The following is a 48,310-nucleotide window of genomic DNA, read 5'->3' on the forward strand; positions in this document are numbered from 1 at the left end:
AATCGCCGTCTCTACAAAAGACTGATTATTGTAGAGACGGCGATTCATCGCGTCTCTTGCCTTAACGAACAGTAAGTATTGGGTGTGGAGGAATAATTCGGTTCAAAAATTAATAATTATATTGAACAATAACCTCTAAAGAGTACGATTTTACCAATTAAAGGTGCGATCGCTTCCAGAGGTTATTTTTATGGTTGTTGAAAAATCTTTTTAGTTTAATTGAGCGTAATATTCTTCGCAACACCGTTGCTATGTTCAAACTTGTTTTGACTTAGCGGTAAAGACTCTTGAGAAAGGGATTCTAAAAATTTAACTGCTTTTAGTAAAGATTCTCCCGATAATTCTTCCAGCAGTGTTATTGCTCTTGAGCGAATTTCTTCAGGTGGAGTCATGGGAAAGTTGACCTCATTTACATCTAGGTTCAACTGTAATCCAAGTTTTTTATCCTCCTGTCTTCCTAAAGTCTTATCCTTGCAGGTTTCTTCCTGTTGTAACTCTGAGCTAGTTATGAGCAGGGGAATCGTGGCGATATCATAATCATCCGGCTCTAATAATATTTTGAATGCCTGAAAACATCGAGTGAGAGAGTATCGATCAACTTTATTGTTAGAGTTAAAAATCTTACACAGGGTATGAGAGTCTAAACCTGTCTGAACACTCAGATTGATGAGTGTAAATCGCTTGTTGCCGTTGTCATTAAATTCTGTTTGTTGTTTTGCAAACTCAAGTTTATGTAATCCTTTAGGCGTAAGGATAACACCACGTATGCGTTGTTTTGGAAGCATAAAGAAACAGTTGGATTTGATTTACGCAACACTTTAGGCAAAAAAGAGAGTCAGCCGAGAGGGAAAATCACAACTTCCAATGAGCATCCGGTTTTGGCAGATAGTTTTTTTATACAACCCATATAGGGGTGCTTATTATATTTCTTCCAAAAGTGGATGCGCCGAAATTACACTCCTAGAAGTTCGATTTAAGGAATGTTATTCAACAGTAAATTTTTGATAGTCAGAGTATATAGATATCAGATGGAGATTGAACAGAGTATAAAGGACTAAAAGTGTATTCTTAGATACTACAATCTCATAAAACACACAGTTTGAATAATATGTAACTAAATTGGCTTTGCTGAGTTTTAGATGATTTTTCATTCTTTTGAGCGAAAAATCAATATCTTACTTTGCTTAAAACTCTCAATTTATCCTGCATTTATGCAACACCCAATTTTGCAATCTGGCTCAATTTTTCAGTTGTTGAAGAGATTACTACTGATGCCTTAGAGCGAAAATTGTAATAATTCTTAATTTTCCTGTGCTTAAGTTGGCAAACTTCCATTGCTTTAGAGGACTTATATAGAGTTTAGTAGTTAATTACAGCTTAATCAATCTATCCGTGTAACATTCACTCTATAAATGCCCCTGTATGCCATGTCAAAGCCATCAGAAAATCTCATACAATGCCTATTCAATCTATTAAAAGGTTTTGAAGAATTCTACAAACCTTGGATAGAAGAACTTTGGTATCTACGAATCCCTACTTTTGGAGCAGTATTATCATTTTTATCCTTTTGGGTTATTGATCAGACCGTGGAAGTTTATCGCGTCTTCGCTCTAAATGCATTCATAGAAGTACGACCTCCAAATATTCAGGATTTTCAAACTTTTTTATCTTTTGTGTTTATCTTTGCACTTTCATTTTCTATCTGGTACTCCGCTAGCCTACTCTCAAATGAAATAAAAAGAATAAAAGATCAAGAACAAAAAGGTCAAGAACAAAAAGATCAAGACAAAGATAAAAAAAAAGAAGAGCGACCACAAATATGGCTACCTCCTATTTTGGGTGCGTTACCGCTATTAGCTTTTGGTCTTGGATTACTTAAAGCTACATCTCAAGCTACAGATTCTCCGAAAGAGTTAATTTATCTATGGGTTGGAATTGCCATTGTAGTGGTAATGTTTTTAATATATTCTTCTGTCACCATTAAGATTGATATCACCACAAATAAGATTGGTATCACCACAAATAAGATTGATATTACCACACATGGCATAAAAGAAATTAATTTTTTGTCTTTAAAAATTATAATTTTATTGTTTAGCTTATTTACTTTATTTACTCTTCCTCTAATTTATGAAAATTCAATATTGATATGGTTTATTAGGGTTTCATTTTTGGTTTTATTTGGGAATACATATTGGAAATTTACAAAACCTAAGCCTTTACTGAGTAAGCTTTTTTCTCTCCCCCCTAATGAAAAATTTGCTCAAAAAATTATTAATAAAATAAAAATAATTATTCTGCTTTTTGTATTACCGATTTGTTTTGTATCATCAGAATATTTCACATTTAAACCGGAAGAATTACTACCTATATTAGGTCCTGTAAGCATCGTTGCTATATTTTTGAGCGTATTTGTGATTGGTAGTAGCTCCCTCTTGTATTGGGGATACAAATTGAAATTTCCAATCATCACATTTTTAATATTTATACTCATTGCTTCTAGCTGGTTAGACTGGAATGACAATCATCGCATAAGGCAAGTTGAAAATTTTAAACCTCATAAACTGGAAACTCTAGAGACGAGTTTTATGAAGTGGAAGGAAGCCCGAAAAAAGGAGATATCAAGATTTCAAAATGCGGGAAATAAATACCCCATATATATAGTTTCAGCACAAGGAGGTGGAATTTTTGCGGCTTATCATGCAGCATCAACACTGTCGCGGTTACAAGATTTATGCCCTGCCTTTGCCAATCACGTTTTTACTATTAGCGGTGTCTCTGGTGGGAGCCTTGGCGCTGCGGTATTTTCTAGCTTAATTAACACTGAGTTAAATTCATATTCCAATTCCTTGCCAGAAAAACCCTGCTCTCTAGAGTCTCTAAAAACAGAGTCTAATGGTGAACTAAAACGAGGACCGCTAGAAGAAAAAGCGCATAATTTGTTAAACCAAGACCTTCTATCTCCACTACTTGCAGCAGGATTATTTCCTGATTTTATTCAACGTTTTCTTCCTTTCTCAATTAATAGTTTGGACAGAGCCAGAGGTCTAGAGTATGCGTTTGAAAAAGGTTGGGATAGCAATAGCACCTATAAGAACGATAAGGACGGGAAAAAATTTAACCTCCTAAAAGGTTCATACTACGACCACTGGAAAGCAGATGGATCGGGGCACCTGCTCTTGTCCTAAATACAACTGTAGTAGAGACTGGCGATCGTTTAGTGTTAAGTCCATTCAAAATCAATTTACCCAATCTGAAAGACATTAGCATGGTTGCTTGCAAACAAGAAGATATGGACTTTCCTCTTAGCACTGCTGCTGTCCTTAGTGCGAGATTCACATTAGTTACTCCTGTTGGTTGGTTTAACAGATGTGACAAAGATGAGAAAGGTAATTCAATGGAATCATCATCTCAGAAATCTCGCTTGGCAGATGGGGGTTATTTTGAAAATTCTGGTGTTTCAACTGCTGTTGATATAGGTTCAAGATTGGAAGAATTTTTAAGAAAAGATCCAGATGAACAATCAAAAACAACCTCCGGAAAACCAACAATCAAGGTTGTGTATTTGGCCATTACTGATCGCCGTTCCCAAGAAATCCAAAAAGCTGGAGGAATGAACGAAATACTATCTCCAATTAAAGCTTTGTGGTATTCAAGAGATGCCAGAGGTCTTAGCATTATTGATCAGGCTGAATACTTAACGGATGCTGCTAGTGCTGATCCTGGTCGTACCCGTAAAAATCTGAAATTGTTTGAAAAACATTATTCATTCCAGCGATTTAGACAATTTTATTTGCACAATCCAAAGTTTAAATCTAATCCTAAGGAAATACTAAAAGAAGGAAAGCCACTAAGCTCTATATTTCAATCTGATCTGCTGCAATTTCCATTAGGATGGTTGTTGTCAAAACCTTCTCAGGAGGCAATAAAGGAGCGAATTGGCGGTAAAGCTTGTGAAGATGATCTGAGTAGTACATCTAATAACGATTGTGTTTTTAAATCTATCAAGGACGAGCTAAATAATTCTTTTGCTGCTTAAATTAAGCAAAGATCGCTTGTTTCACGCAGAGTGTTTACAAAGAATCAGTCAGACAGAAATCACTCTTTTGATTTTTAGTAAATGCGATCGTATAAAATTGTGCCGCAGTATAACTTTGGGATTTTTTTTGGGATGGTAGTATGATTAAATTGTATGTACAACTTTATTTTTCGCAAGTGTTGAGTAGCTAACGATAGAATCGTGCATTGTCGGTGATAAAATTACACAGCTTTTTTATTTGCCTACACGTTTAAACGCTACTACAAGCTAATGTGCAATTACTCATGATTTTTTGAGTACTACCTCAAAAAAACCTTTATTTAAAAGTTGCGCGATGACACAGACAAGTACAGAGCGTCTATACTCTTTTGAAGAATATCTCGCTTATAACGATGGTACTGATAGCCGTTATGAACTGGTGGATGGCAAACTAGAACGCATAAATCCACCAACTTTTAGACATTTACTAATTTCTGACTTTATTCAGGATAACTTTAAGGCAGAAATCAATCGCTTGAGTTTACCTTGGCTATGCTTTAGAGAGGCAGGGGTAAGAACGGGATGGCGAAAGTCAAGATTGCCTGATGTTTATGTTGTCACAGATGAACAGGTGATGGAATTCCTTGATGAGTCTGCTGTTTGTCAGTCTGCGCCGATATTAGTAGTAGAAGTTGTCAGCCCTGATTCAGTAAAACGCGATTATCGATATAAACGTTCTGAATATGCAGCGTTAGAGATTCCTGAATATTGGATTGTAGATCCAATAGAGTCAAAAATTACGATTTTATTGTTGTCAGAAGGATTGTACGAGGAAAAAGATTTTAGCGGGAGTCAGCAAATTGTGTCTGTAACTTTCCCGGAAATTGCACTTACAGTTGAACAAGTGTTGTCTGCGGGTAATGTTGGTTAAAAAAATAGACCATCCCTTCTGTTAGTTATGACAAAACCGTAAAACTCTGGGTTTACTTAAATAACCTAGAGGATTTAATTGGATACAGTTGTGCTAATTTACGTGGTTATTTACAGTCACCCAATGTAAGCGATCGCACTTTCGGGAAACTTTCGAGGCGATCGCTTTAGGAGGTTATTTTTATATAGCGATCCGATTTAATTAATAAAATTATTTGCGTAGTCAGGCAATAGGCAACAGTCAAGAAGCCTCTTTAAGGTATATTGAATTTTTTCACCAATCAAATATGAGTCCTATAGATTAAAATTTATGTAGGAAGTAAGCTATATGTTAAAAACATAAACTTACAACGTGCTGTTAAAATCTAATCAATTATTGAAATATTATTAGGTTCAATATTATGAAAACCATATCTATCGAATTTCCAGATAGCGTTTTTTCTGCTCTCAGAAAAGACCCTGATGAATTTGCTCAAGAAATGAGGGTAGTTGCTGCTGTAAAATGGTACGAAATGGGAGAGATATCTCAAGGAAAAGCAGCAGAAATCGCTGGCTTAAACAGGGCAGAATTTATTAATATTCTCGCTCGCTATCAAGTTTCTCCTTTTCAATACACTACTCAAGAATTAGCGGCAGAACTTGCTACTTTAGATGAATAAAATTGTAATTAATACTTCTCCGTTAATTGTCTTATTTAAAAGTCAGTTTGCCTACTTACTACCAGAACTATTCACTGAAATTATTGTTCCCTCAGGTGTTTGGGATGAAATTGTAGAGGCAGGAAAAACTGATACAGCATCAAGACAATTATCTATATCTTCTTGGGCAAAAAGAGTTACTCTCACCAGTGTCTCATCTTTAATTCTAGCTTGGGGACTAGATCGTGGCGAATCTGAAGTTTTGAGCTTTGCTCTAGAAAATACTGGTTATCGAGCAATGATTGATGATGCTGCTGCTAGACGGGTAGCTAAAACCTTAAACATTCCATTTATGGGAACTTTAGGAATGCTCGTCTTGGCCAAGAAACAAGGTTTAATTTCTGAAATTTCACAACCAATTCAAGCGATAAAAGATGCTGGTTTATGGCTATCTGACGATTTAATTAAGTTCCTCATACAACAAGCAGAAGAATAGATGTCATAGCCTAGCTTGCTTCCTGTAGGCTAGAACAACGGTGATGCGATCGCAAAGGTTTTTATAATACACCGTGACAATATGGCGATGGGCTACGCCCCGCCGGAGACGATCGCAAACATCCACAAAACTAGAGAATTTGAGGTATTGTTGCTACATTCCATAACAATCTTTAGGGTAAGGGAAGATTTTTTGCTATGATATCTAAGCTCATCAAAGAATGTGAATGTAGATATTTAAGACAAGCAATGAAAAAGGTTACACTAACGGAATTAAGTAATAATATTGAGCGTCTACTAGATGAGGTGCTAGAAACAGGTATTCCACTAGAAATTAACAAAAATGGTAAGTTATTAAAAATTGTTCCTATAGAAAAAAAAGATAAAATTAAAAACTTAACATTTAAATCTGATGCTATTCAAGGAAATCCAGATGATTTAGTTAATATCAGTTGGGAACAGGAGATTAAGATTGATTTATCTTGACACTCATGTTGTAGCGTAGCTCTATGCTGGCTTGACAGATAAATTAACTGATATTGCTAAAACATTAATTAATGATAATGACGTTTATATTTCGCCAATTGTGAGATTAGAGTTACAATATTTATATGAAATAAAACGTCTTAAAGATAAACCTGATGTGATTATTCCTAACCTGTCCGAGGAAATTGGTTTAAAAATATGTAATCAAAACTTTAATGATATTATCAGTACTAGCTTAACTATTACTTGGACTCGCGATCCTTTTGATCGGATTATTACGGCGAATGCTTTATTAAATAATAATATATTACTGAGCAAAGATGAAAATATTCTGAATAATTACCTGTATGCAAAATGGCGTGATTAATGGAATATATGCTGAGATTTCCGAGACGATGAGAGTTAGGATCAAAACGTAATCTGTGGCACACAAGTAACTATATGACATCCACATCGCGTGTTGTTCATAGTGACCCCGATATATTGGGGGGAACTCCTGTTTTTGTTGGTACTCGTGTGCCGATAAAAACCTTGCTTGATTATCTAGAAGCGGGTGACTCACTGGATAAGTTTTCAGATCACTTTTCTAGCGTCAGCCGTGACCAAGCCATCTCCGCTCTAGAATTAGCAAAGGAAATGCTGCAACAACTCTATTCTTTTTGATGATGAAACCGAATTCCTAAAAAGATGTCGTAAACAAACTCAAAAAAGTCCTTTTTCTGCAACAATCCTGAAGTTTGATAACAGCCTTTTTCATCTAACAGAGGCTTCATGACATAGTAGGCAGGTTGATAATTATACCAAGGAATAGAAGGCCACAAATGATGAATTAAGTGGTAATTCTGTCCCATAATCAGAATATTAAGAACTTGGTTCGGGTAGACACGAGCATTTTTCCAGCGATCGCGCTCTGCAAAAGGACGATGGGGCAAATAGTCAAAAAATAATCCCAGTGCTATGCCCACCACAAAAGCTGGTATAAACCAAAAATTCAGAATGTAACCTAAAAAGTGGTATTGCACTGATATATAAACAATTACACCGACAATTAAGCGGCTGATGAACCATTCTAATAGCTCATATTTACGCCACAGTCGCCTTTGAAAGAAAAATACCTCATGGTACAAAAACCGCACCGCAATCAGCCATAGCGGGCCACCAGTAGAGACATAATGATCTGGGTCGTCTTCGGGATGATTGACATGTCCATGATGCTGTAAATGCACCCGCGTAAACACTGGAAAAGCAAAAGCTAGCATCAACGCACTGCCATGCCCTAACATCGCATTCATCACCCGGTTGCGATGGGCAGATTGGTGACAAGCATCGTGAATTACAGTCCCAGCACAATGCAAAGCAATAGTGTTAATGCTAAAGCACAGCCAGTGCGGCCATTCCCAAAGCCAGTAACCAAAGTTAGATAATACCAGCATTGCTACAGCTACAAAAAACAGCAGTAGCGTGGGATTGAAATCACCAGGAGGCGCTAAAAATTCCTTTGGCGGGATTGTCAGTGGCTTTCGTGCCTCCGATGCGATCATTTCTAACATTGACTCCTTCTTAATCAAACATTACAAATATACGATAAATATTAGAAAAGAATAAAATTTTGTAAAGTTTTGTATAGCAATATTTATCCACAGCTTTGCATATCAGTAGATGAATAACGCTATGATTCCAAACGAAGACTAGTCTTTACTGATAAGTGGGGTATGACAATCGGCAAGAAGTTGATGGGATAAATTCCTTCGTTGGGAGGATGGATATAAGATTGATGTACTATATCTAGTCTATCCCACAGCCTCCACTCTCCCATAAACCCTCTTTAACTGCTTATATCTATTGGTATAGCAGTGACTGAAAAGGAGATGCAACTTAAGTTACGATGACTTCCCAGATAGCTCCCTAACTTCAGCCCCTATGCAATTAAGAGATTCTCTGCGCCGGACAAAAATTGTCGCTACTATTGGCCCCGCTACTAGCAGTCCTGAAATGCTCAAGGCGATTATTGAAGCGGGAGCCACGACGCTGCGGCTAAACTTCTCCCACGGAACTCATGCCGACCATCAGCGTAGTATTCGCTTAATTCGGCAAACCGCTTTTGAATTAAATCAGCCAGTGGCTATTCTCCAAGACTTGCAGGGCCCAAAAATTCGCTTGGGGAAGTTTGAGAATGGGTCTATAGTTTTAGCAAAAGGCGATCGCTTCACCTTGACAAATCGTCCAGTGATCGGTACTCAAGAAATTAGCTGCGTCACCTACGATTATTTAGCCGAAGAAGTCCCAGTTGGCGCAAAAATCCTCCTTGATGATGGACGAGTAGAAATGCTTGTGGAGGAAATTAACCGGGACAAAGGTGATTTGCATTGTCGGATCACCGTGCCTGGTAAACTTTCTAACAATAAAGGCGTAAACTTTCCCGGCGTTTACCTGTCAATTAAAGCAATGACCGACAAAGATCGAGAGGATCTGATGTTTGGTCTAGATCAAGGTGTAGATTGGGTAGCACTTTCCTTTGTCCGAAATCCGCAGGACATGATCGAAATTAAAGAACTAATTTCCAGTACAGGCAAGCAAGTGCCGGTGGTTGCCAAAATTGAAAAGCACGAGGCCATCGAACAAATGGAGGCGGTTCTGGCTTTGTGTGATGGCGTCATGGTTGCCAGAGGCGACTTAGGGGTAGAATTGCCAGCAGAAGATGTTCCCGTTCTCCAAAAGCGGCTAATTGCTACAGCAAATCGCTTGGGAATTCCTATCATCACCGCCACCCAGATGTTAGACAGCATGGTGAGCAATCCCCGCCCCACTCGCGCTGAAGTATCTGATGTGGCAAATGCGATTTTAGACGGCACAGACGCGGTAATGCTCTCTAATGAAACCGCTGTGGGTAGCTTTCCTGTAGAAGCAGTGGCGACGATGGCGCGGATTGCCGAACGTATGGAGCAGGAGGAAGCCCAACACTTAAACTTACGTTCTTTGAGAGATTCCCGGCGCTCCATTCCCAATGCTATTAGTCAAGCTGTAGGTCAAATTGCCGAACAACTAGGTGCAGCGGCAATCATGACCCTAACGCAAACTGGGGCAACAGCTCGCAATGTTTCTAAGTTCCGTCCCCAGACACCGATTTTGGCAGTGACACCCCATGTAAATGTGGCACGGCAACTACAGATGGTGTGGGGAGTAAAACCGCTATTGGTGCTAGGATTACCTTCCACTGGTCAGACATTTCAAGCTGCGATCAACGTGGCTCAGGAGTTGAAGTTACTATCTGAAGGTGATTTAGTAGTAATGACGGCTGGCACACTCCAGGGAATTTCCGGCTCCACAGATTTGATTAAGGTAGAAGTGGTAACGGCAATACTAGGTCACGGAATTGGACTGGGACAAGGTTCAGTGAGTGGTCGCGCCCGGGTGGCTAATACTGGTATGGATGTTAGTAACTTTAATCCTGGAGACATATTAGTTGCACCCCGCACTAGTGCCGATTTCGTCGAGGCAATTCGTAAATCTGCTGGAATTATTACTGAAGAGGAAAGTCTTACAAGTCACGCAGCAGTTATTGGCTTACGTCTAGGTGTACCAGTGATTGTCGGCGTGAAGCAGGCAACCCAGGCGATTCGAGATGGGGCAATTATAACCCTGGATTTGCAACGGGGTTTGATTTACTCTGGGGCGGTGAGAACGCATTAGGATTGGGGAAGAAGCAGGGGGCAGGGAGCAGGGAGCAGGGGGCAGGGAGCAGGGGGCAGGGGGCAGGGAGCAGGGGACAAGTAGGACAAGGTAACTTGTGAGAACTTGCAAGAAGTCTTTCCCTTTGTCCCCAATGCCCAATGCCCAATGCCCAATGCCCAATGCCCAATGCCCAATCCCTTTATCAAACAGTTGCGATCGCTACCCCAAGCCATCCAGCAAAATTTTGCTGCTGTGTGGAGTCAGGATGCTCAACAGGCTTTACCTGATATCGAGTGGGACATGGTGACGCTAGGGTAATGGAATAGGTACGCAGTTCGTCTTGGTGGAAAACTGTGACTGCAATTGTATCGTTTGGTTGGTAATCTTTGAGGCGATCGCTTAAGCCACCCGCTGTTACCTTAATCCCATCAATTGCTAACAACTCATCACCTGCATCAATTCCCCCTGCTTGTGCAGGTGAACCAGTCTCCACAAATTTAATTATCTCCCGCCCGTTCTCTGTATTTATTCTTATACCTAAGTAAGGTTCTTCTTGCTGTTCAGCTACCAACTGCAAGCCAAAGGGTTCTAAGTACTGATTCAAAGGTAAATCGTCAGTGCCATCAATGTAACGTTTAAAGAAATTAGTCAAATCGATTCCGGCGACAGATTCTATAACTTCCTGCAACTGTTCTGGGGTGTAGCAAATTTCATCTTGCCCAAATTGCTGCCACATTTTCAGCATCACGTCATCGAGGGAGCGCTGATTGTCATGAGTAGAGCGAATCAGTAAATCCAGCAACAACGATACCATTTCGCCCTTTAAATAGTAGGAGATTTGGGAATTACCGCTATTGGCATCCGGGCGATAGAGTTTTATCCATGCATCAAAACTCGACTCGGAAACGGGTTGTACTTTACGTCCCGGTGTCATTTCATATCTAGTGATTTCTTTACCCAAATTATTCAAATACATTTGAACATCATAAATTCCCGCCCGCAAAGGAATTAACAAGTCGTAGTAACTAGTAGTACCCTCACAAAACCACAATGATGGTGTGTAGTTCTCTTGATCGTAATCAAAAACCTCTAATGCTTTTGGGCGAATTCGCTTGACATTCCACAAGTGAAAGAACTCGTGTGCTACCAATTGCATAAAGCGATTGTACTTATCTTGAGCGCGAAATCCAAAACGCTGGTAAATTAAGGAGCAAGAGTCCTTATGCTCCAAACCGCCAAAAGCTTGGCTAAATAAATGTAGTAGAAACACGTATCGTTTATATGGCAAACCGCCGAACATCTGTGCTTCTACGTGAATAATTTTTTGAATATCAGCAATCATCTGCTGGGCTTGGAAATTTCCTTGCCCCCAAATTGCCAGTTCATGGGGTTTTCCTAATACCTCAAATTTATACAATTGGTGGCGACCAATCTCAAACGGAGTATCAACGAGAGTATCAAAATCGCCAGCTAAGAAAGTATTTTTTTCCTCACCAATCGGTGACAAGGCAGTAGTTACCTGCCATTCCGGGCGTGGTGGTACGATAGTGACGCGAATGGGTTGCTTGTCCCACCCCGGTATTCTAAAAAATAGTGCCGCACCGTTAAAATAACCGTGGGTAGCATCTAAGTGATTTGTCCGTACCGATAGTTCATTCGCAAAAACGCGGTAGCGTACAGTTAATTCTGAAACACCCTTTTTATCTATCTGCCAGTGATTTTTGCTGATCTTCCGCCAAGCTAAAGGTTTATCCTCTGTAAAAGCCACAAAATCCTGTAAATTCTTAGCATATTCTCGGACTAAGTAGGAACCGGGTGTCCACACCGGCAATTTTAAATCGAGAATCGGTGAGGGGTAATTGACAAGGTGTAAAGTCACCTCAAACAGATGGGTTTCTGGTTGGGACATTGCCACCACGTAATGAATGGTTGGCCCGGTTTCCTGGACGTAGGCGTTGGGACGAGTTGCTGTTGCTTCAGTCATCTTGTGTGCTGATTTAATACTCAATGGTTAATGGAATTAGTTATTTCTCCTATCATGACAAATTCGCCTTTTAACTTTTGGCTTCAACGAAGAGACAGTTGTTGAAGGGGGCAAGGAGAAATGACCCCTTCAATAACTGCTGTGGAATCAAGGGAAAAAAATGGGTCTGAGTCCCCCACTTCTACTAACTGGCTCTCGTAAAGAGCCGGAAGCTAGCCCAACAGACGGGATCGAATCCCCACTTGAACCATCCCCCTTGCTCCCTGCTCCCTTGCCTCTTTTTCAAATCGAGACGGCGGCTGTTTGCTGCGGCTGATAGTCAGAACCAAGTTTGTTGGCACAAAACCCAATATCCCGTACTTGATTTGGTTCAATTGTTTTTCCCCAGTCCAAGGGAGTCACTACATACTGTATAGCTCCTTGCTGCTTAAAATCTGCGTTCCAAAAGTTATTAATCTTAGCTTGATTCATATTAAATGCCAGTTGCCAGTTATTAACCTTGGTATTACCCTGATTTGTAACTTTGAAGCTGACACAAAATCCAGTTTCCCAGTTAGAACTGATTTCAGTAGTGACTTTTAGTTGGGCAGTACTAGTAGTAGATGGGGAGATAGAAGGAGTAGGAGTTGGGGAAACAGGAGGATTAATAGGTTGATCTGGCGGTTGAACTTGTACAGTTGGGAGCAATTGGGACAGTAATTGCTGCTTGGGTAGATCAACACTTTGCCAATCATCTAATAAAATTCCGCCTGTATCACCACTATTAGGATTCCAACTCCAGTAAGTAAAGCTCAAGTTATTTTTTTGAATGTATTTCACCAATTCATTTTGCCAAATTCCTTCTTTGGAATTTAAGTCTACTTGCCGTCCTCCAAACTCCCCAATCAAGATGGGGGCGATATTCTGACTAGCGATATAGTTAAATCCTATTTGCCAGCGATCAATCAGATTGTTAGGAAAGTTAGAGTCATAAAAGTAGGGCTGATTGTACACCCCAGCGCCGTACTCATGAGGAGAATAGACTAGCTTATTAGAAAGAGACAAGCGTACTGGGTAATTTTTTACACCTTCTAAATTACCACCATACCAATGCTGTGGCAATTTTTGACCGGGGACATTCTTTTCCACTCCTTCAACGACAATTAGCCAATTAGGATTAACGCCCAGAATCGCATTGCCTGCACGTTCTGCTGCTAATCGCCAGTCAGTAGTTATATTGTTATCACCCCAGCTAGCTTTTCCGTGGGGTTCATTTTTTAAGTCTGCGCCAATAACGTTAGTTTGATTCTTGTATCGAATTGCTAACATTGTCCAAGTATCGATCCAGTCTGCCTCCGTAAAGCCGTCTCCATACCACAATTCTGGAATTTGCTGGTCGTTGAGGCGGTGGCTGTCGAGCAGGATTAGCAATCCTTGACGTTCTGCTTCCTGAATAACTAAGTCCATTACCTCCAAGGGTGTTCTACCTTGAAGTTCTTGGTTACTGCCAATTCCAAAGTCAATCCCACTTACATTAAGCGATCGCAATCCTGCCACAGAATAAGGTAATCGGATAACGTTATATCCTAAGCTTTTAATCTGTGCGAGCATTTCTTTATAATCTCGTTTCCATAAACCGTGAGGGGCGTGCGTATCAGTTTCCATTCCAAACCAATTAACACCTCTAAGTGATACAACCTTGCCTTTCGCATCCACAATTGTTCTACCAATTGTTGAAAGTGGTAAATCTATTGGCATCGCAGCCCTAGAAGCATCTAGCTGAATACTAGCAGGTCCTTTAGTCAAAATAATTACTAAAAATACTATTAGACTTAGGGAAAATATCAGTAATCGCTTATGTAATCTCAATGTTTTTGGTTTATTTTTATTGATAACTTGCATACTATGATTACTTTTCTTGTAGGGCAATATCTAAGTCGAATCAGCAAAAAAATATATGATGCTTTTTACGAGTAAGGAGATTTTACAGTATCTTTAGGTAAAAAGTATTTTTGTAAAATATGATTTTTATGCCGACGTTAAACATATGTACTCTGATTACAATGCGTTTATTTGATAGCTATTTATACTACTTAACTAACCTTCCATGCGTTTGACCATCTTAGTAAATTAAGAGCAATACTTAGCTAATATTGTTTCTGCATCTGTAAAAATTGGATAGTGGAACTCAAGAATGCTGGAAAGTTTGATTAGTAATACGTATAAACTCTTATCTAGGTTTTAAATTTCCCTTTATATAGTTTGTGGTAGTTACTTAATTTACAAAAAATTTACGTATTTCACTTAGTTCTTCATGAGTTTTCTATTGAAAGTATCTCGTATAGAGAATAACTTAGACAGTAAGGCAGTACATATATTGAGTGACCGTGAAAACTCTATAAAGCTAGATGTTATAAGCGGTATTTAGATCTGCTGCAATCTATCGATAGCCTTTTATTTTACAAAAGCTTTCTGAATATGACACTTTCTGCACTGCAAAAATTTTTACTACCACCTGCGATCGCTACTCTAAGTGTATTTTCTTTAATGTCATTTCCTGTTGCAACACTAGGCGATAAACAAATAGCTATCAAATTCCAGGAAGAACCTATTTTTGATGGCAAACTTAGAGATATTGCTATTCCTTACGTAGTTTTTGCAACTGCACTTAGTATAGGGTCTGGAATTTCAGCACTCGCTTTCTGTGGTTGGCGAAATTCTTCTTCTAAATCAGCGAAAATTCAGCAGGAATTATCTAATCTAGAGCAACACCTACAGCAAAAAGAGGCATTACTAAAAGAATGGCAAGTTTCTGAGCCTCGGTTGCAAACTTCTGGATTGAACGCTTTTTTAGATGACGAAGTACCTTTTGATCAAGCTTTCAGTTCAAAAAGCTCTGCAATAACAATAACTGCATCTCAACCTATTGGAGCGCAAACCCCAATGCTGATGCACACACACTCAGAAAATCCTGTGCCAAAGGTTGCAACTCAAGAAAATACCACTACTATGAGAAATATTGCTGCTAATTCTGCATTTGCAGCTGCCCAACCTTTCCTTGCCTATGCTCAAGAAAATCCTAACAGCATTAAAGAAATTACTGCTGCTGAAGTGAATCAAACAGCAATCATGCCATCAGAATTTGAAGATTTGCAAAAACAAATTAAAGATATGATGTTACAAATGCAAGCAATGCAGGAGAATTTGCAACTAACATCTCAAGTAACAAATGCTGAGGTAGAATCCAAAGCTACATTCCAGATTTACTATAATACTGTCCTTTAAAATTTACTCAAATCTGTTTATCAAAGAGCAATTAATATCTGCATACCAGCGCTCATATTGAGGCTGGTATTCCAGTTTTTATCTATCAAAAATAGAGATGGAAGGCTATAGTACCCCGTCCTTAATAAAGTAGGAAGTAAGTAGGGGTACATAGACAGGATTATTTTATGGGTTTGATGGTCATCTTAATTATCACCTAAGAAACTCTGAAGGAGTCACATAGGCATTCGTTTGCCTATTTTTTATTGGTGGAAGTAAGGTACTTTTAGAAGCTATGGATTGCGGTGGGATTTGATATCGGTTTCCCCAACCACCATTCAAGTCTTCCGGTTGCGGACGAGGTGGTATTGTTTTCCCCGTAGGTAGGGGTATTGTTAATGTTTGGCTAACTTCTAAATATCTTTCACCTTCGTTAGTAAAGCGAATCAACTTTCCTTCAAGCTTTTCAAGCTGTTGATTTTCTGACTTCAACTTTTGAGAGTTTTGATTATCTAGCTGTTCCGACTGAGTAGCAGGATCGAAAATAGCTACAAATGTAACGCCACCTTCTGGAAAGAGTGGTATTTGTGCTGGATTGGCTTGCCAAACTTCTTGGAAACTACCATTGGGTGAAACTTGCCACAGATTCAGCGCAGCCTCCCATTTTCCCTGCTTCACTTCCACAATTTGACGAGCCAGAATTGAACGGCTAGTATTCGTGTCTGAATTCAGTAAAGCTTCTGCTTGTCCTGATGCTGGACGTAAATAACGCACAGCGGACACTGTAATCTTACTAGACTCGGGGAGATTGGTACTACCGACGACATTGTATACACCTTTACTTGATATAAGTTGTACATCTGCAATTTTCATTTCCAGCTTTTCTTGTGCTTTTTGAACACAGCCATAATTGGTAGTTAAAAGCATTAGAAAGATGCTTACCTGGAAATTAGCAGTAAATAAAGCTTTAAATCTGTGCAAAATAGTCTTTAAATCAAGATAATCCATAATAAAAAATACTTTTTTGGCTTTTTACTAAGCAATCTGATGTTTTTACCTATTATGCCCAATTTATTGTTAAAACTAACAAATTTTATCGACTCTTAATCAATTAATTTAAAATTACGAATTTTTTTCGATCTAGTGGTTAATACTCATTTACTTTGCTAAAGTAGCGACATTCAATAACCTAAATATGTAGTTGTTACCCAACTAGGCTGATGAGGCAAATAGTATTAGATCGTTATAAATTTACTTTTTCAAGCCAGTACCACAAGGTTTATCCACTGCTTTGTACTGTCGCCGTCTCGATTTGCTGGGTACTGGCAGTGAGCGAAAAGTCTTCAGCTCAAGTCAACCCATCTCAGCTAGAGGCTCTCGACTACCAATTAGGTTTAGCAGAACCGCTACCAGTGGCTAAATTACCTGTCCCAGGGTCGCAGACATTACATCCTCCACGTGTAACGACTGGTGTAGCAGTTGCACCGATCGCTAATCCAGCGTTGAAAGTTGTAGAACCCAAACCAGTCAACGATCTCCAACAGATGGAGAGTGCCTTCATTGAGCAGCAAGTAACTGGAAAAGCCCCGGCAGCGGCACGTAGTTCTATTGCACCACGAGTGGCAGCAGGTTCTGGCCTTAATTTAGGATTGCAGGGACAGATGAACGGCTCAGAGCCACCAAGTAATTCAGCTCCACCGCCACCACTTGCCAACTTGCCTGTAACGCAAGAATTCACCGCACCAGCAGCACCAACTTTTAATCAACTACTCAGTTCTCAAATAGCTCCCCTGCCACCACTTCCGAATTTGCCTGCAACGCCAGAATTCACTGCACCAGGAGTAGCGCCAACTTTTAATCAACAACTCAATCCACAGACAACACCATCAGTCCTTAGTACGACTCCTACTCCAAGCGCAGCAGTGCCAGTTAACCCATCGACAACTACTCAACAACGCCGCCAGCTTCCTAGCAGTAGTTTAAGGGAACCCTCTTTACAATTCCAAGGAGTTTATATTACCCAAGGCGGCGACACTTCAGCGCGGGCGAGAGTCACTGGAATCTACCCATTGTCTCCTCAAGCTTTGATTGGGGCAACCCTAGACTTAACAAGCCAAGGCACCAACTTGGATGACTCCCGAAACGAGGGTTTGAACATCAACGAGCTTTATTTGGCGACTTCACTAGCAGGAGTACCTAATCTGCGGTTTGTGATCGGTCAAATAGATTTAACGTCTTATTTCGATCGCAACAGCTTTGCTAAAGATGGAGCCAGTCAATTCTTTAATCCGGTGTTTCAAACCAACCCAGCACTGGCGGCGACAGGGATTAGTTCCCGCACTGGTTTGTTAGCCGATTGGAGTGTCACCGACAATATTGAAGCGAAAGCGGCAGTCTTTTCATCAGCAGACAAAATCGGTGACTTTTCTTTAGATGGATTTGCTGGCGAAATCGGCGTCCGTTACGGCAATGCAATTATTCGTGGTACTTATGCCAGCGATCGCGACGCTGGTGTTGGTGATAGCTTCCTCGAAAGCTATAGCCTTGCCAGAGGAAACAATCAATTTGGCCCTGATAAAAATGATCGCGAAGAAGCATACGGTGTCAATGCCGAAGTCTTTATTCCTAATCTGAAATTAGGTTTGTTTGGGCGCTATGGTCGCTACGAAAACCGCACTTTAGGAGAGGGTGCAAATACTTACGTTTTGGGAGCTAGCTTTTTGGATCTGTTTACCCCAGATGACCGATTAGGAATCGCTTATGGACGCGCTCTCTCTAATGATCGCCTACGTCGTGAAAATCGTCCGGATGTATTGGAAATGTTCTATGATTTTAAATTTATTGACAATCTACGGATAGGCTTTTCGGTTCAAGCACGTGATGATTTCTCAGAAACAGTCTTCGGTGTCAGGGTTAAATCAGAATTTGATGTCACTCCCAGAGGGAGAATTACTCAATGAGTCAAAACAATATAGATAAAAGGCCAAAGGAAAAACCTAAAAAAATTAAATATCGTTCTATTTTTACTTGTTCATTTTTACTTTTTACTTACTTGCTAACTGTGCCATCTTTGGTCAGCATTGCCCCTGCTCAAGCACAGAGCTTATCAGCATCGGCACAAAAGGGTTTTGCATTGTTAAAAAAAGGCTTCATTAATGATGCGATCGCAGCCTTCCAGCAAGCCCTCAAAAGTCAACCGCAATCTTCACAAGTTCAGTTAGGATTAGCGATCGCTTATCGCAAAGCCGGACGTATACCTGAAGCTTGGAGTGCTTATCAACAAGTACTGGCAGTAGACACCAACAACCAGCTAGCTTTAAAGGCAGTTGGTATATTGGCTACTTATCGTCCTGAGTGGAACTTAAAAGGAATTGAAGCTCTGACAACTTTATTAGAGTTAAATCCTAACGATTCAGAAGGTCGTAGTTACCGCGCTCTCCTCTACTCTTATCAAGGACGATTAACCGAGTCCCTGGCAGACTACCAAATAGCGCTGAACAACAACCCCACACCAGAGGCAGTCGTTGGTGCAGCTCAAACTTATAGTTACAGTGGGGATTTTCCTAAAGCACTAGAGTTGTTTAACCGCTATCGCTCCACTGGTAAAGCCATTACAGGGTATGCAGCAGTAGCCTACGGTCGCTCCTTACGAGAAACAGGCAATCCTGGGGGAGCAGTACAGGTGTTAGAAGCACAGTTGCAGCGCTCCAATAAACTTGACCAGATAGGGTTTGAAACCCGTAAAGAACTGGCTGTAGCATATCTTGTCAATCAACAACAAGCTCAAGCATTGGCGGTTTTAGATGTATTACAGGGAAGGCCAGATGCGATTTTGCCCTTAGCGCGATCGCTCAATGAAATTCGTAAGTACACCAATAATCCTACTCTCACCCAGCAAGTTTTCAATCTCTACCGTCAAGCACTCCAAACCGATCCCAACCCTGACCCCAAACTACTGCGTGAAGTCGCTGATGTCTTTACTGGGTTCCCCGAAGGACGACAAACAGCACTGCAACTGTATCGACGGGTGGCTTTAGAATTTCCCAACGATCAAAGTCTGGTGGTGCAGCAATTGGCTTTGGAAAATCAGCTAGGTTTGCTCAGTAAAAATGACTTGAAACAGCGTTTGACTACTGCAATACAATCAGCACCGAGCGATCGCGTCCAGTTGCAACAACTAGCTAATGCCTTAGTAAACATTGATGCTCCCGACCCAGAATTTTTACCTGTGTACCAAAATCTTTTACAAATGGGGGTTAACGTCCCGTTTTTGAATTTCCGGGTAGCGCAGATGTATGTGCAGCGTCAAGATTTGAATGGGGCAAGGCAAGCCTTGGCAGCTTACACAGCTACCCCCGCAGGTGCTAAAGACCTTGCACCCCAGTTATTAGCAGCAGAAATTGAGCGTCGTGAGGGTAGTCTCGAAGCGAGTGCCCAACGTTACCAAGCTGTGCTTGCTAGTAAGCCAAATAGTAGCGATATTATTGATGCTACTTTGGCCGGACTGGCTGGAGTGCGACTGCAACAAAAGCGTTTTGATGAGGCTGTGACAGTTTATGACCAATTGATAGCCCGCAATCCTCAAAATTTGTCTATTCAACTAGGGCGTGCAAGTATCGCCTATCAAGCCAAGCGGATCACGCAACCAGAAGCAGAGGCAGTTCTCAACAATTGGTTAGCTACACAACCTGCAACTAATACTCCTCCAGAACTATACAGTTTGCTAGGAGCGCTGCCTACTGATCCACAAAAAGAAGCTTTATATAGTTATCTGCTAGAAGTTGACCCTAGTTCCATACCACTACAACTGCGCTTATTACAGGTGATAGCAAAACGCAATCCTGCTCAAGCACGAGCGCGGATGAAGCAGTTAATTGTTCGCATTCCCAAAACTTCTGACTCATACCAGTTGCAGGCAGAGTTGGCTCGATCTGTAGGTGATTTGAATTTGGCTAGCAATACCTATGAGAATATTTTGGCGCAGCAGCCAGATAACATCGATGCCCTAGCAGCTTTGGGCGGAATTCGCTTTGAACAACGCCGCTTTGAATCGGCACAAGAGATTTATGCTCAAGTGCTGGCACAAAAACCGGAAGACAAAGGTACACGCCGCGCCCTTGCTGGCTTGAATGCGATTTTAGATCAGCCTTTGACAGCGTTGGCACAGTTAGAACAACTACAACTCGAAGCAGCCGCAGAAGGAGGAAATGATAGCGATGCATCTCGGCAAATACAACAAATTCAAACAGACTTTCTGCTACGACGAGGATTTCAACCCCCTTGGGAAGACTATCAACGCCGAAACAGAAATTAGCGATCGCTTAACTTGCTTCATAAAAGTTAATTTTCAACAACTACAAGGGAACAATAAGGGTACGGAGATGACATTTTTGTGCTATCCCCATCAGCTAATTTTTTACAAATCAAATTATTCTTAGGATGTGGCACTTCCCAAGAGTGGCAGCTATTTCCTGCCTGATTGGTTTATCTGCCTGTGTCTCTAGTTACTCGGCAGCAAACCCCAAAACCCCGGATGAGCAAACTCCGGTGGCAAACGTCCCCACTGAAGGTAGTAGTCAAAATCTCACTGGATTATTAGCTGATCTCCCTAAATCCACCCCCAACCGGGAATTACTAGCCCAAAGTTGGGATAGCTACCGCCAAAGATTTATTCAGTCAGATGGACGGGTGATTGATTACGAAGCAAGCGATCGCTCAACTAGTGAAGGTCAAGCTTATGCTTTGCTAAGAGCAGTACTGATCAATGATCCGGCAACTTTTGCCCTGACTTTAAAGTGGTCAGAAAATAACCTCCAGCGCCAAGTAGATGGTAAACGCACAGATAGTTTGTGGGCTTGGAAGTGGGGACGAAAAGAAGATGGTAACTGGGGTGTCATCGACAGTAACTTTGCCAGTGATGGAGATATAGATGCGATTACTGCCCTGATTTTAGCATCACGGCGTTGGAATCGTCCCGAATACCTGGAACTGGCAAAAGTTAAACTGCAAGATTTGTGGAACTTGTCCACCATCTCAAAAACCCAAGGTAAGCGCTACCTGTTACCAGGACCTGTAGCTGCATTTGTCCCGAATGCATCTACTCTTTACCTGAATCCCTCTTATTTTGCACCTTATGCTTTTCGCATCTTTGCACAAGTTGACCCCCAACATGATTGGTTGAGTTTGGTAGACAGCAGCTATCAAGTGCTAGAAGATTCCGCAAAGCTTTCTAGCGTAGGTTTACCCAGTGATTGGATAGCTCTAAATACCAAAACCGGAAAATACCAAACCCTACCAGCATCTAGTAATCTGAAGAGTTTGTATAGCTTTGATTCCTATCGAGTCTGGTGGCGTTTGTCGTTGGATGCTGCCTGGTTCAACTCACCCCAAGCGCAGCGCTATCTAGTGAAATCCACTCAGCACCTGCAAAAACTGTGGAGTAAACAATCGAGTTTACCAGCAACTATCGATCTCCAAGGGAAAGCATTAGTGGATTACGAAGCTACATCCCAATACGCTATGTTTTATACCGCCATGCAGTTGGTAGAACCAGCGATCGCTCAAGAACTGCTTGTGAAAAAAATACTGCCTCAATACAAGCAGGGAATTTGGGGGGATCAATCTGCTTATTACACCCAGAATTTGGCTTGGTTAGGATTGCTACCTCCAAAGACAATTCCCCAGCGATTGCTTAAATGAAATTCCCTAACGCTGAGTTAGGGCATAAGCTTCCCAACTAACTTTTACTAGTGGCAGACTGACTCCGTTGATTTTAAAAAAAAATCCGATGGGATGATTTTGAAGTTCTAAAAGCAACAAAATACTTGTGCTTTTTACATAAAAAATTTGAGTAAATTCACACTAAAATCACACTTTACCATGAAGCAATTGTTTCATCTTTCCCAAATTAGTAAAAAAGCAATTATTGTTACTTCTTGCTTTTTTTTATTTCCTAGTTCATTATTGAGCGCTCAAGCTCAAACCAAAGGTGATCTGCAACAAGAAGTAACTTTATTAGCTCAAGCAACGACATCAGAAAATAATAGTAAAGCAGACTTAAAAGCTGCTAGTGCCAAGAATCTGACAAGTTACACCCTAGAATTTAATCGTAGTCCGATTGTGGGCAACCGGATGCGCTTACGCGGGGTTTACTCAGAAGGTCGTCTTGCCTTTACCCGTCCTCGTGGCTGGAAATTAGATCGGGGTAAGGTACAAGCTTTAATCCGTTTTCAACATTCACCATCCCTGTATGCCAATCGCTCTAACCTGACCGTGTTAGTCAATGGCACCAGTGTTGGTAGCGTACCACTCAATCGCAAAGAGTCCCAAGTAGGTCAAGTACTTTTTAATATCCCAACAAAGCTGCTGCAAGACTATAACGAACTCATATTGGTGGCACAGCAGAATAACAGCATTGAATGTAGCGACCCTAGTAGCCCCGACTTGTGGACGGAGATTCTGCCAGATTCCAAATTAATCTTGAACTATGAACGACAGCCGATTCCCCTGAATTTCAGCCGCTATCCTTATCCTTTCTTTGACGAACTCGGCTTAGAAACTAACCAAATTGCTTATTTGCAACCGAGTCAAGTTGATCAATCCTGGTTGACAACAGCAGCTCGCTTACAAGCAGCATTGGGGAGAATCGCAGATTTTCGCCCGATTCAGACGAGCTTGGTGTCTGATGTCGCAAATGTGAAGGCAAGCGATCGCTTGGTGATCATTGGTACTCCCAACGAGCAACCAACCCTAAATACTTGGAAGAATTTGCCCCTGAAAATCGTCAGCAATCAAATTCTTGATCGTGATAATAACCTCGTACCAGATGAAACAGGGGTGTTGATTATAACTAAAGCTGAAAAGAGTGGGGTTCCGGTTTTAATTGCTACTGGCAACAGTGCAAAAGCGGTGGAAAAGGCAACCCAATTTTTATCACAGCCAGATTTGCGGAAAATGGGGACTGGTCAGGTAGTATTCGTCAGTACCATCAAGGAAGGTTCTACACCAGGACTCCGCCAGTGGCCTCGTTATTTGCCAGAACAAAATTCTTTTAAACTGGGCGACATCAAAACCCAGGTAAATGGTGAGCCGTTTAGTGATGTAACTGTACGTGGGATCGGAGCGCCGCCAATTGAAATTGATTTTCGCGCTTTACCAGATGATCGGTTTGTCCGGGGTAGTTCCATGAATCTGGTGTATAGCTACGGGCCGCAGGTTAATCCGCGAACTTCGGCGATCGAAGTTTTACTGGATGGAGTTTTCATTGGTGGGGCACGTCTTGATTCTGAGGCGGGAGAAACTCGCAAAAACCTGAAAGTCAATTTGCCGGAAAATTTGATCAAACCCAGCTCGAAAATACAAGTTTTCTTGCGGATGAATCCCAGAGAACCGTTTGATAAACAGAATTGTCTTCAGCCACCAGATCAACAACTTACAGGTACGGTGCATTCTGATACTAGCTTCGACCTGAAGCGGGAAATTTCTACACAACTACCAGACTTGAACCTGCTGAAATTCGGTTTCCCCTTTGCTGCACCGCAGGATTTGTCCCAGACAGCGATTGTCGTGCCACAAATCCCCTCGAAGACAGATGTGTTGACTTTGTTAGCTTTTAGCGAACGCTTAGGAAGGCTCAGTCAAGCAGATGCTGTCAAACTAAATGTTTATACACCGGATGCTTTGCCAACAAAAGCCCGCAAAAATGACCATTTGGTAGGAATTGGAACGCGAGAAGACTTTCCTTTTCCCGAAGTATTTAATTCCACTGGCTTCAACTTGAGTCAGGCCTATTCCCGTTCCTCTGCCAATGCTGTGGTTCAGACCCCGCAAGATACACAAGGGATGATTAAGCAAATTATCTCTCCTTGGAATAGCGATCGCGTCGTTCTAGCTTTAACATCTCAAACCGAAACTGGTTTAGAGCGAGTGCGGCAAGTCCTCAATCAAGATCCGTGGTTCTTCCAACTCAAAAAGGATACGGTGCTAATTAGTAGCGATCAAAAAGACCCAGTTTCCTACGATGCTGATGCCTATCAACTACAGTTTTTCCAAAGTGCCCCAAACACTCGTCGCTTAGAAAATACCACTCTCCTCAGTAAAGCATCACGCTTTTTACAAGAAAATTGGCTATTGCTACCTGTAGGCATTTTCAGTGTGTCTTTAATTCTTTACGGAATTCTTCAGTTGTATATCAAGCGCTTGACTGCTGACAAAAAGTAGACACTTTCGATTAGGTATCGCCCATCTTAAATTTAAATTTCAAAATTTAGATCCAAAATGTCTTCTTCTCCACATACATCGCCTCGGAAATCACGCGATCGCCAGCGCTCAAAATTGAGCAATTGGTTGATTGATATTACCCCCCGATTTTTTGACCGCACTCTTCAAAAGGTCGGTCTGAAACAGTTTAAGTGGTTTATCCTGCTGCTATTGTTGCTCTCAGTGCCACTGATTATTACTCCAATAGAAGTATGGCAGCAGGGATTGGTAGCAGTGTTTCTCGTACTACTCGGTCAACTGCTTATCCACGCAGAGTTTCAAGAGTCCTCTTCAGAAATCAGCCACTATTATCACCTGTTTATGCTGTGGCTGAGTATGGTAACAACCCTGCGTTATTTATACTACCGCACCAGCTACACCCTCAACTTTGATGGTTGGCTCAACAGCATCGCTTGCGTATTCTTGTACGCTGCTGAACTTTATGCCATCCTCACCTTGGTATTGGCATACTTTCAAACCCTGAAAATTCAAGAACGCCAACCAGTTAATCTCACAAATATTCCTGTTGAAGAATGGTTCAAAGTTGATATTTACATCCCCACATACAACGAGGATGTGGAGATTGTTCGTAAAACGGCTGTGGCAGCCTTAGCCTGTGATTATGCCCCTGATCAGAAAAAGGTTTATGTTCTTGATGATGGTCGTCCAGAAAAGTACAAAGAGAACGACCCACGCCGAGAACAGTTTAGCGCCAGACGGGAACAGCTACGGCAAATGTGCCAAGAACTCGGCTGTATACACATGACGCGGGACAATAACGACCACGCTAAAGCAGGTAATATCAATACCGCCTTTTACAAAACCGACGGCGATTTAGTGTTGATTCTGGACTGCGACCACATTCCATCGCGGCAAATTCTCTTGCATACAATGGGTTTTTTCTTCGACCCCAAAGTATCGTTTGTCCAAACTCCTCACTGGTTCTATAACCCCGACCCCTTCGAGCGTAATTTGGTCACCAAAGGTAGAATACCCGCAGGCAATGAACTGTTCTATAAGGTACTGCAAAAAGGTAACGATTTTTGGAATGCTGCCTTTTTCTGCGGTTCCGCAGCATTAATTCGTAAATCCCACGCTTTAGAAGTTGGGGGAATTGCGGTGGAAACCGTGACAGAAGATTGCCACACTGCTTTGCGATTGCATTCGTTGGGTTACAAGTCTGTCTACTACGACAAAATTATGGTGGCTGGTTTAGCGCCAGAAACGTTTTCTTCTTACGTGGGACAACAAGTGCGTTGGGCCAGGGGGATGGCGCAGATTTTGCGATTAGAAAACCCCATTTTTAATCCGAAGCTAAACCTGACATTTGCACAACGGATTTGTTACTTTAGCGCGACTTCACACTTTTTGTATGGCTATCCTCGACTAGTATATGCGATCGCTCCCACACTCTTTTTATTATTTGGCATTAACTCTGTCCAAGGTTTGGGTTTAGAAACTCTAGCCTACGCCCTACCCCATATTCTCCTCTCCCTTTTTACTAACTACATCATTTACAAAAACGTCCGTTTCTCCTTCTGGAATGAAATTTTTGAATTTGCAATGGCTTTCCAGGCTGGGTGGGTGACGATGTTAGCGCTGTTTAATCCCAAGCTGGGTTCATTTAACGTTACCGATAAAGGAACGTCTATAACCAAACGTACCTTTGATTGGGAATCGATGCGTGGTCTTTTGGTAGTGGCAGCACTTGTGGTCTGTTCCTTACTAGCTGTTCCCTATTGGCTGCTGCTACATCCTGAAGATTGGCAAGCGGTCTTAGTCAACACCATGTGGTCTGTTTTTAATCTGATTTTGCTGATAGCTGCTTTGCTGGTTGGCTTTGAACAACCACAAGTACGTACTGCCCACCGTTTACAGCGTCGTCTTCCCATCTTGATTACCAGTAACGGTCAAACAATCATGGGCAAAACGGTGAATATTTCAGAAACCGGGGCATTAATTTCTTTGGAAACCTGGCCCAATTTACTGGAGGAAGTGGAAGTTGAGGTGATGGGAGACTATACTGCTAGCGCCTCTTTAACAGCACAGATTGTCCGAGTCTCTCCTATTAATGACACAGAAACACTTTTGGCTGTTGATTTTGTGAAGCTCAACAATGCCCAACGCGATGCTTTAACTCTAGTTTTGTATTCTGATGTACAGGAGTGGTATTCTCAAAAGGGCCAGTATGTAGACCGACCCTTCGCTTCTCTTGGATTCCTAGCCACAAGTCTGACTCGGGCCTTGCGTGATGTGAAACAAACTAACCGTAAAAAGGTACGCAAGCAGGTAAATAGCCATAGCCGACTCTACTGGGATGGTAACTTCTTCTTTGGAGTAGCCACAGAATTAGGAACAACGGGTTTGCGCTTGGAAATAGAGGATACAAAAGCTGTGTCTTCTCACAAAATGCTAGGACAACAGGATTTGCACACGATGCGAACTGTTAAACCATTGGTTGGTTTACTGTTGAATGAGGATGGGGATAACCTCTCATCTAACCGATTTGTTGCCGAAATTTATGCAGTAGAAGAGACAAATGGCAAGATTGCGCTCGAGTTAATTTTTCCAGAAAAATTCAAAGAACGCCAAGACAACAAAATTAAACAACTGTTGCAGGTTTTGTAGCAGAAGTACTTAACTACATTTTAACCAGCGCAAGCTCCATTTCAGTTCTGATGTTGCTTGCGCTTGGGAGTGTTGTAAATTGCAAAAGTCAATTCCATACAACTTCGGAGCGACGCGCCTGTTCTAGCACGCGACGCTCCGAAGTTGTGAGTGAAGGAAGCCGAAGCCTACGGCATCTTGCTACATACAAACTTCTCTCTATCCCACAAAAAAAGTAGTGCATTCAATTAAGAACCGTTAACAATCAAACTTTGCCAGCCAAGTTCATCAACTGTTTGAAGTTTACGAGATAAATGATGTTGTTGGCGTTGTCAATTTTAATCCACCCTTTCTCATGCAGCTTTTCCATAATTTTGGTGGTTTCTTCAACACCAATTTCTGTTACCTCTGCTAAATCCTTGAAGGGAATGTTAAAAATTTCTTTTCCAAAATTCGATTCTTGACCATAGCTTTCGCCTAAAGTCACTAGAGTATGGGCGAGTTTGACTGCTGGTGGTGAAGACCGCATTTGTAAACGCAAGTTAATTTGCCGCAATCGCCTCACCATAAGTTGTAACATCCGGTGATGTAACTGCGGGTCTTTGAACAAGATTTGAATAAAGCGCTCTCTGGATACACTCAGCAAATTCACGCCCGAAAGGGCTATGACATCGGTTGAGCGTGGAGATTCATCCAAAATTGCCATTTCTCCAAAAAAATCGCCCCGACCGAAAATTGCCAGAGCTACTGAATCTTCCCCGACGGTACGCCGGACTTTGACCCAACCAGAAACAACAAAGTAAACGGCGTTACCCCAGGCATCTTCCATCACAACGGCTCGCCCAGATGGGTATTCATGTTCGATTGCAACGTTGAGCAGCCATTCCAAAGTCTGTGGAGTGGCTGTACTCATTAAGGGGAAAAGTTCACTAAAAACCTCAGTCTGCATGAAATATTTGCAAAAAATGGATTCAAGAGCAGGAAACTAACTTTGTCACTATAAATTTATTTAAACCGTAATCTTAAGTAGAATACGGCAGCAAAATCTGTACCTATTTGAGTTGAACTCTAAAATCGATTGGTCTAGAGTTCCATTACAACATAACAATTATGTATAGAATTGGAAACAGCGATTTCACTTACAGAATTATGATTTGAGGTTTGTTGGGTAAGCGCTTTCCTGTGCCAGTATTTGGATTTGTTGGTCTAAATTTTCTACTAGTTGATTCAGGGTAACTAAAGCCTCTAATTGCTGAGAGCCGAGGTCAGGATTCAGGAAAAATCGTTCTTGTAGCTCATGCAATTTGAAGCTTAGTTGTTGAGAAATTACTAAGGCATCGCGGCCCAGACGCGTCAATTGTTGTTGTTGATAGAACTTTAATGCTGCTCCTCGCAAGACTTGGAGTGTTGCCTCTTCACCGTAGATTCCTGGTATAACTCGCAAGCGTAATAACAAGCGGTTTTTTTGATATACGTATTCCTTCTCTACCTGTTTTGGTTCTGTAACTTTGGTAACAGGCAAGGAAACAAACCGCTTTAATTCATTAAGTACCCCTTGAAAAACAGAGAGCGGCAGTTTGTCTAATACGGACTGCAATACTCCATTGTCACTCCACAGTATTTTGCCTTCATAAGCTTGTCTTTCTAAGTACAGCCGACCAATTCCCCCAGCCAGAATTCGCCCTAGTAATTCTTCTAGTAATTTCTTGGGTGGTAGTGTTGGCAGCACCTCAATAGGACTAAATAGTTCGAGAACTTGCGTGGGCAAAATAGGTAAATTTTTTGGTGGTGCTACTTCTGAAGTTTCTCGCTCTTGACTACTCGTAGTTTGAAATGATTTATCTAACTCTGGGATAGGAGGCAAGTCTACACGCTGCCCAGAATGTTGATGCTTTTGTGTCTGAAACGCCATCAATATTGGTTGCTGATTTGACTCAGAGTTGGCATCTAGGGAGGTAATAGGTTTGTCAGCAATGCTAGCTGCGTTATTTGTGGGGGGAAAATCTGCTGTTGGCTGATGCACTTGTTGGGCATCTAGCTGGGATATATTCTTATGGTTGAGGTAGGCTGAAAGTATTCTGCGGTGAGCATCGGCTGCGATCGCCTCAATCACCATTGTGCGATTAATATAAGATAAAATGCGACTAACATAATCTAGTGCCTCGGTATCTTGTGGATGAACCATACCTAGCAAGAGATTTTTGTCTTCTAATCCAAAAGGCAAAATTTGGTGGTAGAGACAAGCTTCAAAGGACAAAAGACTATCAATCAGGTAGAATATTTGCTCGCGATTGCCTCCTTCCTCCCACTTGGTTTGAGTGGCAGTTAGCATTTGCTGCCCATTTGCCGCAGTATCATTTAGTTCACCTTTTGAAGACAACATAAATTTCATTGCTTGGTATTTACTTATATAATATTTTGCCTTTAATTTAGTATGTAGTTAATAAAGATACTTTGTTAGATTGTTAAAATTTAAATTATATATACCTAAGTAGACGTAAGTAGAAGATTAATTTCAGATGTAGACTGGGGATAATACTGACTTGTGAAGTTCTACTGTAAGTAATTGAGGCATAAGGAGATCAAAAAGCAAAGGGGAGAAACTTGTTATGAATTCTCCCCTGCTCTCATCTTCTACTTTGGTACACCGCCTTGATTGAGCAACTAATACGCCACGGCGTAAATAGAGCAACCATTTAAAATCCATAAAGAGCTTATTCCATAATACTTTTGACTTTTGACTTTTGACTTTTGACTTCCGCCTTGCGGTACTAGATGCTTCACAGGCTACTCCTCGGTTCTTAAAGCTTGGGCAGCAAGATAGACTTTTGTCCATTCGCCTAGCACTTGATGGGTTTTGAGTTTTAGCTGTTGGGCTATTGCTTCTAGTGAGTTATCCGCTCTCCGCAAATCTAGGATCTGCCGCCCCAGAGGAGTCAATTTTTCATCAAGTTGCTGCCATTGGTTTTGGGTTAAACCCAAGTTATGTTCTTGCAAGGAAATTGAAAGCCAACTTTCTACTAGTTCTGGTTTACCTTTGAGGGCAAAAACACGCACAGCGTGGTAACTAATTTTTTCTCGCAGACGGTATACTTCTTTCGTCTGCTTATTTAATCTGTGGGCGATTTCTTCCTGGGACTTACCTTGCAAATACAGTCGTAGCCACTCTACTGCGTCTGCTCCCAGGTTTTCTTGTAAATAATGTTCAAATTCTTTTTGTACTGACTGGCGTAGTAACTGTTGTTCTTCTAGTTGTTGTGCTTCTTGATATTCTGCGATCGCCTGACTATCCACTAAGTTAACTCGATTGTCACTGTCGTCTGTGAGAACTTCTTCCGACACCAGTCTAATTAAGTCACGACCAGGCACTTGGGTTAAGCCGCCGCGCTGAGTGCGACGCAAGTAATTTACAAATCGATAAGCTAATAGAGGTTGATTGCGTACTGGTCGTAGACAATATTCTTCTACACTGGCAAATAGCAAAGCATCCCCCAATCGTCTATCGGTTGTATATTTGGCAATATCAGCCATTTGTTGTTGCATGTAGGCATCAGTTTGCAGTAATTCTTGCAGTACTTCTTGCAATACATCCATGACGCTGCGCTGGCGATCGCGGCTTAGGGCAACCCAAGTCTGAATTTTATTCCGTAGTGTTACTAAACTCCCCAATCGGGTTATCAAGTTCCGATAAGCACGTTCTCGCCCTAGCCCCAAATAGCGTTGACGTAAAATTCTCCAGCGATATTCCATCGCCTGCTTGGCGATATCGAGTTCTTTAGGGTTAAATAGATCAAACCGTTTTGAGTCAGATCCAAATAGCCAGAGAATAATACTTTGCCTAGCAGCTTCATTTTGGTCTGGGTATTCCGCAGCCAAGCGCTTTTGCCAATCTAGAGCCAGTTGTTCCACATCTATTGTCATAATGAGATTGCGTTCCTCGAAACTCAATTTTGAAGTTTGCATCACAACCCCCATTCGTCCCACCTAATTGTTTAACTGGCAACTTCCCGGATTTCATGAGTCTCATGAAAATAGCTCAGTGATTCCACTTTTATTACGTTTGAATTCACTAGAATTATGCAGAAATTTCTATATTGATGCTTTACTTACAGTTTTTAAATGCCTAAAAACCATACATATGAGGCTTTTGGGGCTATTTTGTAATTTACCGTTTTTGTAAAGTTATATTTTGTAACTGAGAATAGAAATCTGCCTACGGTAGTGGGGACATACCTTTGCACAAGGTGGGTTGAGGAAATCTGAACATTTTGTAACCTAGCCGAGGAATGAATCTAATTTAACTCAGTGTCAGGCGTAATTTCACTTATATAAGTTTTAAGAATCTACAAGCCCTTACGTAGAAAAATACTTAGTTAAATTTCAACACACTTGTTGTTAGTGATATTATCACTTTGGAAGCTCCCCCAAACCCACGCCAGTCGCTCATGTGGCAGCCCTAGCGTGGACTGGTTCCCCAGAATAAAGTAAGTGTGTGGAAACCCTCAGAAACATATTAAGTTAAAATTCGTAATATAATTTTACTCAATTAAGTGTATATACGTAACCTGGTGTTTAAGAGGATGTTTGGTAAGCGGTGATATAAACTTTAAATAAATTTTTGGATAAATACTATCGCCATAACGTGAAATCAGACCCAGTATGCCACATGGCGATCGCGCTATTCTCAATAGTAGGAATTAATAGGTAAATTTACACCTTTTAAACGAGCTTCACCCACAACTGTGCATCTAAATATTGACAAGTTCTTCTTACAACTTTTAGATTCCCAAAAATGAATAGTCAACAGTCAATATTGATTTTGACTATTGACTTTGACTGTTGCTTTCCCTCTGCTTCAAAATTCAACTTCTGCAAAATTTAAAAACAGAAAAGTTTGCAATCGTCTAAAGTTTTGATAGTCAGAAGTCTGACAAGAAACTTTTCTTTAAATTCATTTATGGTAATTTTTTGTTTTGAATTCCCCCGCAGCAGGTTGAATCTATCGACTATTTGATCTCACAATGGGATTTTCTACAGATTCTCGATACCCTTGGACTTGTTCTGTGTAAGCAATTGGTAAAACAGCTTCAACGTTTTCATGGGGACGAGGAATAATCACCCAGGATTCTAATGTACCGCCATAAACATTTTCTGCGGCTTCAACGCCAGCAGCCATAGCGGCTTTTACTTCAGAAACATCGCCACGAATATTAACTGTAAAGCGAGCGCTACCTACTCTGATATAACCAACGAGGGTGACTCGACCAGCTTTTACCATAGCATCTGCTGCTGCTAGCACCGCAGGGAAACCTTTCGTTTCAAGTGCTCCAACTGCCTGTAATGACATTATTAATCTCCTGTATGAATAAACGTGGTGGCTACAAATTAATTGTACGAAGCTTCGCTACAGATTTTGACAGCAAAATTGCTTAGAACATGCGGAAAGGTTCTGATTCTTCAGTGAAATGGATTGGTAATATGGTTTCCACATTTTCCGGAGGATTGGGAACAATGTAATGGGTGATTACTGTACCAACCTTTACTTGTTCTCCAGCTACGATTCCGGCTTCAACAGCTCGATTTACTTCAGAAACATGTCCTCGGACAGCGACTAACAAGCGAGCGCTTTCCGCTTGACCATAATACACAATTGTGACTGCGGCAGCTTTGACCATTGCATCTGCTGCTGCTAAAACACTAGGAAAACCTAAAGTTTCAATTACGCCAACGGCCATTGGCATGGCATTAGCTCCTGGATTAAGGGATAGGCGATATTAATTGTACGTGGCTTTAGTCCCAATTTTGACATTTTGGAAAACTTTCTTTGATGCCGTAATTATTGGGGAGTGGGGAATGGGGAGTGGGGAGTGGGGAGTTAGAATGTTTTGATAGCCGCTAGTCTCTGTTTTATATATTTACAAATAATACCTCAGCGTGTTAGTTTGTGTAATTTTGTTGTTTACAAAATCAGCGATGTGTAGAAGGAAGCTAGTACGATAAACTGAAATTTATGTTTCCAAATTTTCTTCCTAAAGCAGTTGGGCAACTAACAGAATCTGCCTCGATCGCACTAGCTCGGAGTATTCAAACAACTGCGATCGCTACTCCTTTAATTAATCAACCAGTTACCACAACCTATGTCAAGCAAGGGAGTGGTGGAACTCCTATTTTATTAATTCACGGCTTTGATAGCTCTGTATTGGAATTTCGGCGGCTTTTGCCACTACTCTCTGGAGATAATGAAACTTGGGCAGTGGATTTGTTGGGTTTTGGGTTTACAGATAGACTCTCAGGAATTGCTTATAGCCCAAGTGCGATTAAAACCCATCTTTATTATTTCTGGAAAAGTTTGATTAACCAACCTGTGATTTTAGTGGGCGCTTCGATGGGGGGTGCTACTGCAATTGATTTTACGCTGACTTACCCGGAAGTGGTAAAAAAACTGGTGTTAATTGACAGTGCAGGGTTGGCGGGCGGTTCTCCATTAAGTAAATTAATGTTTCCCCCGTTGGATTATTTAGCAACTCAATTTTTGAGTAATCTGAAAGTACGCGATCGCGTTTCCCGCATTGGATATAAAAATCAAAGTCTTGCCTCTGCTGATGCACTATGTTGTGGCGCATTACATCTACAAATGCCGAGTTGGCACCAAGCTTTGATTACTTTCACTAAAAGTGGTGGTTACAGTGCTTTTAGATTTAAAAAAATATCACAAATTATGCAACAGACGCTAATCTTATGGGGCGATTCTGATAAAATTTTGGGTACTAAAGATGCTATGAGATTTAAAAGAGCAATTCCACACAGTACGCTTGTCTGGATTCAAGATTGTGGCCATCTCCCACACTTGGAACAACCAAAAATTACCGCGCAGCATATTTTAGACTTTCGATGACTCTAGTACACTGTGTCGGAAGTTCGTCTATCTTTAACAAGGGGCTTAAGCCCCTTGCCTGCTTAATCGTAGCTGGATTTGCGCCAACCTGTACTAGTCAAGTAACCACATCTCATTAGAACTATCAGAATACTCATCTGGGTAATTTTGTGGTTGATTTTGTGGTTGATTTTGAGCTAGTTTTTCTGATGACCGATGTGATTTTTTGTAGTTCAGTGGATTGTAGTGTTCTTTTACGGGTTTTATAGCACTAGTTTCTTTTACAGCTACAGCAAGTTTAGAATTATCTTCTGCTGTTTGTTTTAAAGCATTAATTTCTTCTATAAGCCGGGAATTTGCTTCTGCTAGTTGCAGTGCTGTTTTTTTTGTTTCGTCAAGTTCTTTTGTTGCTTGTTGTACTAATGATTTTTGCTCCGATGCTAATGTTTGTTGTTTAGATAATTTTGATTTCAAATCAGCAATTTCCTGCTCTAAAGATGCTTCCTTTTTATGGCTTTCTTCTAAATTAGTTGTCAACTCTTTAACAGTTGCTTCTAAATCAGCCTTAGTTGGGCTTGTGCGCTTAGTAGAACTTGGCTCAGGTGTTTGTTCTGAGGATTCCTCATCAGATTTAGACTGTTCTTCGGCGATTTCTTCTGCTGTAACTTCGATCGCAGATTCACCTTCTGGGGGTGTAAATTTTTGCGCCTCTTCTTGTAGTAAGTCAGAGAGGCTTTGTTTCTTAGGCATTATTTTCTCCAATCACGCTGTAATTCATCAGCTGCACGGCGGTAGTCTAACTCCGCCTCCCGTGCATTACTTCCTCGCCATTGACTAATCGCTACACCCTCAAGTGCTGCTCGCTCATGAGCCTTATAGGCACGGATAAAGGTATTACAAGCAGGAATACCTAATCGAGTGAGTGTGTTTTTTGCTTCTAGTGCTTCCCCGATACTGCGTGTATCGACTTTGGTAAGCAGTACCCGATGGGGGGTTCCCACGGGGATGACGGCTTCCTTGACTGTTTCCACCAGGATAGCTAAATCCATTGCGGCTGGGGGTGTCGGCAAAACTAGATAATCTGCGATCGCAACTACCGCCACTAATGCTTCAGAGCGCAGCGCGGGAGGCGTATCTACCACTATTAAATCGTAACCTGTTATCTTTCCTAAATCACCTAAAAGTGTGGGATCTGTTTCTTGAGATAAATCAAATCCCATTCCCTGCTGACTACGCCCAAACCACCAACTGGCAGAACCTTGAATATCTGCGTCAATCAGCAATACCTTTTTTTTCTTCGCAAAGTTTGCAGCCAGATTGACTGCGGTAGTCGTTTTACCGACTCCTCCTTTACCGTTGAGAATAGCGATGATTTTTGGCACTGCTTTAGCTAGGAAAAGGGAGTGGGGAGTGGGAGGTGGGGAATAGGGAAGAAATCTTTTTCATTTTTGGTTGTGGGTTTTTCCCATGATTGACTTGACTTGAAAGAGTGTTGAGTACTGAGTTAGTTATTAGAAGTTATTAATTATTATTCTTTTCTTCCACTCTCTACTCCCTACTTTCCCTTTCTTAACTCCCCCATGATGAATATACCGCTTTATGTGACCCTCAAAAACATGAAAACTCGTAACAATAAAATTTAGAAGCCATCAATTCCCCAAACTCCGATGACAGCAACTTACAATTTGCCTGATGGGCCTCAAATGCCGCGCTGGCTGAGGATGATCAAGTTTATTGGTCAACCACTGAAATATATGGATGATTTTGCCAAAATCTATGGTGACACCTTTACTATCAGAAGTACTCGCTCTGATAAGCATGTTGTGTACTTTAGTCAACCCCAAGCGCTTGAGCAGATTTTTACTTCTGATTCCAGCCATTTTGAGGCTGGCAGGGGAAACGCAGGACTAGGATTTTTGCTTGGCGATCGCTCCTTGATGTTAGCGGATGGCGATCGCCACCAGCGCCAACGGCAACTATTAACTCCTCCCTTTCATGGCCAAAGGATGCTAGCTTATGGTCAGGATATCCAGGAAATAACCCGGCAAGTGAGTAATGAATGGCAAATTGGCAAGCCTTTCAAGATCCGAGAGTCGATGCAAGAAATAACCTTGCGTGTTATCCTCCGGGTTGTATTTGGTTTAAATGAAGGACAGCTTTTTGAAGAACTAAGGCGATCGCTAAGTGACTTACTAGACTTCATCAGTTCACCTGTAATGTCTAGCGCCTTCTTTCTCAGATTCATGCAAAAAGATTTCGGTGCGTGGAGTCCCTGGGGTTGGATTTTGCAACAACGGCAAAAAATTGATCAACTTATTTATGCTTTGCTTCGAGAACGTCGGGCACAATCCGATCAAAATCGCCAAGATATCCTGAGTTTGATGATGGCTGCTCGTTACGACGATGGTCAAGGGATGTCAGATGAAGAATTACACGATGAGTTGATGACGCTGCTAGTTGCGGGACATGAAACTACCGCTTCTGCATTGACATGGGCTTTTTACTGGATTGACCATTTACCAGAAGTGCGTGAGAAGTTACTACAAGAACTCAATACCATTGGAGTTAACCCCAATTTGAGTAGTGTGGCGAAATTGCCCTATTTAACAGCAGTGTGCCAAGAAACATTGCGAATTTATCCAATTGCCATGACTGCTTTCGTGCGGATTGTGAAAACCCCAATTGAAATTATGGGCTACGAACTGCCAGAGGGAACGGCAATAGTTCCCAGTATTTATTTGGCGCATCATCGGCAAGAAGTTTACCCACAATCTAAACAGTTCAAACCAGAACGCTTCTTAGAAAGACAATATTCTCCCTATGAATATCTACCCTTTGGTGGTGGTAATCGTCGCTGTATTGGGATGGCATTTGCCCAGTATGAAATGAAAATCGTCTTGGCTACTGTTCTATTTGACTTTCAAGTATCGTTAGTAAACAAGCGTCCTGTGCATCCTGTGCGCCGTGGGTTAACTATAGCCACACCCACCGGAATGCGGATGGTTGCTACACCTCAAGTTAAGCCTGCGAATACAATTGCTGCCTCTAGTTTAAGTTGATGTAGTTAAGTGAAGCTATGCTGAAGGCGATCAGTTTTATTCTCTAACAATATGGGCAAACCAAATAATACCCTGAAGTTGCACTTTGCGGCTCCCAAAAACGCTTATCGTTGCCGATCAAACAAACGTTGAGGGCGGTAATTGAGTAGAGTTATGATTTTCTGGTTAGAGCTTGGAACCCAACCGCCATCAAGATTTTTGGTCACACGGTAGTAGTGATGAGGCGTTTACTCGATTTTCTGATGCGATAGTTCAATTCCTCCCAATAAAAATTGTAGAGACGCTTTTACAATTGGCGTCTCTACAAAAGTTTTTATTGGGGTACTAATCAAAATCCCTGTACCAATAGATGGCAGACTAGTTAAAAAGGAATAGCTCTCAGAAAGCCACCAGCTAAGTTGAGCGCGAAGAAAGCTAAGATTGGAGAAAAATCCATACCGCCTAATGGGGGAATAATTGAGCGGAATAGATTCAAATAAGGGTCGGTTATCTGGGCTAAAGCAGCAAATGGCTGATTATACCAGTCGATTTGCGGAAACCAGGTCAACAAAACCCGGATAATTAGCAAATAGCTATAAAAGGTGACAAAGGTAATTAGTGTCGTAATCAGTAAACTCATGGATAGCTTTTCCTACTACTAAGTGTCAAACGCGGTCTTATCTTTATAATTTTAATTTAGTCCATGTCATGGCGTTTGCGAATTTCGCACTTACCACACTTGACACTTTCACCACGCCTGAACAAACTTCAGGAGTCTTTAGGGAGGGAACGATCATTAGTTGCTTGGGGTGAACCGCCATTAACGTTTCCCAGTTGCTTTCGCACTTCATCAATTGTGGCGTTTAGCTGGGCAATTTTATCTTCTAGCGATCGCCTAGCCGTTTCTATACCGTTGCTCTCACTTTCTGAGGCTTTCATCTGACGCCGCTTTGCTGCTATTTTCTTCGCTTCGACTTGGCTATCTGTCAGTTCTGTTTCCTCCTCGGCTAGCAATTCTGGATCGCGCCGAGAAGCAATGACTGCTCCTATAACACCGCCAAATACGCCACCAACAAATGCCCCTGCTAAAAAACCACTGGCAAATCCATCTCGTTGACTCATATCTTTACCGCCTTCAACAAACCTTGCAACTTTTACAGTAGTTATGCTATTTTCCTGCCCTAGCTGCATACTAGCTTAAGTCCCAAAGATGCGATCGCCTGCATCTCCCAATCCCGGTACAATATATCCCTTGCTGTTAAGTTTTTCGTCAATAGTAGCGGTGTAAATTATTAAACCTGGATAAGCTGCACTCAGTTTTTGTAAAGCTGCTGGAGCCGCTACTACGCAAACGATTCGGGTCAGGGCTGGATCAGCACCCCGTTGTGTCAATTCTGCCATTGCCGCCATGATCGACCCTCCTGTTGCCAACATTGGATCGGTAATTAACACTCGTGTTTGGGGGTCAAATTTTTCTGGTAACTTGTTTAGATAACAATGAGGTTGCAGTGTCTCTTCGTCTCGCGCCAAACCCAGATGGTAAATCGATGCTAAAGGCAGTAAAGTCTGCGCTCCCTCTAGTAATCCTAGCCCAGCCCGCAGAATCGGCACTACTGCTACTGGGATCTGTGGATCAATCACGGTTGCCGGACAGGTATCCAAGGGACTCTGCACTTCTGTTTCTTGTGTCGGCAACCAGTCTCGCGCAGCTTCATAAGTCAGCCATCTTCCCAACTCAGTCATGGCACTGCGAAATAATACAGAAGGTGTGCCTGCATCACGGGCAACTGCCAGCCAGTGTTTTATCAGGGGATGGGGTGGAACATAAACGCGCAATTGTAGCGTCATAGCCAGAAATAGGGGCTTTTCTATTGTATAAGAACTGAAACACCATAATACTCTTTCCTGCATCCGGCTGACAGCTGATAATTAACACTCTCAATTTTATTGATAAAGGTTTTCATTAATAGTTGACATAAATTCTCAATCAAGGCTATATTGTAATACAGTGTTCTCCTCTCTTTTAAGGATCGGCAGACGGGATTAGCCAGCTAGCAGCAGGCTCGTCCCTCTTTTTTTTATTGGGCATTGGGCATGGGGGAGAATAACTAATGACTAATGACTAATGACTAAAATGCAAGATATTGATGCGATCGTAATTGGGTCTGGGATTGGCGGATTAGTAACAGCAGCTCAGTTAGCAGCGAAGGGAGCGAAAGTGCTGGTACTGGAACGTTATTTGATTCCAGGTGGTAGCGCTGGTTATTTTGAACGCCAAGGCTATCGATTCGATGTTGGTGCATCAATGATTTTTGGGCTGGGACAGAACGGCACTACTAACTTACTCACCCGTGCTTTGTCAGCTGTGAATGTTAGCCAAGAAGCGATCGCAGATCCGGTGCAGATTCACTATCATCTACCCCAAGGTTTAAACTTGAAGGTTGACCGGGTTTATGAAAAATTTTTGCAAAATCTTACTGCTTATTTTCCCCATGAAGAACAGGGGATTCGCCGCTTTTATGACGAATGCCAAAAAGTATTCAAGTGTCTCAACAGCATGGATTTGTTGTCACTGGAAGAACCTCGGTATCTACTGCGGGTATTTTTCCAAAATCCTTTAGCGTGTCTCGGTTTAGTTAAGTATCTGCCTCAAAATGCGGGGGATTTTGCAAGACGCTACATCAAAGACCCGCAATTATTGAAATTTATCGATATGGAATGTTATTGCTGGTCGGTTGTGACCGCTGACATGACACCAATGATCAATGCTGGGATGGTCTTTTCTGACAGGCATTATGGCGGAGTGAACTATCCTAAAGGCGGAGTGGGACAAATTGCCCAAAAACTGGTGGAAGGTCTAGAGAAGGCTGGAGGTAAGATTCAGTACCAAGCTAGAGTCACAAAAATTCTCATAGAACAGGGAAAAGCGGTAGGTGTGCAACTGGCAAATGGTGAAGTATATCGGGCTAAACGCATAGTTTCTAACGCCACACGCTGGGATACATTTGAACAATTACTACCAGCAGAAGAAATGCCACATAATGAGAAAAGGTGGCAACAAAATTATCAAAAATCTCCCAGCTTCTTGAGTTTGCATATAGGGGTAAAAGACTCAGTGTTACCTGCTGGGACAGAGTGCCACCATATTTTGCTAGAAGATTGGGAAAAGATGACAGCAGCAGAAGGCACAGTTTTTGTATCGATTCCCACATTGCTTGACCCAGATTTAGCACCAAGTGGATATCACATCATTCATGCCTTTACGCCTCATTGGATTGATGATTGGCAAAAACTTTCTCCGAGTGAGTACGAAGCGAAGAAAGAAGATGCGGCTTGGCGAATTATTGACCGCCTAGAGAAGCTTTTTCCCGGTTTAGATGCTGGATTGGATTATTTAGAAGTGGGGACACCCCGCACCCATCGCCGCTTTTTGGGTCGTCAGGATGGCACTTATGGGCCAATTCCCCGGCGCAAGTTGCGGGGGTTATTAAGTATGCCCTTTAATCGCACAGCTATTCCAGGACTTTATTGTGTAGGCGATAGTACCTTTCCGGGTCAAGGATTGAATGCAGTCGCTTTTTCTGGGTTTGCTTGCGCCCATCGCATTGCCGTAGATTTAGGATTGTGAAGTAACCATTTAGAGTTCCGTCAAATGCTATTGACGCTCTCGATTCCAGGCTTTGACCAAATGTATGGCTGAAATGGTTTATCAAGAGGCGTTTTAGCAATGTGGTTTGTGTAGTTGTGCATCACTTTAATTGCTATGCCCAGAATGACTTCTAGTACTTGCTGCTTATCATAACCAACTGCTAAAAATTCCTGAATTTCAGCATCTTCAACCCAACCCCGTGCTTGAATCATTCGTTGCGTAAAACGGCGTAGTGCTTGCAATTTTGGCTCTTTGAGTGGTGTATTATCACGTAGCGCTTGAATATCTTCACTCTTCATACCAATCATCTTTGCCAAGCCGGAGTGGGCTGCCATGCAGTAGTGGCACTCATGTTCATAATTCACAGTCAAATAAATGATTTGCTGTTCAATTGGGCTGAAACTTGTCGTAGTAAACAAATCCCATAGTGTCATCGAACCTTTGAGCAACGCAGGTGCTTGGGCGAAAACTCCCTCTAAATTTGGAATAAACCCAAACGTTTGTTGTGCGTGAACTAATGCTGCTTTAGAGTCTTCAGGCGCGGTATCAATCGTGTGAATGGTAAATTCCATTAGTTGTTGCCTCAAATGTACAAATAAAGTAGACAAGGTTGTCTACTAAAAGTTGGTGCTATTGTATTTCAAAGGAGACAAGCTTGTCTACTCATTTAACTATGACTACTGAATCAAGTCACGCTCGGCAACAAATCCTGGAAACGGCTTCTGAACTCTTCTACCAGAAGGGCATTCAGCATGTCGGTATTAATGAAGTCATTGCAGCTTCAGGTGTTGCTAAACGGACGCTTTACCGTTGGTTTCCTTCCAAAGACTTATTAATCGAGGAAGTGATGAAATATCGTGCTATCCAGTGGTTATGCTGGTTTGAGGATGCAGTTTCAGAGCGAGGCATGACACCCAAAGAACGCTTATTAGGAACATTTGATGTGTTGCGTGAGTGGTACTCAAGTCCCAATTTTCGGGGTTGTCCGTTCATCAATGCTGTTTTGGAAATTGCCGATGTCTCTCATAAAGCACATCAGGTTTCGGTAGACCTACGTGAGTCAATTCGACAAATTATTGTACGTTTGGCGGCTGATGCAGGCGTTAAAAATCCAGAATTCTTTTCGCAACAGTACCTTCTGCTGATTGGAGGAGCCAGCTTAATGGCAACAATCGAACAGTCACCGAACGGAGCAACATTTGCTCAAAGTGCGCTCTCGGTTCTGATTGATGCCAACATAGGAAATTGACATGGACACATGATCACATGGTCAATTACACAAAAGAGATTAGGTAGACTTCGCTTATATAGCCGCGACTTCTAGTCGTTCGGTGTTCTGGTACAAAATGTAAGTCAACTTAGTTAACAGAGCTAGATGATTTTAATTTTACTTGCAGCTTTCGTAGCTTTTTCCCTAGCCTCTTGGACATTAATACCTTTCGCTAAAGCTACTCCCATTCGCCGATATGGATGAGCATTAGGTTTACCGAATAATTTAATATCTACATCTTTTTCTGACAAAGCATCGGCTACACCACTAAAAGCAATAGAATCAGATTTTTCGGAAGCTAAAATTACGGCACTTGCTGATGCTCCTAGCTGTTCTATATGAGGAATTGGCAAGCCTAAAATAGCTCTTAAATGTAGTTCAAATTCATTGAGATTTTGTGAGATTAATGTCACCATTCCCGTGTCGTGAGGTCTGGGAGAAAGTTCGGAGAAAATCACTTCATCTTTTGTAATGAAAAATTCAACACCAAAAATTCCAGATCCTCCTAACGCATCAGTAACTTTTATGGCTATTTCTTGAGCTTTTAATATCTTGTCGTCAGAAATTTCTGCGGGTTGCCACGATTCTTGATAATCGCCTCGTTCTTGGCGATGACCAATAGGAGAACAGAAAATAGTGGGTGCATTCCACTGTTTAATAGTCAGTAAAGTTATCTCAATTTCAAAATTAATAAATTCTTCTACAATGACTTTTTGACTGTCTCCTCTAGAATTAGCGATCGCATAATTCCAAGCCTTCTCAACTTCAGTCTGATCCTGCACTACAGATTGACCTTTTCCAGATGATGACATCACAGGCTTAACAACATTGGGAAAGCCAATTTTATCCGAAACTGCAATCAATTCTTCTAAAGTTGTTGCATAACCATATTTAGCTGTTCTGATGCCCAATTCTTGATGTGCCAGTTCCCGAATTCTATCGCGGTTCATTGTATAGTTAGTGGCAGCCGCAGTCGGTATAACTGTAATCCCTCGCTGCTCAAATTCTAAAAGTTTTTCTGTTCTAATTGCTTCAATTTCTGGTATAATAACATCTGGCTGGTGTTTTCTCACTACAGCTTCTAAATCATCAGCACTGAGCATAGAAATAACTTCATAAGCATCAGCAACTTGCATTGCTGGAGCATTGGCGTAGCGGTCAACGGCAATCACATAATTACCAAGACGTTGAGCAGCGATCGCAAATTCTTTACCTAGTTCTCCTGAACCCAGCAACATCAATTTTTGGGGCAACTTAATACTCATTAATTTATCCAGGTCAATCTCAATTTAATAATCTTATAATTTTGTGTGTTTTAATTACCATCTTCTCAAGAATTAAATCTAGCTCCACGTAGTTCTAAATCTTGATGTTGCAGCTGAGTTAAACCAGTACCTAGGCCAAGATGACAGTTATCTACTAAAGTCTCTAACCAAATAGTCTCATTCAAAGTTGCACCTCGTAAATCTGCATTTCTCAAATCAGCTTTCGTAAAGTTTGCAAATAAGAGGTCTGCATTGACTAAACTACTACCTTGTAGATTTGCTCCTGACAAATTTCCTCGAATGAAGTTTACACCATCTAAAATTAAACCAGATAAATCTGCTCCAATAAGATTAGGAAACTTTGCCTGATTGGGATATTCAAAAAACCGCATGATACAGATTATATTTGCTTCATTTAGTTGCATTTTGGTTAAAAACTCATAACGAGCGATGCCCATTTGCTTAAGAATTTGTAGACGCTGTGGGGGACTTTGCTCTAAAAACTGCATGGCTGTGTAACGTAGGTCTTGAGTAGAAATATTTAACATGACTATCAAATTGTTGTGATACTTACATCAATTAAAAATTTAGCAGCCGATGTAGGCAAATAATAGATAATATAGCAGTCTTAAACCATTCATGAAAAACAAGAACCCCGATTTCTTTGAGAAGTCGGGGTTATAATTTTATCGATAACTACTTACCTAACGTCCTGCCAATAATGCTTTTGTAGCGGATTCGCCTGCTAATCTCACCTGCCTTGTCAACTGGAAGTTTAACAACGCTAGAACACTCAACTCAGCGAGGAGTGCCATAAAAATTGTTGTCGCTCCAGAGTGTTGTATCGCTGCCCAAGGAAAAGTTGAGAATAACCAGACAGTAGGATGTTTCCATGACGAGATACCAATAAATTCTAGAATCATCGGTGGTAGGAAGCTTACTGTACCTAAAGTCCCAATTGCCCAGAAAGAACGATTAGGAGTTTTCAGCAAAAGTATCAATTGAGCGATGGTAGCGTAAATCATCATTAAGCTAATAGACAAAGCTATAGCTAAAATTACTTTCAACCTGTAAATATCATTTTGGCCATTGTTCGCATGAACAACAGATGTAAATGAAATCCAAACTAGCCAGGGGATAGTAACAATTGCCAAATTAATAGCGATCGCCACAAGTGCAGGACTTTTTTCAGCCACAATTAGATCCCGCCAAACACTCTTGTGGCTAGAAACTTCCTGATGTCGATATCTTGCCCAATCTTGTATATCTTGACGGTGAGGGGAAAGCACTGCAATTAAACTTAAAATCAACACCAAGTTGTACAGTGCCAGCAAAATGTAATTTTCTCCAACCTGTTCAACCCATCTGTCATTATTTTTACCAAGTTGTAGAGCAAATCCCCAGAACATCAACTGGCAAAATGCTACTAGTAAATAACTTTGTTTTTTGCTGATTATTGAGGTTTGAGGATTACGGAAGCAACGTTTAAGGGCTTGCAAAATTCCGTAACTGCACAATCCCAAGTTCAATAGATAGAAGCCAACAACACTAACAATATTTTTTCCTAATGGGAAATAGAAAAACTCCAAGTTTTTCATGGGAGAACCATTAGAGACATGTAACAAGTTAGGAAACAGATAATTTACTGTATCCCAAGGAGCGAAAATTCTTAACCAAGCAGTTGAATTATTTAAACCGTTGTTATAAGACGATGCCATCAATATCGTTGTGAACAAGAAAAGCAAAACTGCGCCACTACCTAACCAAGGCTGAAAACCGCTGAACCAACGACTAATTAAGCCAAATAGTAGTGCAGCACTATAAAATAAAATACAGCTGGCAGCAAGTATTGCGTAGTAGGTCAAAATGTAACTAAAGGCAATTTCGGCAGAATTTCCAGCCCACAAGTGTAAAGGAATTGCTGCTAAAACAACGAGATAAATTAAACTCGGAACCCCTAGCAACTTGCCAGTCAATATACTTGTTTCTGATTGAGGACTAAGACGGATAAAATTCAGGGTGCCGCGAGTTTCTTCTTTAGCTAAATCATTGATGAGCAAATAAGTTCCTGCAACTAAGAGGGAAAATACAAAAATTACACTCAAAGAGAGGAATATATATTCCCAGTGATCTCGCCACCACAGCTGCCAATCAATTTCATTTGCAGGACAAAAATTCTTTGAGAGGAAATGATTAAAATCATCAATCTGAGATTGATTTGATTGCTGGTAAACCTGGTTTTGTCGCAGTTCATATAATTGACGCAAACGACAGTATGGAGCAGTTAGCGAGTATTCATCATTAGGAAACTCGCGTAACTGATATAAAAAAACTACCATTTGTATAAGTAGAGATGTAGCAACTGCGATCGCGACATTAAAAAATTTCAGCCGTCCTTTGAGTTCGCGGAATAGTTGCGGATTCCAATCGCCGATTTTGTCTACTAAATTGACCATCATAAGAAACAATTCTCTAAAAATGGGTAGTGATATTTATTGACGAATTAAGATGCTTGTTTGTGACCTAATTTTAAGAAAATACTTTCTAAGTCTTCTTGTGTGCAGTGAAAATCAGTCAGAGGTATGCCTGCTTTAATGAGCGATCGCAACAACTCAGCACTATCTTCATCTTTGCCCGAAAAATTCACCCGCACGCTGTTTTTTCCTGGTATTACCTCCCACTCTTCTACTAAATGATGATGTTTTAATTCCCTTAACAGCGCTTCTAGGTTCCCCAGAGTTGATATCACAATTTGCTGATGGGCAAGACGTTGATAAAGTTGCTGTAAAGAGGTACTTTCTACTAAAAAGCCAAGTTCCATAATTCCCACAGAACTACACAGTTCAGCTAAATCACTCAGAACGTGGGAAGAAATGATTACAGTCATCCCAGCTTCTTGTAAAGCCTTAATGATTTCACGAAAGTGCATCCTAGCAATAGGATCAAGCCCAGAAACAGGTTCATCTAGGAGTAGTAAAATCGGTTCGTGGATAATGGTTCGCGCTAAACTTAAGCGCTGTTTCATTCCCCGCGACAGGGTAGAAATGCGACTATTGCGTTTATTACCAAGTTGGATTAGTTCTAAAACTTCATGTAAGCGTTGAGTTCGGCGTGGTTCTCGTAAACGATAAAGACGCGCAAAATAATCTAGGTAATCCCAGACTGTCAAATCCTCATACAGTGGGTAGTCATCGGGTAAGTAGCCAAGACGACGCTTAAGTTTGGGATTACTCTTGTCACGGAGTAGGCGATCGCCATTAATATAAATCTCACCCGTAGTTGGTTCCTCAGCAGTTGCCAACATTCGGATGAGAGTTGTTTTACCCGCGCCATTGGGCCCAATCAGTCCATATACTTCCCCCGCCTGGATTTCTAAATCAACGTCATTGACAGCAACGTGCCGATCAAATTGCTTGGTTAGTCCACGGGTGCAAATTGCTAATTCTTTTACCATCGCTGCTGGGGTGCGGCTTGTGATTAACAGTTAACCTAACCTTTTTCTACAACTTTTGTCAGGTTGGTTTCGGAAATTGAAACTGGCTTTATATAAAGCTGCTTTTAGTCATGAGCATTATTTACACCACTTCATCAAAGCTTTAAACAATACGAAATATTAAGTTTTGCCACGGGGAATACTAAAGCTAGAAATCTCTAGGTCTTCTCTGTTAATCAGGTAAAAATTGTATGGATTTTGAATCGATTATCAACAAGTAGGATCACAAGCTATTCAAAAAACTTTAATGTCCATTCCTGGTAAAACTTTTGCTGAGATAAACAAAGCTTTGGAAATTAAGTTAATCTCCAAAGCAGGCGAGAAAACTTTAGTCAACGTAGCAACAATGATGCCTTTTATCGGGTCTGCGATCGGTGGTACGGTAAATGGGGTGATGATGAATGCTTGCGGACATGGAGTGATTGCCTTCATCAAGATTTGGAACAGATCATAAGGTAGGATAACGTAGCGATTATCTAGATTATCAAGTCTAAGCGATCGCTACCACATAAAACTTTTCTATTTTTCGCCCTTTTCCTGCTGTTTTCGTCGCTCCTCAATGCGAGCAAAGATTTCATCAATAGTGGGATTTCCCAAGATTTGATCCTTGTCTTCTGTGTAATCTCCACTACCTATTTCAAATTGCTGCATAAATCGCGCCATGCCAGCATGACCAAGGGTTTTAGTTAGCGCTTCTATTCCTAGTTGCCTAATCTCAGCTTGAGTAAGTTTAGTTACATCTAGCATTTTCATATTTGTAACTTTGGGTAGAACATTTGAACTTTCAACCTGCGAGATCCGCCTTTCTTTGATTCGGGCAACTATTTGCTCAATAGTAGGGTTTCCCAATATTTCATCCCTATCTCGCGTGTAATCACCGTTTCCTAAATCGAATTGATGCATAAATAGCCCCATTCCTGCCGGGCCAAGAGCTAAACTCAGCGTATCTATGCCTAATTGCTGAATTTCAGTCTGAGTCAACTTACTCACATCTATCATTTGCAACCTCTCTGAGCCACTGAAGCGGGTTCTCTACTTTCACTTGTAGCAAGTCTTTGTACCTTGCAGCCAAACGTAACATTCTGTCATCAGTTGTGAGCAAAACATCGGCATTGCTAGCTTCTGCACAAGCAATATGCAACGCATCGTAATCTTTAAAACCCATTTGGGCAAGTTCACCACCACGAAACACGATTTGTTGGGTTATGTTGACTTTACTGATTGCTAAAGCAGCCCAAATCTGCATCTGCCGTTTTCTTGCTCCTTCAAGAGTGTTCCCAAGCTCATCATCAAAGGTTTCGCTTCCTTGCAGCCGCCAATCACCCATTTGAACAATAGACCTCTTGCAAAAGTGCTTTTTGCAAGAGGGGAAAAAGGGTAAAGGTTAAAG

42 protein-coding genes and 1 pseudogene are annotated in these 48,310 nt (G+C 41.3%); 20 read left to right on the forward strand and 23 right to left on the reverse strand.

Features of this window, described 5'->3' with window-relative positions; genetic code table 11:
- Positions 1-215: 215 nt before the first annotated feature.
- Positions 216-785, reverse strand: a complete 570-nt coding sequence (locus VB740_RS22645; RefSeq protein ID WP_323202156.1) for a hypothetical protein — start codon at positions 783-785, stop codon at positions 216-218.
- 642 nt (positions 786-1,427) lie between these two features.
- Between VB740_RS22645 and VB740_RS22650 the strand changes: the two genes are divergently transcribed.
- From VB740_RS22650 to VB740_RS22670, 5 genes are all read left to right on the forward strand, one after another.
- A complete protein-coding gene (locus VB740_RS22650) occupies positions 1,428-3,188 on the forward strand; it encodes a hypothetical protein (protein ID WP_323202157.1) in 1,761 nt (586 codons plus the stop codon).
- 80 nt (positions 3,189-3,268) lie between these two features.
- Positions 3,269-4,039: a hypothetical protein gene (locus tag VB740_RS22655; protein WP_323202158.1), complete on the forward strand. Its 771-nt coding sequence runs from the start codon at positions 3,269-3,271 to the stop codon at positions 4,037-4,039.
- A gap of 334 nt (positions 4,040-4,373) precedes the next feature.
- Complete coding sequence (locus tag VB740_RS22660) at positions 4,374-4,949, forward strand: Uma2 family endonuclease (protein ID WP_323202159.1); 576 nt, start codon at positions 4,374-4,376, stop codon at positions 4,947-4,949.
- A gap of 400 nt (positions 4,950-5,349) precedes the next feature.
- Complete coding sequence (locus VB740_RS22665) at positions 5,350-5,607, forward strand: UPF0175 family protein (RefSeq protein WP_323202160.1); 258 nt, start codon at positions 5,350-5,352, stop codon at positions 5,605-5,607.
- The gene (locus VB740_RS22670; protein WP_323202161.1) at positions 5,600-6,082 is read left to right on the forward strand and encodes a DUF3368 domain-containing protein; all 483 of its coding nucleotides are present in this window, start codon (positions 5,600-5,602) and stop codon (positions 6,080-6,082) included. Before VB740_RS22665 ends, VB740_RS22670 begins: the two co-directional genes overlap by 8 nt.
- A gap of 3 nt (positions 6,083-6,085) precedes the next feature.
- On the opposite strand, the gene VB740_RS22675 is transcribed toward VB740_RS22670, so the two are convergent.
- Positions 6,086-6,208, reverse strand: a complete 123-nt coding sequence (locus VB740_RS22675; protein ID WP_323202162.1) for a hypothetical protein — start codon at positions 6,206-6,208, stop codon at positions 6,086-6,088.
- Between the two features lie 71 nt (positions 6,209-6,279).
- Here VB740_RS22675 and VB740_RS22680 point away from each other — a divergent pair, with 71 nt between their 5' ends.
- The 3 genes from VB740_RS22680 (at position 6,280) to VB740_RS22690 (ending at position 7,230) form a co-directional block, all read left to right on the forward strand.
- Positions 6,280-6,567 (forward strand): type II toxin-antitoxin system Phd/YefM family antitoxin, encoded by a 288-nt coding sequence (locus VB740_RS22680; protein ID WP_323202163.1) that lies wholly within the window; start codon positions 6,280-6,282, stop codon positions 6,565-6,567.
- Between the two features lie 31 nt (positions 6,568-6,598).
- Positions 6,599-6,934, forward strand: a complete 336-nt coding sequence (locus VB740_RS22685) for a type II toxin-antitoxin system VapC family toxin (RefSeq protein ID WP_323202164.1) — start codon at positions 6,599-6,601, stop codon at positions 6,932-6,934.
- A gap of 74 nt (positions 6,935-7,008) precedes the next feature.
- A complete protein-coding gene (locus VB740_RS22690) occupies positions 7,009-7,230 on the forward strand; it encodes a DUF433 domain-containing protein (protein WP_323202165.1) in 222 nt (73 codons plus the stop codon).
- Here VB740_RS22690 and crtR read toward each other — a convergent pair.
- Entirely contained in the window at positions 7,218-8,108 is an 891-nt protein-coding gene (gene crtR, locus VB740_RS22695) for a beta-carotene hydroxylase (protein WP_323202195.1), read from the reverse strand. The two genes, VB740_RS22690 and crtR, sit on opposite strands and share 13 nt — an antisense overlap.
- 379 nt (positions 8,109-8,487) lie before the next feature.
- Here crtR and pyk point away from each other — a divergent pair, with 379 nt between their 5' ends.
- On the forward strand, positions 8,488-10,257 hold the full coding sequence (gene pyk, locus VB740_RS22700) for a pyruvate kinase (RefSeq protein WP_323202166.1): 1,770 nt from the start codon (positions 8,488-8,490) through the stop codon (positions 10,255-10,257).
- Between the two features lie 184 nt (positions 10,258-10,441).
- On the opposite strand, the gene VB740_RS22705 is transcribed toward pyk, so the two are convergent.
- On the reverse strand, positions 10,442-12,223 hold the full coding sequence (locus VB740_RS22705; RefSeq protein ID WP_323202167.1) for a M61 family metallopeptidase: 1,782 nt from the start codon (positions 12,221-12,223) through the stop codon (positions 10,442-10,444).
- Between the two features lie 282 nt (positions 12,224-12,505).
- A complete protein-coding gene (locus VB740_RS22710; RefSeq protein WP_323202168.1) occupies positions 12,506-14,104 on the reverse strand; it encodes a cellulase family glycosylhydrolase in 1,599 nt (532 codons plus the stop codon).
- Positions 14,105-14,680: 576 nt separating this feature from the next.
- Between VB740_RS22710 and VB740_RS22715 the strand changes: the two genes are divergently transcribed.
- Entirely contained in the window at positions 14,681-15,487 is an 807-nt protein-coding gene (locus VB740_RS22715) for a hypothetical protein (protein ID WP_323202169.1), read from the forward strand.
- 192 nt (positions 15,488-15,679) lie between these two features.
- Here the strand turns inward: VB740_RS22715 and VB740_RS22720 are convergent, their stop codons facing one another.
- Complete coding sequence (locus VB740_RS22720) at positions 15,680-16,393, reverse strand: hypothetical protein (RefSeq protein WP_323202170.1); 714 nt, start codon at positions 16,391-16,393, stop codon at positions 15,680-15,682.
- A 293-nt stretch (positions 16,394-16,686) separates the two neighbouring features.
- Here VB740_RS22720 and VB740_RS22725 point away from each other — a divergent pair, with 293 nt between their 5' ends.
- From VB740_RS22725 to bcsA, 5 genes are all read left to right on the forward strand, one after another.
- The gene (locus tag VB740_RS22725) at positions 16,687-18,426 is read left to right on the forward strand and encodes a carbohydrate porin (RefSeq protein ID WP_323202171.1); all 1,740 of its coding nucleotides are present in this window, start codon (positions 16,687-16,689) and stop codon (positions 18,424-18,426) included.
- On the forward strand, positions 18,423-20,780 hold the full coding sequence (locus VB740_RS22730; RefSeq protein ID WP_323202172.1) for a tetratricopeptide repeat protein: 2,358 nt from the start codon (positions 18,423-18,425) through the stop codon (positions 20,778-20,780). Before VB740_RS22725 ends, VB740_RS22730 begins: the two co-directional genes overlap by 4 nt.
- 125 nt (positions 20,781-20,905) lie before the next feature.
- On the forward strand, positions 20,906-22,165 hold the full coding sequence (locus VB740_RS22735) for a glycosyl hydrolase family 8 (protein ID WP_416290433.1): 1,260 nt from the start codon (positions 20,906-20,908) through the stop codon (positions 22,163-22,165).
- A gap of 180 nt (positions 22,166-22,345) precedes the next feature.
- Positions 22,346-24,685, forward strand: a complete 2,340-nt coding sequence (locus VB740_RS22740) for a cellulose biosynthesis cyclic di-GMP-binding regulatory protein BcsB (RefSeq protein WP_323202174.1) — start codon at positions 22,346-22,348, stop codon at positions 24,683-24,685.
- A 57-nt stretch (positions 24,686-24,742) separates the two neighbouring features.
- A complete protein-coding gene (bcsA, locus tag VB740_RS22745; protein WP_323202175.1) occupies positions 24,743-27,352 on the forward strand; it encodes a UDP-forming cellulose synthase catalytic subunit in 2,610 nt (869 codons plus the stop codon).
- A gap of 244 nt (positions 27,353-27,596) precedes the next feature.
- Here bcsA and VB740_RS22750 read toward each other — a convergent pair whose 3' ends face one another.
- From VB740_RS22750 to VB740_RS22770, 5 genes and pseudogenes are all read right to left on the reverse strand, one after another.
- Positions 27,597-28,280 (reverse strand): Crp/Fnr family transcriptional regulator, encoded by a 684-nt coding sequence (locus VB740_RS22750; RefSeq protein WP_323202176.1) that lies wholly within the window; start codon positions 28,278-28,280, stop codon positions 27,597-27,599.
- Positions 28,281-29,501: 1,221 nt separating this feature from the next.
- Positions 29,502-29,723, reverse strand: a pseudogene (locus VB740_RS36855) (pilus assembly protein PilB); the annotation flags it as partial.
- Between the two features lie 395 nt (positions 29,724-30,118).
- A complete protein-coding gene (locus VB740_RS22760; protein WP_323202178.1) occupies positions 30,119-31,306 on the reverse strand; it encodes a HetZ-related protein 2 in 1,188 nt (395 codons plus the stop codon).
- 1,024 nt (positions 31,307-32,330) lie between these two features.
- Positions 32,331-32,678 (reverse strand): carbon dioxide-concentrating mechanism protein CcmK, encoded by a 348-nt coding sequence (locus tag VB740_RS22765; RefSeq protein ID WP_109011757.1) that lies wholly within the window; start codon positions 32,676-32,678, stop codon positions 32,331-32,333.
- An 82-nt stretch (positions 32,679-32,760) separates the two neighbouring features.
- Entirely contained in the window at positions 32,761-33,072 is a 312-nt protein-coding gene (locus VB740_RS22770) for a BMC domain-containing protein (RefSeq protein WP_190917606.1), read from the reverse strand.
- 269 nt (positions 33,073-33,341) lie between these two features.
- Between VB740_RS22770 and VB740_RS22775 the strand changes: the two genes are divergently transcribed.
- On the forward strand, positions 33,342-34,226 hold the full coding sequence (locus VB740_RS22775; protein WP_323202179.1) for an alpha/beta hydrolase: 885 nt from the start codon (positions 33,342-33,344) through the stop codon (positions 34,224-34,226).
- Positions 34,227-34,319: 93 nt separating this feature from the next.
- On the opposite strand, the gene VB740_RS22780 is transcribed toward VB740_RS22775, so the two are convergent.
- Both VB740_RS22780 and VB740_RS22785 read right to left on the reverse strand, forming a co-directional pair.
- Entirely contained in the window at positions 34,320-34,955 is a 636-nt protein-coding gene (locus VB740_RS22780) for a hypothetical protein (protein WP_323202180.1), read from the reverse strand.
- Complete coding sequence (locus VB740_RS22785) at positions 34,955-35,587, reverse strand: ParA family protein (RefSeq protein WP_323202181.1); 633 nt, start codon at positions 35,585-35,587, stop codon at positions 34,955-34,957. Before VB740_RS22785 ends, VB740_RS22780 begins: the two co-directional genes overlap by 1 nt.
- Positions 35,588-35,872: 285 nt before the next feature.
- On the opposite strand from VB740_RS22785, the gene VB740_RS22790 reads away from it, so the two are divergent.
- Positions 35,873-37,264 carry a cytochrome P450 gene (locus VB740_RS22790; RefSeq protein WP_323202182.1) on the forward strand — a complete coding sequence of 464 codons (1,392 nt, stop codon included), beginning with the start codon at positions 35,873-35,875 and terminating at the stop codon, positions 37,262-37,264.
- Between the two features lie 361 nt (positions 37,265-37,625).
- On the opposite strand, the gene VB740_RS22795 is transcribed toward VB740_RS22790, so the two are convergent.
- The 3 genes from VB740_RS22795 to upp all read right to left on the reverse strand — a co-directional run bounded on the left by VB740_RS22795 (position 37,626) and on the right by upp (position 39,091).
- Positions 37,626-37,883 (reverse strand): YggT family protein, encoded by a 258-nt coding sequence (locus VB740_RS22795; protein WP_323202183.1) that lies wholly within the window; start codon positions 37,881-37,883, stop codon positions 37,626-37,628.
- Positions 37,884-38,011: 128 nt separating this feature from the next.
- On the reverse strand, positions 38,012-38,365 hold the full coding sequence (locus VB740_RS22800) for a hypothetical protein (protein WP_323202196.1): 354 nt from the start codon (positions 38,363-38,365) through the stop codon (positions 38,012-38,014).
- A 75-nt stretch (positions 38,366-38,440) separates the two neighbouring features.
- Entirely contained in the window at positions 38,441-39,091 is a 651-nt protein-coding gene (upp, locus tag VB740_RS22805; protein WP_323202184.1) for a uracil phosphoribosyltransferase, read from the reverse strand.
- Positions 39,092-39,368: 277 nt separating this feature from the next.
- Here upp and crtH point away from each other — a divergent pair, with 277 nt between their 5' ends.
- Positions 39,369-40,871, forward strand: a complete 1,503-nt coding sequence (gene crtH, locus VB740_RS22810) for a carotenoid isomerase (protein WP_323202185.1) — start codon at positions 39,369-39,371, stop codon at positions 40,869-40,871.
- A gap of 20 nt (positions 40,872-40,891) precedes the next feature.
- Here the strand turns inward: crtH and VB740_RS22815 are convergent, their stop codons facing one another.
- Positions 40,892-41,464 carry a carboxymuconolactone decarboxylase family protein gene (locus VB740_RS22815; protein WP_323202186.1) on the reverse strand — a complete coding sequence of 191 codons (573 nt, stop codon included), beginning with the start codon at positions 41,462-41,464 and terminating at the stop codon, positions 40,892-40,894.
- Between the two features lie 101 nt (positions 41,465-41,565).
- Here VB740_RS22815 and VB740_RS22820 point away from each other — a divergent pair, with 101 nt between their 5' ends.
- Positions 41,566-42,141, forward strand: coding sequence for a TetR/AcrR family transcriptional regulator (locus VB740_RS22820; protein ID WP_323202187.1), 576 nt, complete (start codon positions 41,566-41,568; stop codon positions 42,139-42,141).
- A gap of 122 nt (positions 42,142-42,263) precedes the next feature.
- On the opposite strand, the gene purT is transcribed toward VB740_RS22820, so the two are convergent.
- From purT to VB740_RS22840, 4 genes are all read right to left on the reverse strand, one after another.
- Positions 42,264-43,427 (reverse strand): formate-dependent phosphoribosylglycinamide formyltransferase, encoded by a 1,164-nt coding sequence (purT, locus tag VB740_RS22825; protein ID WP_323202188.1) that lies wholly within the window; start codon positions 43,425-43,427, stop codon positions 42,264-42,266.
- 65 nt (positions 43,428-43,492) lie between these two features.
- Positions 43,493-43,975 (reverse strand): pentapeptide repeat-containing protein, encoded by a 483-nt coding sequence (locus tag VB740_RS22830; RefSeq protein ID WP_323202189.1) that lies wholly within the window; start codon positions 43,973-43,975, stop codon positions 43,493-43,495.
- Between the two features lie 156 nt (positions 43,976-44,131).
- A complete protein-coding gene (locus tag VB740_RS22835; RefSeq protein ID WP_323202190.1) occupies positions 44,132-45,886 on the reverse strand; it encodes an ABC transporter permease subunit in 1,755 nt (584 codons plus the stop codon).
- Between the two features lie 44 nt (positions 45,887-45,930).
- Entirely contained in the window at positions 45,931-46,881 is a 951-nt protein-coding gene (locus tag VB740_RS22840; RefSeq protein WP_323202191.1) for an ABC transporter ATP-binding protein, read from the reverse strand.
- 286 nt (positions 46,882-47,167) lie between these two features.
- On the opposite strand from VB740_RS22840, the gene VB740_RS22845 reads away from it, so the two are divergent.
- Positions 47,168-47,374, forward strand: coding sequence for a hypothetical protein (locus VB740_RS22845; RefSeq protein ID WP_323202192.1), 207 nt, complete (start codon positions 47,168-47,170; stop codon positions 47,372-47,374).
- A 65-nt stretch (positions 47,375-47,439) separates the two neighbouring features.
- On the opposite strand, the gene VB740_RS22850 is transcribed toward VB740_RS22845, so the two are convergent.
- Complete coding sequence (locus tag VB740_RS22850) at positions 47,440-47,919, reverse strand: hypothetical protein (RefSeq protein ID WP_323202193.1); 480 nt, start codon at positions 47,917-47,919, stop codon at positions 47,440-47,442.
- Positions 47,903-48,247 (reverse strand): PIN domain-containing protein, encoded by a 345-nt coding sequence (locus tag VB740_RS22855; RefSeq protein WP_323202194.1) that lies wholly within the window; start codon positions 48,245-48,247, stop codon positions 47,903-47,905. The genes VB740_RS22850 and VB740_RS22855 overlap by 17 nt, the downstream gene beginning before the upstream one ends.
- Positions 48,248-48,310: the final 63 nt, after the last annotated feature.

The organism is Nostoc sp. UHCC 0251 (assembly GCF_034932245.1).
Lineage (GTDB): Bacteria > Cyanobacteriota > Cyanobacteriia > Cyanobacteriales > Nostocaceae > Nostoc.

Coding starts and splice junctions, on each gene's coding strand:
- VB740_RS22645 (WP_323202156.1), bottom strand. CDS start 785: ATGCTTCCAAAACAACGCATACGTGGTGTTATCCTTACGCCTAAAGGA.
- VB740_RS22650 (WP_323202157.1), top strand. CDS start 1,428: ATGTCAAAGCCATCAGAAAATCTCATACAATGCCTATTCAATCTATTA.
- VB740_RS22655 (WP_323202158.1), top strand. CDS start 3,269: ATGGTTGCTTGCAAACAAGAAGATATGGACTTTCCTCTTAGCACTGCT.
- VB740_RS22660 (WP_323202159.1), top strand. CDS start 4,374: ATGACACAGACAAGTACAGAGCGTCTATACTCTTTTGAAGAATATCTC.
- VB740_RS22665 (WP_323202160.1), top strand. CDS start 5,350: ATGAAAACCATATCTATCGAATTTCCAGATAGCGTTTTTTCTGCTCTC.
- VB740_RS22670 (WP_323202161.1), top strand. CDS start 5,600: ATGAATAAAATTGTAATTAATACTTCTCCGTTAATTGTCTTATTTAAA.
- VB740_RS22680 (WP_323202163.1), top strand. CDS start 6,280: ATGATATCTAAGCTCATCAAAGAATGTGAATGTAGATATTTAAGACAA.
- VB740_RS22690 (WP_323202165.1), top strand. CDS start 7,009: ATGACATCCACATCGCGTGTTGTTCATAGTGACCCCGATATATTGGGG.
- crtR (WP_323202195.1), bottom strand. CDS start 8,108: ATGATCGCATCGGAGGCACGAAAGCCACTGACAATCCCGCCAAAGGAA.
- pyk (WP_323202166.1), top strand. CDS start 8,488: ATGCAATTAAGAGATTCTCTGCGCCGGACAAAAATTGTCGCTACTATT.
- VB740_RS22705 (WP_323202167.1), bottom strand. CDS start 12,223: ATGACTGAAGCAACAGCAACTCGTCCCAACGCCTACGTCCAGGAAACC.
- VB740_RS22710 (WP_323202168.1), bottom strand. CDS start 14,104: ATGCAAGTTATCAATAAAAATAAACCAAAAACATTGAGATTACATAAG.
- VB740_RS22715 (WP_323202169.1), top strand. CDS start 14,681: ATGACACTTTCTGCACTGCAAAAATTTTTACTACCACCTGCGATCGCT.
- VB740_RS22720 (WP_323202170.1), bottom strand. CDS start 16,393: ATGCTTTTAACTACCAATTATGGCTGTGTTCAAAAAGCACAAGAAAAG.
- VB740_RS22725 (WP_323202171.1), top strand. CDS start 16,687: ATGAGGCAAATAGTATTAGATCGTTATAAATTTACTTTTTCAAGCCAG.
- VB740_RS22730 (WP_323202172.1), top strand. CDS start 18,423: ATGAGTCAAAACAATATAGATAAAAGGCCAAAGGAAAAACCTAAAAAA.
- VB740_RS22735 (WP_416290433.1), top strand. CDS start 20,906: ATGTGGCACTTCCCAAGAGTGGCAGCTATTTCCTGCCTGATTGGTTTA.
- VB740_RS22740 (WP_323202174.1), top strand. CDS start 22,346: ATGAAGCAATTGTTTCATCTTTCCCAAATTAGTAAAAAAGCAATTATT.
- bcsA (WP_323202175.1), top strand. CDS start 24,743: ATGTCTTCTTCTCCACATACATCGCCTCGGAAATCACGCGATCGCCAG.
- VB740_RS22750 (WP_323202176.1), bottom strand. CDS start 28,280: ATGCAGACTGAGGTTTTTAGTGAACTTTTCCCCTTAATGAGTACAGCC.
- VB740_RS22760 (WP_323202178.1), bottom strand. CDS start 31,306: ATGGGGGTTGTGATGCAAACTTCAAAATTGAGTTTCGAGGAACGCAAT.
- VB740_RS22765 (WP_109011757.1), bottom strand. CDS start 32,678: ATGTCATTACAGGCAGTTGGAGCACTTGAAACGAAAGGTTTCCCTGCG.
- VB740_RS22770 (WP_190917606.1), bottom strand. CDS start 33,072: ATGCCAATGGCCGTTGGCGTAATTGAAACTTTAGGTTTTCCTAGTGTT.
- VB740_RS22775 (WP_323202179.1), top strand. CDS start 33,342: ATGTTTCCAAATTTTCTTCCTAAAGCAGTTGGGCAACTAACAGAATCT.
- VB740_RS22780 (WP_323202180.1), bottom strand. CDS start 34,955: ATGCCTAAGAAACAAAGCCTCTCTGACTTACTACAAGAAGAGGCGCAA.
- VB740_RS22790 (WP_323202182.1), top strand. CDS start 35,873: ATGACAGCAACTTACAATTTGCCTGATGGGCCTCAAATGCCGCGCTGG.
- VB740_RS22795 (WP_323202183.1), bottom strand. CDS start 37,883: ATGAGTTTACTGATTACGACACTAATTACCTTTGTCACCTTTTATAGC.
- VB740_RS22800 (WP_323202196.1), bottom strand. CDS start 38,365: ATGAGTCAACGAGATGGATTTGCCAGTGGTTTTTTAGCAGGGGCATTT.
- upp (WP_323202184.1), bottom strand. CDS start 39,091: ATGACGCTACAATTGCGCGTTTATGTTCCACCCCATCCCCTGATAAAA.
- crtH (WP_323202185.1), top strand. CDS start 39,369: ATGACTAAAATGCAAGATATTGATGCGATCGTAATTGGGTCTGGGATT.
- VB740_RS22815 (WP_323202186.1), bottom strand. CDS start 41,464: ATGGAATTTACCATTCACACGATTGATACCGCGCCTGAAGACTCTAAA.
- VB740_RS22820 (WP_323202187.1), top strand. CDS start 41,566: ATGACTACTGAATCAAGTCACGCTCGGCAACAAATCCTGGAAACGGCT.
- purT (WP_323202188.1), bottom strand. CDS start 43,427: ATGAGTATTAAGTTGCCCCAAAAATTGATGTTGCTGGGTTCAGGAGAA.
- VB740_RS22830 (WP_323202189.1), bottom strand. CDS start 43,975: ATGTTAAATATTTCTACTCAAGACCTACGTTACACAGCCATGCAGTTT.
- VB740_RS22835 (WP_323202190.1), bottom strand. CDS start 45,886: ATGATGGTCAATTTAGTAGACAAAATCGGCGATTGGAATCCGCAACTA.
- VB740_RS22840 (WP_323202191.1), bottom strand. CDS start 46,881: ATGGTAAAAGAATTAGCAATTTGCACCCGTGGACTAACCAAGCAATTT.
- VB740_RS22845 (WP_323202192.1), top strand. CDS start 47,168: ATGTCCATTCCTGGTAAAACTTTTGCTGAGATAAACAAAGCTTTGGAA.
- VB740_RS22850 (WP_323202193.1), bottom strand. CDS start 47,919: ATGATAGATGTGAGTAAGTTGACTCAGACTGAAATTCAGCAATTAGGC.
- VB740_RS22855 (WP_323202194.1), bottom strand. CDS start 48,247: ATGGGTGATTGGCGGCTGCAAGGAAGCGAAACCTTTGATGATGAGCTT.